Raw genomic sequence first — 56,010 nt, 5'->3', positions numbered from 1 at the left:
GCGGGAGCCCTCCGCGGTCGGTACCGCCCCCGCTGCCACCTCCAGGGCCCGACGGGCGGGCGGTCGCCTCCCCCCGCTGTGGAAAACCCGTTGCCCGTCCGCCGGCCCCGGCCTAGCGTGCTGCCCGTGGGTATCAACGCCATCTCCCTCTCCGGTCACGGCCGGGGCTGCGCGCACGCCGCCAGGACGCGCCGCCGCCCCGGAGCCCTGACCGGCCCGGGGAGCAGCACCCGCCGCCGTTGAGCCACCGAGCCCGGCGTCACGCGACCTTCCTCCACCTGTCTTCCGGTCAGGGCCCTCGTCCGCCCTCCTCCCCTCCGGAAGACAAGGACCGCAGCCCATGGGCCGCCCCCTCACCTCCCCTTCCCGTGCGCTCTCGCAGAACTTCCTCGCCGACCGCGCCACCGCCGAACGCTTCGCCCGGCTCGCCCTCCCGCGCGCCGGTACCGTCCCCCTCCTGCTCGAAGTCGGCGCCGGCACGGGCGCGTTGACCGCACCGCTCGCCCGCCGCTGCGGTGAGCTGCGCGCGTACGAGATCGACCCGCGGCTCGTGTCCGTGCTGCGCGCCCGGTTCTCCGGCAGCCCGGGCGTGCGGGTCGTCGCCGGGGACTTCCTGGCCGCGCGGGCGCCGCGCACCGACTTCTCGGTCGCCGCGAACGTGCCGTTCTCCCGGACCTCCGACGTGGTCGACTGGTGCCTGCGCGCCCCCGCCCTCACCGACGCCACCCTGATCACCCAGCTCGAGTACGCCCGCAGACGCACCGGTGACTACGGCAGCTGGACGCTGCTGACGGTCCGCAGCTGGCCCTGCCACGCGTGGCGGCTGATCGGCCGGATCGGCCGGCACCGTTTCCGGCCGGTGCCGCGCGTCGACGCCGGGGTGCTGCGCATCGAGCGGCGGGCGGTCCCCCTGCTCGAGGCCGGCGCCCTGCCCGGCTGGCGGTCGCTGGTCGAACTCGGCTTCTCCGGTGTGGGCGGATCCCTGCAGGCCTCCCTGCGCCGGGCCCGTCCGCGACGGCGGGTCGACGCCGCGTTCCGGGCGGCGGGCCTGGACCGGGACGTCCTGGTGGGCGAGGTGGACCCGGGCCGGTGGCTGCGGTTGTACGAGGTGCTGGGGCCGTGATCGGAAACCGTGTCGCACGATCGGAAACCGTGTTGCACGAGACGTATCGTCTCGCCTAGGGTCTCCGGCATGACCCCTCGCGCGCACATCGCCATGTTCTCCATCGCCGCCCACGGCCACGTGAACCCGAGCCTGGAAGTGATCCGCGAACTCGTGGCCCGCGGCCACCGGGTGACCTATGCGATCCCGCCGGTGTTCGCCGGGAAGGTCGCCGGCACCGGCGCCGAGGTGAAGCCGTGGACCTCGACGCTGCCCTCGCCCGACGACGACCCGGAGGCGTGGGGGAGCACGCTGCTGGACAACGTGGAGCCGTTCCTCGACGACGCGATCCAGGCCCTGCCGCAGCTCGCCGAGGCGTACGAGGGCGACGAGCCGGACCTCGTCCTGCACGACATCGCCGCGTACCCGGGGCGGGTGCTCGCCCACCGCTGGGGCGTGCCCGCAGTCTCCCTCTCCCCGGCCATGGTCGCCTGGGAGGGGTACGAGCAGGAGGTCGCCGAGCCCATGTGGGAGGAGCCGAGGAAGACCGAGCGGGGCCGCGCCTACTACGCCCGTTTCGGCGCCTGGCTCGAGGAGAACGGCATCGCGCTGCACCCCGACGCGTTCGCGGGCCGGCCCGACCGGTCGATCGTCCTGATCCCCAGGGCGCTCCAGCCGAACGCGGACCGGGTCGACGAGAGCGTGTACTCCTTCGTCGGCGCCTGTCAGGGCGACCGCGCCGCCGAGGGCGGCTGGCAGCGGCCGGACGGGGCCGAGAAGGTCGCGCTCGTCTCGCTCGGGTCCGCCTTCACCAAGCAGCCCGGCTTCTACCGCGAGTGCGTGCAGGCCTTCGGCGACCTGCCCGGCTGGCACCTGGTGCTCTCGATCGGCAAGCACATCGACCCGGGCGCACTCGGGGACCTCCCGGGGAACGTCGAGGTGCACTCCTGGGTGCCCCAACTGGCCGTGCTGCGGCAGGCCGACCTGTTCGTCACGCACGCGGGCGCCGGCGGCAGCCAGGAGGGCCTGGCCACGGCCACACCGATGATCGCCGTACCGCAGGCCGCGGACCAGTTCGGCAACGCCGAGATGCTCCAGGCCCTGGGTGTGTCCCGGTACCTGCCGACCGAGGAGGCGACCGGCGAGGCACTGCGCGCGGCGGCCCTGGCCCTCGTCGACGACCCGGAGGCCGCCCGGCGCCTGAAGGAGATCCAGGCGGACATGGCCCGGGAGGGCGGCACGCGGCGCGCGGCCGACCTGATCGAGGCCGAACTCCGGGCGGGTACCGCCTGACGGGGCGTACCGAAGCGGGCCCGGCCGGCTTCCGGGAACCGGCCGGGCCCGCCGTGTACGGGCGAGCCGCTCGGACCTCTGCCGGCCGGGCCCGCCGTGTACGCGGGTGCCGGCCGGACCTCTGCCGGCCGGGTCCGCCGGGCCGTCGGGTGCCGTTCAGAGCTTGAGGGGTTCGCCCTCGCCGTCCCGTGCCGCCGCCCGCGCGACCGCCTGCGGCGCCTCGTCGTGCGTGAGGTCGGGCATCCGGTGCAGCCACTTCGGCAGGTACCAGTTGCGCTCCCCGAGCAGGGCCATGACCGCCGGCAGCAGCACGCCCCGGATGATCGTCGCGTCGATGAGGACCGCCGCCGCGAGGCCCACGCCCATCTGCTTCATCGACTGCATGGACAACGTCCCGAAGATGGCGAACACGGCGACCATGATGACCGCGGCACTCGTGACGACCCCGGCGGTGGTGACCACGCCGTGCCGGATCGCGTCCTTCGTCGTCAGGCCGCGCAGCCGCGCCTCACGGATCCGGGACACCACGAACACGTGGTAGTCCATCGACAGGCCGAACAGGATCACGAACAGGAACAGCGGCAGCCAGGTGATGATCGCGCCGACGCCCTCGGCACCGACCAGGGACGCGCCCCAGCCGTGCTGGAAGACCGCCACGAGGATGCCGTAAGCGGCGCCCACCGACAGCAGGTTCAGCACGATCGACGTCAGCGCGATCGTCAGCGAACGGAACGACAGCAGCATGAGCGCGAAGGCGAACACCACCACGAACGCGAACACCGGCACCACCGCCCCGGCCAGCTGGTCGTTGAAGTCCTTGGATCCGGCCACCTGCCCGGTGATCGGCGCCTCCAGCCCCTCCACCCTGCCGAGCGTGGCCGGACGCACCTCGTCACGCAGCCTGTCCAGGCTCACCCCGGCCTCGTCCAGGTCGGATCCGCCCACCAGCGGGACGTAGACGAACGCCACGTTCTGCGCGTCGTGCAGCTTGATCTCCACCGGACCGCGCGAGGCACCCGAACTGATCGCCCGGTCACGGAAGTCGGCGAGCGCCGCCTTCACCTCCGGCGCGTTGATGTCGTGCGCCCTGACCACCACCTCGGCCGGTTCGGAACCGCCCGGGAAGGCCTCGTTGAGCCGGTTGTACGTCTGCACGATCGGCAGGGAGTCGCCGAACTCCTGGTCCAGCGTGAGCTGTTGCGTCTTCATGCCGAGTGCGGGAGCCGCGATGGCCAGCAGCGCACCGGCCGCCACCGCCACGGACACCACCGGACGGGCCAGGACGCGCCGCAGCACCGCCGTCCAGAACCGGCTGTCCCCGCGGGCGGCCCGCTCGCGCCGGCGCAGGAACGGGATGCGGCCCTTCTCCACCCGCTCGCCGAGCAGCGACAGCAGGGCCGGCAGCACGGTCACGGACCCGACCATGGCCACGGCGACCACCATGAGCGAGGCCAGGCCCATCGCCTCGAACTCGGCGAGACCGGTGAACAGCATGCCCGCCATCGCCACGCACACCGTGACGCCCGAGACCACGATCGCCCGGCCGCTGGTCGCGGCGGCGATCCGCAGTGCCGTCTGCGCGTCCCGCCCGGCCTCACGCTCCTCACGCTCGCGGCGCAGGTAGAACAGGCAGTAGTCGACGCCGACCGCCATGCCGACCAGCAGCATCACGGAGTTGGCGGTCTCGCTCATCGGCATGACGTGGCTGACGACGCCCATCAGGCCCATCGTCGCCATGATCGCGGTGACGGCGAGCGCCACCGGCAGCAGCGCGGCGACCAGCGCCCCGAACGCGATGAGCAGGATGCCGAGCGCGACGGGCACCGCCGAGTACTCGGCCTTCTTGAAGTCGTCGCCGAACGCGTCGTCGAACGTCTTCATCATGCTGGCGCCGCCGATCTCCTCGATCCGCACCGACGCGTGGTCCTCCTGCACCCCCTCGACGGCCTCCAGCACCGGCTCGACCCGCTCGCCGGCGGTGTCGGACGGGCCGCGCATGTCGAACTGCACGAGCGCGCTGCGCCCGTCCTTCGATATCGTCCTCGCCTCGTAGGGGGAGGTGACGTCGGTGACCCGGCCGGTGCCCTCCACGGCCTTCACGACCGCCGTGACGGCGTCGCGGAACTCGGCGTCCGTCGCCTTGAGATCGCCGCCCCTGGCCTGGATCAGGACGCTCTCGCCGGCCGGTTCCTCGATGCCGGCGTCCTCGACGATCCGCGCGGCGGTGTGCGTCTCGCCCTTCAGCTGGTCGCTGTCCTTGACGTCGACCCGGCCGGCCGCCGAACCGAGTCCCATCGCCAGGACGACGAACAGGACCCAGATGCCGACCGCGGCCCATCGGTGCCGGGCGCTCCAGCCGCCGGCCCGGGCGGCGAACCCCCGCACCCGTGTTTCTCCGTTCCCCATGACGGGTCTGCCCCCTCGTGCCTCGGCGGCGGCCCCCTGCCGCCCGCTCCCGTCTCGAAACTAGGGGCCGGGCAAGACCATCTCGTCGTGCTGACCGGTGAAGTGGCGGGACGGGCCTCCTCCCCGTGGACCGAGCCGTCTCCCCACTGGGGAGGACCCGCAGAGACCGTGGTCCCTTACACCTACCGGGCACGCGTCCCGGCCGCCGGGGTGTGTGGATCCTGGGCATACGGTTGTGCCGCGCGGTGACCCGTGAGTAATTTCGGGGACCGGGCAGCCGCCCGCCCGCCCGGCCGTCGTGCCCGCCCCCACGGGGCACGACGGCCGCCATAGGGTGAGCGGATGACGACGACTTACGCGGCCCTGCTGCGCGGAATCAACGTGGGCGGCGGCCGGAAGGTCCCGATGGCCGACCTGCGCGCGCTCCTGACGGACCTGGGCCACGGCGACGTACGCACGTACCTCCAGAGCGGCCAGGCAGTGTTCTCCTGCGCGCACGGCGACGAGGAGTCGCTGGCCGCCGGGATCGCGCAGGCCGTCGAGCAGCACTTCGGATTCGGCGTCGACGTGATCGTGCGCGACCACGCCTACCTGAGGGCGATCGCCGAAGGCTGCCCCTTCCCGGCCGCCGACCTGGAGCCGAAACAGCTCCACGTCACCTACTTCTCCGCACCCGTCACGCCCGACCGCTTCGCCGGAATCGACCGGGCCGCCCACCTCCCGGAGGAGTTCCGCCTCGGCGACCGCGCCCTGTACCTGTACGCCCCGGACGGCCTGGGCCGCTCGAAACTGGCCGATCAACTGGCCAGGCCCCGCATCACCCGGGGCCTGGTCGCCACGACCCGCAACTGGAACACCGTGCTCAAACTGGTGGAGATGACGGATGACTGAGCACGGCCCCGACATCCGGCCGGCCGTCACGACCGGCATGCGCGGTGTGCAACTCGCCCCGGACCTGGACCACCTCCTGTACGACACGGAGCACGACGGCCCCCGTGCGCACCGCAGTTCGCTGTGGCGGCGGACGGACGGCGCGTGGCGGCTCTCCTTCCACCAGGCGACCCCGTACGGCCCGCCGGCCGGATGACCCGGCGGGCCGGCTCACCGCCCCCGCGGGCCGCGTGAACAGGCGGGTCACCGCAGCCGTACCTACGGGCGACGGACGGTACGGATACGGAGTCTCGCCAGAGGGAGCGCACGGCCGGCGACAGGAGCCCGCAGTCATGACCGACACCCACCTCGTCTACGCCTACGCGGTCCTGCGCCGCACCCCCGAGGCCGCCGCCGCGGCGGCGCATCTGCGCGGCGTCGCCGGAGAGCCGGTCCGCCTGGTGCATCCGGCGACCGACGCCTCGGCCCTGTCCTTCGCCGTCGGCCCGGTACCGGCCGGCGACTACGGCGAGACCCCCCTCCAGGCCCATCTGGACGACCTGGACTGGCTGGAGTCCACAGTGCGCTCCCACCACGGCGTGGTGGCGGGCCTCGTCGCCGCCGGCACGGCCGTCCTGCCCCTGCGCCTCGCCACGGTCTACCCCGACGAGCACAGCGCCCGGCAGGCCCTCGACACCCGCCGCGACTACTTCCTCTCCCTGCTGGCCCGCCTCACCGGGCACGTCGAACTCGGCGTCAAGATCTACGCCGACTCGGACCTCGCCCCGCCGGGGACCACCCCGGCGAGCGCGCACGGGACGGCGTCGGGACTGGGCGTGGGCCGGGCCTACCAGGCCATCCGCCGCCGCAGACAGCGCCGGTCCGAGGAGGCCTGGCACGCGGTCACCCGGGGTGCCGCCCGCCTCACCGAGACCGCCGGCGTCCTCTCCGTCGACCGTGTCTCCCACACCCCCGAACGGACCGGTCCGGCGGGCAACGGCACGACCCTGGGCAACGACGCCTACCTCGTCCCCAGGGACCGTGCCGACGCCTTCCGCACGGGCGTCCTCGCCGTCGCCCGGGGCATCCCCGGACTGCGGGTGGAGGTCACCGGCCCCTGGGCGCCGTACTCCTTCGCCCTCCAGCCGGAACCCGCACCGTGACGCCGCTCGCGACGGCGGCTCAGGCGCTGGCGGCCCGCAACGCCGGTACCCGCGCCGCCTCGTAGCGCTCCAGCACCACCCGCGCGACCTCGGGCGCCGGACCCAGGACGTCCGCGAGGACGTCCGCGTCCGCCGCGCCCCGGGCGATCCGGTCGGGCAGGAAGCCGGGGGCCAGGACGTAGGGGGCGACGGCCACCCGGGAACAGCCCAGGGCGCGCAGTTCGCGGACCGCGTCCTCGGTACGGGGCAGGGAGGCGGAGGCGAACGCGGGCCGCACGGCGCACCAGCCGGTGTGCCGCCACTCCCGCGCGATGGTCGCGATCACCGCGTTCGCCTCCGGGTCGGAGGACCCCGCCGAGGCCAGCACGACCCCGGTCGAGGACTTGTCGGCGGGCGTCAGACCCGCCTCGTACAGCCGCCGCTCCAGGGCCGCGAGCAGCAGCGGGGAGGGGCCGAGGACCTCCGCCTGGCGGATGCGCAGCCGCGCGGGAGCCTCCGCCAGGACCGCCGGGATGTCCGCCTTGGCGTGGAAGGCCCGGGTGAGCAGCAGGGGCAGCGCCACGACGTCGCGTACGCCCTGCACCGCCAGGGACTCCAGCACCCCCTGCACGGACGGCACGTTGAAGTCCAGGAAGCCCGTCTCCACCCGCACACCGGGACGCAGCACGCGCACCCGGCGCACCAGGGCGTGCACGGTCGCGGCGTGCCGCGGGTCGCGGCTGCCGTGGGCGATGACGAGGAGGACGGGCGGCTGGATCATGTCCCTCACTTCACCAGCAGGCCGCGGCTGCGCAGCACCCACCGCTCCAGCGGACTGAAGATCAGCAGGTCGATGGCGATGCCGACGATCAGGATGAGCAGGATGGCCTCGAACACCATGGCCATGTCGCTGGCGTTGCGGCCGTTCTCCAGCAACTGGCCCAGTCCGACGCCCAGATCGGGGAAGGAGGCGATGATCTCGGCCGCCATCAGCGAGCGCCAGGAGAACGCCCAGCCCTGCTTCAGCCCGGCCACGTAACCGGGCAGGGCCGCGGGCAGGACGATGTGCCAGGTGCCCTTCAGGCCGGTGGCACCGAGGGTGCGGCCCGCGCGCAGGAACAGCGGCGGCACCTGGTCCACGCCCGACACCAGACCGTTGGCGATCGAGGGGACCGCGCCGAGCAGGATCACCGCGTACATCATCGAGTTGTTCAGGCCCAGCCAGATGACCGCCGGCGGCACCCAGGCGACCGACGGCAGGGACTGCAGGCCGGACAGGATCGGTCCGATGGCCGCCCGGACGAACCTCACCCGGGCGACGAGCAGGCCCAGCGGGGTGCCGATCACCAGGGCCAGGCAGAAACCGAGCAGGCCGCGCGAGACGCTGGTCCAAATGTAGCCGAGCAGTTCGCCCTCGAGCCACGCGGTGTGCACCACGTCCCACACGGCGGACGGTGCGGGCAGCTTGGTCGGATCGTCGACGATCCCGAAGGAGACCAGCGCCTGCCAGACGGCCAGCACCAGCGCCACGGCGAGCACCGGCGGCAGGATCTTCTCGGTGAGGGTCTGCCGGAACGGCCTCCTGCGGCCGGTCTGCACCGTCTCCAGTGCGTCCAGGCCCGCCTCCAGCCCGGCGAGATCGCTGCCGTCCTTGTTGACGGTCGTCGCATCAGTGCTGGCCATGGCGGCGGATCTCCCCACGCAGTTCTTCGGTGATCTCGACGGACAGTTCCGCGACGGCGGTGTCCTCGATGCGGCGCGGATGCGCGATGTCCACCGTCCACTCGCGTGCGATCCGTCCCGGGCGGGAGGACAGCAGCACCACGCGCTGCGCGAGGCGGACCGCCTCGCGCACGTTGTGCGTGACGAACAGCACCGACAGCCGCGTCTCGCGCCAGATGCGGGTCAGCTCGTCGTGCAGCACGTCCCGGGTGATGGCGTCCAGCGCCGCGAACGGCTCGTCCATCAGCAGCAGCCTGCTCTCCTGGGCGAGGGCCCGGGCCAGCGCGACCCGCTGGCGCATCCCGCCGGACAGTTCGTGGACGCGCTTGCCGTGGGCGCCCTTCAACCGGACCAGTTCCAGCAGTTCCTCGGCCCGCTCCCGGCGCTCCGCCTTCGCCACGCCCCGCAGCTTCAGGGCGAGTTCGATGTTCTTGCCCGCGGTCAGCCACGGGAACAGGGCGTGCTCCTGGAACATCAGCGCAGGGCGGCCGTCCGTGGTGATCTCGCCGGCGGTGGGCCGGTCCAGGCCCGCCACCAGGTTGAGCAGGGTGGACTTGCCGCAGCCGGAGGCACCCAGAAGGGTGACGAACTCCCCGGGCGCGACGTCGAGGGTGATGTCGTCGAGGACGAGCTGCTGTCCGGCGGGGCCCGCGAACGACTTCGAGACGTGCTCGATCCGTGCGGCGTGAGTGGCCGCCTCGGTGCCGTCGGCGGCCTTGGCGAGGGTCGTGGCCATGGTCGTCACCTCCTGGGAGTGTTCGGGATGCGGGCTCGGCTCGCGCCGAGACCGGCGTCGTCGACCGTGGGCTCGCCCTCGGCCCGGAGGACCTCGTTCAGCGGCGCGAGGTCGTAGATGCCCTTCAGGTCCGGCTTCCGCAGCAGGCCCGCCTGCACGGCGTGCTCCGCCTGGGTGCCGAGAGTGGAGGCCAGCGGATCGTCCGTGAACCGGATGGACTTCCACGCCGGGTCCAGCACGTCGGCGGGCAGGGCCTTGCCGGAGTCCTGCGCGAGCCGCTGGTTGGCCGCCTTCTTGGCCGCTTCCGGGTGGGCGTTGATCCATTTGTTGGTGGTGACCGAACCCCTGAGCACGGCCTCGACCACCTTCGGGTGCTCCGCCAGGAAGTCCTGCCGCACGATGATGTTCGTGATGACGAACTTCCCGTCCGGCCACAGGCTCGACTCGTCCAGCAGCACCCGGCCGCCCTCGGCGACGAGCTTCGACGCGGTCGGCTCCGGCACCCACGCGCCGTCGATCGAACCGGACGCGAAGGCGCCCGGGATGACCTTGTTGTCGCTGCGGACGACCGTGACGTCGCCCTTGCCGCTGTGCGGGTCGACCTTCCAGCCCTGCTCCGCGACCCAGTTGAGGAACGCCACGTCCTGCGTGTTGCCCAGCTGCGGGGTGGCGATCCGCTTGCCCTCGACGTCCCTCAGGTCCTCGACCTTGTCCGGGTTCACCACCAGCTTCACTCCGCCGGAGGCCGAACCGCCGACGATGCGGAGGTTCCTGCCGCCCGACTTGGTGTAGCCGTTGACGGCGGGGGAGGGGCCGATCCAGCCGATGTCGATGGACCCGGAGTTGAGCGCCTCGATCTCGGAGGGCCCGGCGTTGAAGACGGCCGGCTCGGCCAGGGTGGCGCCGAGTTCCTTCTGGAAGAAGCCCTTCTGCATGCCCACCAGGGCGGTGCCGTGGGTCAGGTTGCCGAAGTAACCGATCTTGACGCTGTCGAGACCGTCGATCTTCTTCGCCCCGGCGGCGACCCGGGCGGCGCCGTCGTCCTTGGCCTGCGAGCCGTAGCCGCAGGCGGCCAGGGCGAGCAGGGGCAGCGCGGCCAGGACCGCGAGGCCGCGGCGCGGCGCGGATGGTGCAGGCACGGGAGGTGGTCCTCTCGGAGGCCCGGCGGTCACGTTCTGTCAGGTCGTGGCCGGGAGGTCGGCGGGTTTTCGGCGGCGGGGGGCGAGGGCGAGCGAACGGTGCCCGTACGTCAGCGCGCACATCGCGCCACTCCGCCCTGCCCGCTCCCCAGCACGCCGCTGCCGACGCGGCCGCCCTCCTTGGCGAACAGGGAGTAGAAGTCGACGGCGCTCATGTCAGAAGTCCCACCCGTCGTCCTCGGCCTCGTCCTTGACGGGCTCGGGGGCGGCGAAGGACTCCCCGACCATGCCGGCGGTGAGGGTGGTGCCGTCGTTCGGGTCGATCAGGATGAACGAGCCGGTGCGGCGGGAGTCGGCGTAGGAGTCGGCCGGCAGTGGCTCGGCGGTACGGATCTTGACCCGGCCGATGTCGTTGGCGACGAGCTGCCCCGGGTGCGGGTGCAGCGACAGGTCGTCCAGCGTCAGCCGGGACGGGATGTCCTTGACGATGGCCTTCACCGTGCGCGTGCCGTGCTTGAGCAGCACCCGGTGGCCGACGGTGAGCGGTGCGTCCGCGACGTGGCACACGGTCGCCTCGATGTCCTGCGTGGTCGCCGGGGCGTCCTTGCTCGGCACGATCAGGTCGCCGCGCGAGATGTCGATGTCGTCCTCCAGCAGGAGGGTCACCGACTGCGTCGTCCAGGCGACGTCGACCGGCTCGCCCAGCAGGTCGATGCCGGAGATCTTCGAGGTGCGGCCCGACGGCAGCACCGTGACCTCCTCGCCCACGCGGAACGAACCCGCCGCGATCTGGCCGGCGTACCCCCGGTAGTCGGGGTGGTCCGCGCTCTGCGGCCGGATCACGTACTGCACGGGCAGCCGGGCGTGGCAGTGGCTGAGGTCGTGGCTGACCGGCACGGTCTCCAGGTGCTCCAGCACGGTCGGGCCGCCGTACCAGTCCATGTGCGAGGACGGGTCCACGACGTTGTCGCCGACCAGCGCCGAGATCGGGATCGCGGTGACCTCCGGCACGCCCAGCTCGGTCGCGTACGCCGTGAACTGCTCGGCGATCCCCGCGAACACCTTCTCCTCGTAGCCGACGAGGTCCATCTTGTTGACCGCGAGCACCACGTGCGGCACGCGCAGCAGGGCGGCGATGGCGGCGTGCCGGCGGGTCTGCTCCACGACGCCGTTGCGGGCGTCGACCAGGACGACCGTCAGCTCGGCCGTGGAGGCGCCGGTGACCATGTTCCGCGTGTACTGCACGTGGCCGGGGGTGTCGGCCAGGATGAACCGCCGCCGTGGGGTGGCGAAGTAGCGGTAGGCCACGTCGATGGTGATGCCCTGCTCGCGCTCGGCGCGCAGCCCGTCCGTCAGCAGCGCGAGGTCCGGCGCGTCCTGGCCCCGGCTCGCGGAGGCGCGTTCCACGGCCTCCAGCTGGTCGGTGAGGACCGACTTGGAGTCGTGCAGCAGACGGCCCACCAGGGTGGACTTGCCGTCGTCGACGGAACCCGCGGTGGCGAAGCGCAGCAGGGTGGTGTCCGCGAGTTGTTCGGTGGTGATCGTGCTCATCTCTAGAAGTACCCCTCGCGCTTGCGGTCTTCCATCGCGGCCTCGGACATCTTGTCGTCGGCGCGGGTGGCGCCGCGCTCGGTGAGGCGGGAGGCGGCGATCTCCACGATCACCTTCTCGATCGTGTCGGCGTCGGAGTCCACCGCGCCGGTGCAGGACATGTCACCGACGGTCCGGTAGCGCACGAGCCGCTTCTCGACGCTCTCGCCCTCCTTCGGTCCGCCCCACTCGCCGGCGGTCAGCCACATGCCGCCGCGCCGGAACACCTCGCGCTCGTGCGCGTAGTAGATCTCGGGCAGCTCGATGCCCTCGCGGGCGATGTACTGCCACACGTCCAGCTCGGTCCAGTTGGACAGCGGGAACACGCGCACGTGCTCGCCCGGGGCGTGCCGGCCGTTGTACAGGTTCCACAGCTCGGGGCGCTGGCGGCGCGGGTCCCACTGCGAGAACTCGTCACGCAGCGAGAACACCCGCTCCTTGGCCCGGGCCTTCTCCTCGTCGCGGCGCCCGCCGCCGAAGACGGCGTCGAACTTCTCCGCCTGGATCTTCTCGGTCAGCGGCAGCGTCTGCAGCGGGTTGCGGGTGCCGTCCGGGCGCTCCTTGAGCACGCCGCGGTCGATGTAGTCCTGCACGGAGGCCACGTGCAGCCGCAGCCCGTGCTTCGCGACCGTGCGGTCGCGGTAGTCGAGGACCTCGGGGAAGTTGTGCCCGGTGTCCACGTGCAGCAGGGAGAACGGCACCGCCGCCGGGCGGAACGCCTTCAGCGCCAGGTGCAGCATGACGATGGAGTCCTTGCCGCCGGAGAAGAGGATCACCGGCCGCTCGAACTCGCCCGCCACCTCGCGGAAGATGTGCACCGCCTCGGACTCGAGGGCGTCGAGGTGCGACAGCGCGTACGGGCTGCCGGTCTGCTCGGACACGGTGGCGACGGTCGTCATGCCAGTCCCCTTTCGGTCAGCAGGGCGTACACCGACGCCGCGGACTCCTGCACGGTCTGGTGCTGCGACTCGATCCGCAGATCGGGCGAGGCGGGCTCCTCGTACGGGTCGTCGACGCCGGTGAGCCCGGTGAGTTCACCCGCGGCCTGCTTGGCGTACAGGCCCTTTACGTCCCGCTCGCTGCACACCTCGACCGGGGTCGCCACGTGCACCTCGACGTAGGCCGTCCCGTTCGCCTGGTGGCGCGCCCGGACCGCCTCGCGGCTGTCCTGGTAGGGCGCGATCACCGGGACGAGGGCCAGCACGCCGTTGCGGGCGAGCAGTTCGGCGACGAAGCCGATGCGCTGCACGTTGGTGTGCCGGTCCTCGCGGCCGAAGCCGAGGCCCGCGGAGAGGAACTCGCGGATCTCGTCGCCGTCGAGGACCTCCACCCGGCGGCCCCGCTCGCGCAGCCGGCCGGCCAGTTCGTGGGCGATGGTGGTCTTGCCCGCACTCGGCAGACCCGTGAGCCAGACGGTGGCTCCGGTCGTCACGTGAGTCTCCTGCATGGTCTGAGTCGTCTGGGTCGTCCGAGGCGCCGTCATCCGTGCAGCCCGCATTCGGTCTTGGCCCGGCCCGCCCAGCGGCCGGACCGGGTGTCCTCGCCCGCCAGGACCCGGCGGGTGCAGGGGGCGCAGCCGACGGAGGCGTAGCCGTCCGTCAGCAGCGGGTTGGTCAGCACGCCGTGCTCGGTGACGTAGGCGTCCACGTCGTCCTGGGTCCAGCGGGCGATCGGGGAGATCTTGACCTTCCGCCGCTTGTCGTCCCAGCCGACCACCGGGGTGTTCGCCCGGGTCGGGGACTCGTCGCGGCGCAGACCCGTGGCCCAGGCCAGGTAGCCCTTCAGGCCCTCCTCCAGCGGTCGGACCTTGCGCAGTGCGCAGCACAGGTCGGGGTCGCGGTCGTGCAGCTTCGGGCCGTACTCGGCGTCCTGCTCGGCGACCGTCTGACGCGGGGTGAGGGTGATGACGTTGACGTCCATCACGGCGTCGACCGCGTCGCGGGTGCCGATGGTCTCCTCGAAGTGGTAGCCGGTGTCGAGGAAGACGACGTCGACGCCGGGCATCGCGCGGGAGGCCAGGTGGGCGACCACCGCGTCCTCCATCGAGGAGGTCACGCAGAAGCGCCTGCCGAACGTCTCGGCCGCCCAGGTGAGGATCTCCAGCGCGGAGGCGTCCTCCAGGTCACGGCCCGCCTGCTCGGCGAGCGCCTTCAACTCCTCGGTACTGCGCTCTTCCTGAGCGGTCGTCATATGCGTTCCCCTCCGGCGTCGGATCGCTTCTGCCCCCGGGCCAGCAGGCCCAGGAACTTCAGCTGAAAGGCCCGGCTGCACGCCGCGCATTCCCACGCGCCGTGCCCCTCCTCGCTCGGCCGCAGGTCCTCGTCCCCGCAGTAGGGGCAGTAGAACGGCGCCATCCGCTCGCTCACGACAGCGCCTCCTCGTCGGCCCGGGACGCCCAGGCGGCGAACCGCTCGCCGTCCTCGCGCTCGGCCCGGAACCGCTTGAGCACGCGCTCGATGTAGTCGGGCAGTTCGTCGGAGGTCACCTTCAGGCCACGCACCTTGCGGCCGAACCCGGCCTCCAGGCCGAGCGCGCCGCCCAGGTGCACCTGGTAGCCCTCGACCTGCTCGCCCCGGTCGTTCAGGACGAGCTGCCCCTTGAGACCGATGTCCGCGACCTGGATACGGGCGCAGGCGTTCGGGCAGCCGTTGAGGTTGATGGTGAGCGGCTCGTCGAAGTCCGGCAGGCGGCGCTCCAGTTCGTCGATGAGCTGCGAGCCGCGCTGCTTGGTCTCGACGATGGCGAGCTTGCAGAACTCGATGCCGGTGCAGGCCATGGTGCCCCGCCGGAACGAGGAGGGGCGCGCGGTCAGGTCGAGCGCCTCCAGGCCCTCCACGAGCGAGTCGACCTGGCCCTCCTCGACGTCCAGGACGATCATCTTCTGCTCGACGGTGGTGCGCACCCGGCCCGAGCCGTGGGCCTCCGCGAGATCGGCGATCTTCGTGAGCGTCGCACCGTCGACGCGTCCCACGCGGGGCGCGAAGCCGACGTAGAACCGGCCGTCCTTCTGCCGGTGCACACCGATGTGGTCGCGCCACTGCCGCGACGGCTGCTCGGGAGCGGGGCCGTCGGTCAGCTTCCGCCCGCCCAGGTACTCGTCCTCCAGCACCTGGCGGAACTTCTCGGCGCCCCAGTCGGCGACCAGGAACTTCAGCCGGGCGCGGTTGCGCAGCCGGCGGTAGCCGTAGTCGCGGAAGATGGAGATGACGCCCTCGTAGACGTCCGGGACGTCCTCGATCGGCACCCAGGCGCCCAGCCGCACGCCCAGCTTGGGGTTGGTGGACAGGCCGCCGCCGACCCACACGTCGAAACCGGGGCCGTGCTCGGGGTGCTCCACGCCGACGAACGCGACGTCGTTGATCTCGTGCACCACGTCCAGCAGGGGCGAGCCCGAGATGGCCGTCTTGAACTTCCGCGGCAGGTTCGAGTACGCCGGGTTGTTCAGCACCCGGCGCTTCATCTCCTCCAGTGCCGGGGTGGCGTCGATGATCTCGTCGGCGGCGATGCCCGCCACCGGGGAACCGATCATCACACGCGGGGTGTCGCCGCAGGCGGTGACGGTGGACAGGCCCACGCCCTCCAGCCGGTTCCAGATCTCGGGCACGTCCTCGATCCGGATCCAGTGGTACTGCACGTTCTGCCGGTCGGTGATGTCCGCGGTGCCGCGCGCGAACTCCTGCGAGACCTCGCCGATGACCCTCAGCTGCCGCGTGGTCAGCGCCCCGCCGTCGATCCGCACGCGCAGCATGAAGTACTCGTCGTCCAGCTCCTCCGGCTCCAGGATCGCCGTCTTGCCGCCGTCGATCCCGGGCTTGCGCTGGGTGTACAGGCCCCACCAGCGCATCCGGCCGCGCAGGTCGTTCGGGTCGATCGAGGCGAAGCCCCGCTTGGAGTAGATCGTCTCAATGCGTGTCCGCACATTGAGACCGTCGTCGTCCTTCTTGAACTGCTCGTTGCCGTTCAGCGGGGTGAAGTGCCCCGCGGCCCACTGGCCTTCACCGCGGTGACGGCTCACCTTGCGGCGGGGAGTCGCGGCGGCGGGCTTCTGTGGGGTGGCGGCCATGGGGATACGTCCTTCGGACAGCGATGGGCAGGGGGCGGCGCGCGGCGCCGACGTCGAGGGGCGGCGGTCGGGTGGTGGCGGGAGGCTCTGACCTGCGCGTGCGCGCAGGAGCGCACGTGCGCGTCCTTGCGCGGGCAGGAGGGCGGGAGAAGAGGGGTGCGCGGCGGGTGCTGAGTGCTCTCAGTGCGCCGGACAGATGGCGCTGGACATGCGGCCGAGGTCGACGTGCCGTCGACTCACCAAGGCGATTCCAGTTCCAGACATGGCGGAAGCGTGTCACGGCGATCTGGACACAGTCCAGCATTGTCCAAGATGCGGACACCCTTGTCTCGCACAGCAAGACAAGGGTGTCGTGGGTCACATGGGTCCGGGCGGGGTGCCCGGCTCAGGTCAGGCGGGGAACGCCCCGGGCCACGGTCCCGGAGTGGCCACGTCCGCCTCCTCCTCCACCTTGGTGTCGAACAGCGTGAAGCCGCGCCGCCGGTAGTTGTCCATCGCGTGCTCGCCGTCCTTGCTGCAGGTGTGCAGCCACACCCGCTTCGTCGGCGCCAGTCCCGCCCAGCGGTCCGCGAGGTCCCACGCCCGGGCCGTGCCGTAGGACAGCAGGTGCCCGCCGATGCGCCGGCCGCGGAACGCCGGGAGCAGCCCGAAGTAGACGATCTCCACGACCGCGTCGTCCTGCGCCTCCAGCTCCACGTACCCGGCGGGCGTGCCCCGGTCGTAGGCCACCCACGTCTCCAGGCCGGGCCGCCGCAGGTGCTCCAGCCAGCGCGCGTACGACCAGCCCAGCCGGTCGGTCCAGCGGATGTCGCCGCCGACCGAGGCGTACAGGAACCGGCTGAACTCGGGCGAGGGCACCTCGGAGCGCACGATCCGGACGTCCCCTTCCGGCGCCTCGGCCGGCAGCAGGTCGGTCGGGGCGGTCTGCTCCAGGGACCAGGTGGTCACGGCGATGGTGGTCATGCGGGCCAGAAAATCATCCGGCCCGCCGGTCTGTCGATGCGGGTCCGGTCCGCCTACCGGTCCCTGGAGCGCTCCACGGCCCGGTCGAGCGACGCCAGCGGCAGCGCGAACAGCACCCGCCCCGACTGGGACCACACCTCCCCGGTCTCCTGCCAGTAGGACAGGGAGCCCGAGCCGCCGCTCCAGCAGTGGCGCGTCTCGTCCGGCCCGCACTCGGCCGCCCCCGCGCCCTCGGTGTCCTGGCGCCACAGCGTTCCGTGGGCGCCCGCCTCGTCCGCCGCGCGGTCCAGGTACCAGGCCGAGCCGTGCGCCAGCACGCCCCGCACGTCGACCGCCTTCGACTCGTACGCCGCCACCGGCTCCGCCCGCCCCGAGGCACCGGTCGAGAGCAGTCCGGCACGGGCCGGGTCACGGCTCAGGGCGTAGCGCCACAAGCGGGTGCGCCGCTCGCCGTCCGCGGGCACCCACTCGCCGGTGACCAGGCTGTCGGGGGAGGTGCTGCGGTCCAGGGAGACCGCGGCCGGGCGCGGACCGCCCGCGGGCAGGCTGTAGGAGGCGACGGCGGGCAGGACGAACCGCGAACCGTGCGCCGACCAGCCGCCGCGCACCCGGCCGACCGCGCCGGAGGAGACACTCGCGCGCTGGATGCGGTCCAGGTCGTACACGTACAGCGCGTGCCGGTCGCCGTCCCGCGTCGTCACCAGCAGTTTGTCCTGGTACCAGGTCATCCCCGACAAGGGGGAGACCAGGCCGCGGTAGTCCCGGCCGCCGTCGACCGGGACGGCCAGCAGCGCCCAGGCGTAGCGCGGCCGCGCCGGGTCGTTCGCGTCCACGAAGGCGACCTTGGCCAGGCCCCGCTCGGGTGACGGCCCGTCCAGGGAGCCGCCCTCGCCGCCGCGGCTCCAGCCGGAGAGGATGACGCGGTTCGCGCCCCAGCGGCCGTCGTCGTCCGCGTCGCCCGAGGTGGTCACCGCGCCGGGCCGCCAGCCCCGGGTGTCGGCACCGCCGAAGCAGTACGCCCGCGTCGCAGCGGGTGCGACGGGCAGGTCGCGCCGGTCCGCGGCCGGACAGCGCGCCCCCCGGTGCAGCGGGAGGTCGGCGTCCTTCAGCACCGCGCCGACCCCGACGGGCCGGCCCATCCCGGCCGCGAGCCGGTCCAGCCACCGCTCGGGCACCCGCTGCTCGGCCAGCGGCAGCCGTCCGGCCCCGGAGGACGCCGAAAGGGTCTGCAGGGCCCCGGGGGTCCGGGCGACGGTGGCCTGCGAGGCGCTGATCAACGTGGCGGCGGCGGTGAGCGCGAGAGCCGTCCCGGCCAGGGTCGCGCGCAGCGCCCTGCCCCGTCTGCGCCGCCGGTGCCTGCCGCGATGCTTCATAACGTCCTCCCGAGACGGACCAACTGCGCCCTGTGATCCGTACGTTGACGCAGGAGCAGGTGGGGTGGCCCGTACACGGATGCTACGGCAGGTGAGGGCCCGGCGGACGAAGACCCTGCAAATATGCGCAAGATGCACCCCTGGGGGCGGACCCGTGCGCACGGCGGGTGAACCTCAGGGCGCCGGTGCGGACCTGCGGTGCTGGCTCACCGCCGGCGCGGTCGAGTGCGGCAGCAGATCGCGCGGGTCGTCCGGGAGCACCACCTCCACCTGAGCGTCCTCGGCGAACCGGTACGGCTGGTGCTGCAGGAACGCCCCCAGGTAGCGCCGCACCCGCGACATCTCCGCCCGGACCGTCACCGTGCGGCCCGGGTCGCCGAACACGTCCCCGGCCAGGCCCGAGGCGCTGCGCCCGGAGCGGTGGACGGCCAGGAGGTACAGCAACTCCGCGTGCCGCGGGCTGAGTTCCCGTGTCCAGGAGCCCGCCCCGCCGGACACCTCCACCGACCAGCGGCGCGGGCGGCTGAGGTCCAGCACGATCCTGGCCGACCCCCGCGGCCCCGGCCCGTCGGCGGCGGGGCGCAGCAGCCACCCCCCGGCCAGTGGTTCCACCGCGCACAGCCCGAGCGCCGGAAGCCACCTCTGGCCCGGGGACATGCCCTTGGGCAGCGCCACCCGCCGCGTGTACGGCATCCCGCCCACCGCGGCGGTCCAGCCGTCCGGGTCGACGACCAGGGCCCGCCCGGTGAGCCGGGCCAGCACCGGGGCCGCCACCGCCCGCAGCCGCTCCAGCGACTCCTGGTGCATCTCCCGCAGCCGCGCCTCGGCGAGTTTGGCCACCGAGTCCACCCAGGCGAGCGTGGCCGGGTGCATGGTCTCCAGCGGGCCGCTGACGTCGACCACGCCGAGCAGCCGGCCGTCCCGCGGGTCCGTCAGCGGGGCGCCCGCGCACGTCCACTCGGCCTGGGAGCGCACGAAGTGCTCGGAGGCGAAGACCTGGACGGGCCGGCGCACCACGGCCGGAGTGCCCACGCCGTTCGTCCCGACGACGTCCTCACGCCAGTCCGCGCCGAGCGCGAAGCCCAGACCGTCCGCCTTGCGCAGCACCGGCGCGCTGCCCTCGCGCCACAGCACCCGGCCCTCCTCGTCGGCCACGACCATGATGTGGTGCGCGACGTCCGCGGCCGCCAGCAGCCCCTCGCGCAGCACCGGCAGCACGTGCCGCAGCACCGACGCCTCGCGCCGCCGCTGCACCTCCTCGCGGGAGAGCAGATCGGCCCGGAAGTCGTGGTCCGGATCGACGCCGCTGCGCAGCATCCGGCCCCAGGACTGCTCGATCACCGGCCGCGGCGCGACGGGGGCGGGCCGGCCCGAGAGCCGGGCCGAACGGACCTCGCTGAGGACCCGGGCGGCGCGCGAGGTGTCCACGGCGGCCAGATGCGTGACGTCCATACGCGTGCGCCCCCCGGAATCGCGGCTGACTGTATGTCTCATAGTGCCGTCTGCCCGAGGGCGTCGTGCACACTCCGCACACAGTCAGCAGCAAGTTGCAACCCCTTGCAACCCTGGTGGACGACCCGGACGTGTCCGAAACTTGATCTGCGCCGTCCCGAGCGGCGTCCACGGCTCGAACGGGCCTGTGCTGCGGGGGTGGTGCCGTGTCGGCGCAGCACCACCCCCGCTTTCTCGTCTCCGGTCCTGAACGGCCGGTCAGGACACCGGCCGGGCGCGCTCCACCACGGAGGCCAGATCCAGCGTGTGCGGCAGCGTCCCGAAGGCCGCGCCCCCGTCACCGCCCAGCCGGGCCGCGCAGAACGCGTCGGCCACCTGCGGCGGCGCGAACCGGACCAGCAGCGACCCCTGGAGCACCAGCGCGAGCCGCTCCACCAGCCGCCGTGCCCGTCCCTCCACGCCCTCCAGGTCGGCCAGTTCGGTCAGCAGATCCTTGACGGCCCCGTCCAGCCGGTGGTCGGCCCCGCGTGCCTGCCCGACCTCCCGCAGGTACGCGTCCAGCGCGGCGGGCTCCCGCTGCAGCGCCCGCAGCACGTCCAGCGCCTGGACGTTGCCCGCGCCCTCCCAGATCGAGTTGAGCGGCGACTCGCGCACCAGCCGGGGCATGCCGGACTCCTCGACGTACCCGTTGCCGCCCAGGCACTCCGCCGCCTCCACCGCCACCGCCGGACACCGCTTGGTCACCCAGTACTTGGCGGCCGGCACCGCGATCCGCAGCAGCGCCCGCTCCTGCTCACCGCCGTCGTCGCAGGCCGCCGCCAGCCGCAGGCCCAGCGTCGTCGCCGCCTCCGACTCCAGCGCCAGGTCGGCCAGCACGTTGCGCATCAGCGGCTTGTCGGTGAGCTTCGAGCCGAACGCCTCCCGGTGGGAGCAGTGGTGCACGGCCTGCGCCACGGCCTGGCGCATCAGCCCGGCCGACCCCAGCACGCAGTCCAGCCGGGTCGCCGCGACCATCTCGATGATGGTGCGCACCCCGCGCCCCTCCTCGCCCACCCGGCGGGCCCAGGTCCCGTCGAACTCGACCTCCGCAGAGGCGTTCGACCGGTTGCCGAGCTTGTCCTTCAGCCGCTGGATCAGGAACACGTTGCGCGTGCCGTCCTGCAGCACCCGCGGCACCAGGAAGCAGGTCAGCCCGCCCGGCGCCTGCGCCAGAACCAGGAATCCGTCGGACATGGGCGCCGAGCAGAACCACTTGTGCCCGGTCAGCTCGTACGTCCCGTCCTGCGCGAGCGGCCGCGCCGAGGTGGTGTTCGCCCGGACGTCGCTGCCGCCCTGCTTCTCCGTCATCGCCATCCCGAACAGCGCCCCCGCCTTCAGGTGCGCGGGCCGCAGCTCACGGTCGTAGACCATGGACGTCAGCCGGGGCTCCCACTCGGCGGCCAGCTCCGGGTCCGTGCGCAGGGCGGGCACGGCCGCGTGGGTCATCGACAGCGGGCAGCCGTTGCCGGCCTCCACCTGCGTCCACACCACGAACGCGGCGGCCCGCCGCACGTGGCCGGCCGGCCGGTCCCAGGCCGCCGTCAGGCCCGCCGAGACGCCCTTGCCGAGCAGCCGGTGCCAGGAGGGGTGGAACTCGACCTCGTCGACGCGGTTGCCGTACCGGTCGTGGGTGCGCAGCCGCGGCGGGTTCTCGTTGGCGTGGACCCCCCATTCCTGCACCTGGGCCGAGCCGGAGGTGCGCCCGAGGGCCGACAGTTCGGCCAGCACCTCCTCGCGCGAGCCCGGTTCCACGTGCCGCTCGACCGCGGCGGCCAGGGCCCGGTCGGCGGTGAAGACGTCGTACCCGACCAGGGGCGGGACCTGGTTCGTCACGGTGTGCGTGCTGCCTGCCATGGTGCGAACGTACCCCGTGCCCCCGCCCCGCTCACCGGCGGAGCGGGGCCGGTCCGCCCGGACCCGGCCTGTGGGTGAGCGGGGCCGGGCGTGACGGATACCGTTAGGGGGTGCAGCCAGCAAGTGAAACCCCCGACACGCCCTCCGGGCGTCTCCACAGGGCGCGTGCCCTGTACCGGAACGTCTCCAAGCGCAGGACCGCCTGGCTGCTGCTGAAGGACACCGTCAACTCCTGCATCGAGTACCGCATCCTGGGGCTGGCGGCCGAGGCCGCGTTCTTCACCCTGCTGTCGGTGCCGCCGCTGCTGCTGAGCATGATCGGGCTGCTCGGCTACGTCGACGCCTGGACCGGCGCCGACACCATCCAGAGCCTGCAGGACAACCTGCTGAACGCCGCCCGCACGGTCCTGTCCGACCGGGGTGTGCGGGAGATCGCGGAGCCGATCCTGCACGACGTGACCAAGGGCGGCCGGCCCGACGTCATCTCCATCGGCTTCCTGTTCGCCCTGTGGTCCGGCTCCCGCGCGGTGAACGTCTTCATCGACACGATCACCGTCATGTACGGCCTCGACGGCGTCCGGGGCATCGTCAAGACCCGCCTGATGGCCTTCCTGCTGTTCATCGTGGCCCTGCTGATCGGCTCCGTGGCGCTGCCGCTGATGGTGGCCGGGCCGGACGCGGTGGTGCGGATCGTGCCCTGGTCGACGACGGTGGTGCAGGTCCTGTACTGGCCGGTCGTCATCCTGCTGTCCATCGCTTTCCTGACCACGCTGTACCACGTGTCCGTCCCGGTCCGCTCGCCGTGGATCGAGGACGTGCCGGGCGCGCTCGTCGCCCTCGGCATGTGGGTCCTGGGCAGCTTCCTGCTGCGGATCTACCTGACCAGCACGGTGGAGGGCCCCACGATCTACGGTTCCCTCGCCGCGCCCGTGGCCGTCCTGCTGTGGATCGGTGTGTCCGCGTTCGCCGTGCTCGTCGGGGCCGCGGTCAACGCCGCCATCGACCGCGTCTGGCCCGCCGCCGCGACGGCCGCGGCCCGCGAGGCCAACGAACGCCTGCGGCAGGCCCAGGTCGCCGAGTACGTCGCCCGCGCCGCCGCGCGCGGCGAGGCCGACCCCGACATGCCCTCCGAGTTCCCCGAGCGCTGGTCCCGCTTCCTGCCTCCCGAGGACGTCTCGTCCCGGCTGCGCACCCACGCCCGGAGCACCACCCAGGCCAGGAACGGCCAGAACCACACGGAGGGCCGGGAACCGGGGGAGAGGTGACGGTGCTGGACGGGGGACACCGGACGGAGGCGGGGGACGGAGCGGGGGACGCCGGACGGAGCGGGGGACGGAGCGGGGGACGCCGGTCGGAGCGGGGGACCTTCGTCATGCCGTCGAGTCAACTGCCGCGCACGGCACGGAACCATCGCCGAACGGCTCGTTCCCCTACGCCCGCGTCTACGCTGACCCCATGGACGCACTCACCGGGCTGCTGGAGGGTCCCCGGGCCAGGGGCGCGTTCATGATCAGGGCGTGCTTCGACCCGCCCTGGGCGGTGCGGGTGGAGGACGGGGCGCCGCTCACCGTGATGGTCCTGGTCCGCGGTGAGGCCCTGATCCTGCCCGACGGGGGCGAACCGGTCCGGCTGCGCGCCGGGGACGTGGCCATCGCCCGCGGCCCAGACCCGTACACCTGCGCCGACGCCCCCGGCACGGCACCACAGGCGCTCATCCTGCCCGGCCAGGAGTGCCACCGCCCCGACGGGCGGCCCCTGAACGGCTCCATGGACCTCGGCGTGCGCACCTGGGGCGACCGCCCCGACGGTGCCGCGGTGCTGCTGATCGGCACCTACCCCCGGCGCGGCGAGATCGGCGGCCGGCTGCTCGACGCCCTGCCGCCGCTGCTGACCCTCACCCCCGAGGTGTGGGACTGCCCGCTCACGCCCTACCTGTGCCAGGAGATCGCGCGGGACGAGCCGGGCCAGGAGGTCGTCCTGGACCGGCTGCTGGACCTGCTGGTGATCGCCGCGCTGCGGGCCTGGTTCGCCCGGCCCGAGGCGGAGGCCCCCGCCTGGTACCGAGCCCTGGCCGACCCGGTCGTCGGCGGTGTGCTGCGGCTGCTGCAGCACGACCCGGCCCACCCGTGGACGGTCGCCGCGCTCGCCGCCGAGGCGGGGGTGTCCCGCGCCGCCCTGGCCCGCCGCTTCACCGGTCTCGTGGGCGAGCCCCCGATGACGTACCTCACCGGCTGGCGTCTCGCCCTGGCCGCCGACCGGCTCCGCGACAGCGACGACACGCTCGACGCGGTGGCCCGCAGGGTCGGCTACGGCAGTGCGTTCGCCCTGTCGACGGCGTTCAAGCGCCGGTACGGGGTGAGCCCGGCCGAGTACCGGGACCGCCGTGCCGGGTGAACAGCCGCTCCCCGCTCTGGAATGATCAGGTGATCTTCCGGACGGTGAGGTGGGGGACATGGCGGTGGCGGTGCTCCTGGGGGTGCTGGCGCTCGTCGTCGGCGGGTGCGTGTGCGTGGTGTGGGCCGAACGGGGAGGTCCGCGCTGGGTCCGTGTCGTGGCGGCCCTGACGCGCGGCGCGGGCGAGCTGCTGCACAGCTCGGGGAAGGGCAGCCGGTCGGGCGGCGGCCGCAGCTCCGGCGACGACGGCGACTAGGTGTATTGATCACGAGCGTTGTCAACGCTGGCCGGGCTCTCCTGCCGCGCGGACGGCGGCCGGGCTCTCCTGCCGCGCGGACGGCGGTCGGGGCCCTGCCGCGTGGACGGCGGCGCGTAGGATTTCTCCCGTGTACGCCGAGCGCCCCTCCCGGCTCGCCGGTGCCGTGGTGTGGACGAACACCCCGGCCGACGGCGGTGCGGGGCGCGTCCTGCCCGACGGGTGCATGGACCTGCTCTGGCACGACGGGCGGTTGCTGGTCGCCGGTCCTGACACCCGCGCCCACCTCACCGCCGGTGAGCCGGGCGCCTGGGCGGGCGTCCGCTTCTACCCGGGCACCGCGCCCGCGCTCCTCGGCGTGCCCGCGCACGAGCTGCGCGACCGCCGGGTGGCCCTCGCCGAGCTGTGGCCCGCCTCCCGGGCGCGGCGCCTCACGGACCTGGTGAACGCCGCCGCCGACCCGGCGAGCGGTCTGGAGGAGGCGGCGCTGGCCCGCGCGGCCGACACCGGCCCCCCGGACCCGCTGCCGAGGCAGATCGTCGCCGCCCTGGCCACCGGCCGTCCCGTCGCCGCCACCGCCGACCAACTGGGCATCGGCGCCCGCCGGTTGCACCGCCGCTCGCTCGCGGCCTTCGGCTACGGACCCAAGACCCTGGCCCGCATCCTGCGCCTGCGCCGCGCCCTCGCCCTGGCCCGGGACGGCGTGCCGTTCGCCGACACGGCCGCCCGGGCCGGCTACGCCGACCAGGCTCATCTGGCGCGCGACGTGCGGGAGTTCACGGGCATGCCGCTAGGCGAGCTGCTCGCCGGCGCCGGGTAGCGGCGCGTACAGGTCCACACCGTTGCCGTCCGGGTCGAGCACGACGGCGTACCGCTGACCCCAGAAGGCGTCCCAGGGCTTGAGTTCGCCGTGGTACCCGGCACCGGTCAGCTCCTCGAACAGCGTGTCCACCTCGCCGGGAGCGTCACAGCGCAGGGCCAGCGAGGTGCGGCCCCCGCCCGCGGGCGGCCGCCAGGAGGGCAGGAAGGAGCGGACCGTCTCCTCGGTGTCGAGCATCAGGCGCAGTCCGCCCGGCAGTTCGGCCTCGGTGTGCGGCTGGTCGCCGGCGTCCTCCGGGAAGGCGAACCCGAGCCGGCGGTAGAAGGCGACGGAGGCGGCCATGTCGGAGACCACCATGCCGATGGCGTCGAATCGTGCAGTCATGGGCCCACCGTAGGCAGGGCCGGGACGGCCGTCTTGAAGGAAACGGACACCGCCCCGCCGGGCCGGGCCGGGCCGGCCCACCGCCGTGCACGGACGGTCGCGCGTCTTCTAGATTCGGATGCCATGGCTCCCCGACTGCTCGTCCACACCCGCACCACCGACTACCGGCACGACTCCATCCCGGCCGGCGTCGCCGCCCTGCGCGGCCTCGGCGGCTTCGACGTCCACGCCACCGAGGACCCGGCGGCCCTCGAGCAGCCGCTCGACGCCTATGCGGCCGTCGTCTTCCTCTCCACCAGCGGCGAGATCCTCACCCCCGCCGGCCGGCGGACCCTGGCCGCGTACGTCGGGTCCGGCGGTGCCTTCGTGGGCGTGCACGCCGCGGCCTGCACGGAGTACGACTGGCCCTTGTACGGCGAGCTGCTGGGCGCGCGGTTCGCCCGCCACCCCCGCTACCAGCCCGGCAGGGCCCTGGTCGAGGACCACGACCACCCGGCGACCCGGCATCTGCCCGCCGTCTGGGACTTCACCGACGAGTGGTACGACTTCCGCACCAACCCGCGCGGCCGGGTCCATGTCCTGCTCACCGCCGACGAGTCCTCCTACGAGGGCGGCGGCATGGGCGAGGACCATCCCCTGGCCTGGTGCCGCGACCACGCCCGGGGCCGCGTCTTCTACACGGCCCTCGGCCACGCCCCCGAGGCCTACGACGACCCGGCCTTCCGCTCCCACCTCCTGGGCGGCATCACCTGGGCGGCCCGGCTCTAGGCCTGTCTGACGATTCCCTCCTGATCCGGTACGACGCTCTACGCCCGGCACGTCGAGAGCACGCACCTGACACCGCGAGGCCGCCCTCCGGGCGACGGCGGGAATCGTCAGACAGGTCCTGGCGCGGCACGGGCCGGTCCCGGCCGGACCCCGGCGTTCAGGCCCGCGCCGGCCGCGCCGCGCCGTGCCGGCCCGTTCCACCGGACGGGTCGGCAGTTCCGTCCGGGTGCCGTCCGGGTGGTGGCCGTCGATCAGCCGCAGCAGCGAACGCAGGGCCGTCGCGGCCATGTCCGACACCGGCTGACGGACCGTCGTCAGGGCGGGGGACGCCCAGCGGGCCTCGGACAGGTCGTCGAAGCCGACCACGCTCATGTCGGCCGGGGCGCCCAGCCCCCGTTCCGCCGGCGCCCGGTACACACCCAGCACCATCCGGTCCGAGCAGACGGCCGTCGGCGGCTCGGGCAAATCGAGCAGTTCCGGCGTGCGGCGGCGGGCCGCGCGATCGTCGAAACCGGCGTGGCGCACGTGCTCGGGGCGGTGCCGGACCCCGGCCGACGCGAGCGCCGAGCGGTGCCCGGCGACCCGCGCGCCGCTGCACATCGTGCGCCGGTCGCCCGCCATGACCGCGATCCGCTCGTGCCCCGGCGCCAGCAGGTGCTCCGTGGCCGCCGCACCGCCCTGCCGGTCCGCCGCTCCGACCGACCGCGGAACGTCTCGGCCGGCGCCGCGCACGGCGACCTGGACCGTCCGGACAGATAGCGCTCCCTGTCGTAGGTGGGGCGCAGGACGGCGGGAAGACGGCGGGACCCGGGCAACACCTCGTCACCCGGACGGTCCTCCCCCGACCCGGGCGCCGGAATACCGGACGACAATGAGGTGCTCTGATCTTCACAGTGCACAGGAGCGCGGTGAGGAGGCTGGTGGACCTATGACGGCAGTCCGGTCGGACCCCGTGGTGCGAACCCCCGGAGGAGCCCTCCGCGGCCAGTACGAGCGCGGCGTCGCGGTCTTCCGCGGCATCCCGTACGCGGCACCGCCCTTCGGCCCCCGCCGCTTCCGGCCGCCCGTTCCCGCCGCGCCGTGGGTCGGCGTCCGCGACGCCGGCGCCTTCGGCCCCACCGCGCCCAAGCCGCCCTACTCCGACGCCTTCGCCCAGTACCTGTCCGACCCGGAGATCCCCGGCGACGACTGCCTCAACCTCAACGTCTGGACGCCCGACCCCGCCCCCGGGGCACGTCTGCCCGTCCTGGTCTGGCTGCACGGCGGCGCCCTGACCCGGGGCTCCTCCGCGGTACCCGTCTACGACGGCCACGCCTTCGCCCGCGACGGCGTCGTCTGCGTGTCGGTCAACTACCGGCTCGGCGTCGAGGGCTACGGCCTCTTCCCCGACGCGCCCCCCAACCCGGGCCTGCGCGACCAGATCGCCGCCCTGACCTGGGTGCATGACACCATCGAGTCCTTCGGCGGCGACCCCGGCCGCATCACCCTCGCAGGCCAGTCCGCCGGGGCGATCAGCGCCGCCGCCGTCCTCGCCGCCCCGCAGACCCGGGGCCTGGTCCGGCGGGCGATCCTGCAGAGCGGACCTCCCGAGGTGGCCGACCGCGTCAAGGTACGGCGGATGGTGCGCCGGATGGCCGGCAGGCTGAGGATCCCCGCCACCGCCGAGGCGTTCGCCACCGTCGACCGCGACCTGCTGCTGCGCACCCAGGCCGAGGTGGGCCGGCTCAGCAGTCCCGTCGTCGGCGGCCCCGCCTTCGGTCTCGTCGTCGACGGTGACGTCGTCCCGCGCGACCCGCTGGAAGCGCTCGGCGACGGTGCCGCGCCCGGCGTCGAACTGCTCATGGGCTGGACCCGCGACGAGTACCGGCTGTGGCTGGTCCCGGGCGGCCTGCTGGAACGCGTCGACCGTCTCGGCGCGGTCGCCCTCGCCGGTGCCATGGCCCGCTGCCGCTGCGGCGGCGAGGTGCCCCGCGGCTACCGGTCCCTGCACCCCGGCGCCGGAGCGGCGGAGATCGTCGGCCAGCTCGTCACCGACCACCTGCTGCGCATCCCCCTGCACCACCTGGCCGACGCCCGCACGGAACCGTCGTACGTCTACGAGTTCGCCTGGCCCTCGTCGCTGCCCGGGCTCGGCGCCTGCCACTCACTGGAGCTGGGCTTCGTCTTCGACACCGGCGACCTCCCCGAGTCCCGGAGACTGGCGGGTGACGGCGCGCCGCAGGAGCTGGCCGACGCGATGCACGGCGCGTGGGTGCGGTTCGCCGCGCAGGGCGATCCGGGGTGGGAGCGCTGGAACGCCGCACACCCGGTGCGGGTGTTCGGGGACCGCGCCCCGGGCGCGGGCGACCCCCTGGCCTGCACGGCGTACGGCCCGCGCGACCGCGAGATCGCCCTCTGGGCGCTCGACGCCGCCACGCCCCCCGCCGATCCCCCCACCGTGCCGGAGACCACCGAGGTCTCACCCGCCCGCCGTGCCGAACTCCGGTCCGTCATACGGAGGTTGCGCCGGACCGGGGCGCTGCGGCGCAACGGCTGACCCCGTCGCCCCGTCCGTGAGGTGCCTACCGTAGACCGTGGAACTGCGGCGGACCGTCATGCCCAGGCGTTCGTACAGCGGCAGGGCGTCCGCCGCGGAGTGGGTCCACAGGACGCAGCCGCGCCGCCCCCGCCGGTGGAGCGCGCGGAACGTCTCCCGCAGCAGCACGCGTGCGAGGCCGCGGCCCCGGTGGTCCCGCGCGACGGCGACACGGTCGATGCACCCCTCGCCGGTGCCGGGGACGTCCAGCACCAGCACCGCCCCCACCATCCGGTCGCCGGCGAGTGCCACCGTGGACAGGGCAGGCGCGAAGTCCGTGCGCCCCACGGTGAGCCGGGCCCACTCGTCGTACGGTCGGCGCCGCTTCTGCCACGCGCCGAAGGCGTCCTCGGTGAGCCGGTGTGCCGCCCGCTCGTCGCCGGGCCGGAACGGCCGTACGGTGATGCCCGCCGGTGCGTTCGGGACCTCGGGCTCGGTGGGCAGCGCGATCTGCAGCAGCCACTCGGTGACGAAGGGCGCGTACCCGCGGGACCGCAGCAGCCGGGCCGCCGCCGTGTCCGCGTCGGGCAGCGACTGCACCAGGCGGGTGCCGCCGGAGGCACGGGCCCGGGCCTCGGCCCAGGACAGCAGGGCGCTGCCCAGTCCCCGCCCCCGGTGGCCGGGGTGCACGTCGATCACGCTGCGCGCCCCGCCGTGCACCCACCCCCAGCCGGCCGGAGCCCCGGCCGCGTCCCGCACGAGCAGGGCGTCGCGGGCCGGGCCCGGGCCGGGCCGGGTCAGGCCGGCGGTGTCGGCACCGGTGTCGGCGCGCCCGTACAGCGCGCGCTCACAGCCGGCGACCAGCGCGTGGATCGCGTCGAGGTCCCCGGAGGTCACCGGCCGGCCCCGGTAGCCGGCGGGCAGACCCGCGGGCGTCCCCACCGGCGGACCGGCGGGCTGATCGGCGGGCGGACCGGCGGGCGGAAGATCGGGCACGTAGGCATCCTGCGCCGCCGAACCCGCCCTGTCGACCGCGCGCCGATCGCGGTCGTCGGCCTGTCGCGTGCGGTGTGGGCCGTGGTGAGCCCCCCGGCACGCGGCCCCGGCCCGCGCCAAGGCTGTTCAGGCCGGCGCCCCCACCACCCCCGCGATGTCCGCGATCGTCTCCGGGCCCACCCGGCAGCAACCGCCGATCAGACGGGCCCCTGCCTGCTGCCAGGACGTCACCCGGCCCGGGGTGAACGTGGCGTCGCCCGTCCAGGCGCGGGCCCGTGCGTCCCAGGTCTCACCGCTGTTGGGGTAGACGACCACCGGCTTGCCGGTGACCCGGGCGGCGGTCGCGGCGGCGGCCGCCACCTCCTGGGGCGCGCAGCAGTTCACACCCACCGCGATCACCTCCTCCGCGTCCGCGGCGAGCGAGAAGGCCCGCTCCAGCGGCTGCCCGGCCCGGGTGCGCCCGTCCGCGACGGAGTAGGTCAGCCAGGCCGGCACCCCGAGGCCGCGCACCGCCCGCAGCAGGGCCGCCGCCTCGTCCGTGTCCGGCACGGTCTCCAGCGCCAGCACGTCCGGGCCCGCGGCGGCCAGGACCTCCAGGCGCGGGCGGTGGAAACGCTCCAGTTCGCCCACCGTCAGCCCGTACCGCCCCCGGTACTCCGAGCCGTCGGCGAGCATCGCCCCGTAGGGACCGGCCGAGGCCGCCACCCACAGCGGACGGGAGACGCCCGCCCGCCGGGCCGCCTCCCGGGCCGACTCCACGCTGAGCGTCATGAGCGCGGCCGCCCGCTCACGGCCGATCCCGCGACGGGCGAAGCCCTCGAACGTCGCCTGGTAGCTGGAGGTGATGGCCACGTCCGCTCCGGCGCGGAAGTAGGCAAGGTGCGCCTCGGTGACGGCCTCGGGCCGCTCGGCGAGCAGCCGGGCCGACCACAGCTCGTCGCCCAGGTCGTGCCCGGCCGACTCCAGCTGGTTGGACATGCCGCCGTCGAGCACCACCGTCCTGGAGGCGAGGGCGTCGGCGAGGGTGGGGGAGCCGGTCATACGGACGACGGTAGTCCACCTCCCGGGCCGGGACCCGGCCGCTCATGTCCGATGGCCGGACGGCCTCGACCGGGATGTGGGACGCCGCTGTCCCGGTCGGCCGCCGGACGGGCCCTGCCGGTGTTTCCCCATGGGACTGAGGGGACGCGCGGACACGGCGGAGGCGGCGGCATAGCATCGGGGGATGCCCGAGGTCGCTGCCGCACATGCCGAAGTACGTGAGGTCCTGGGAGTCCCCGCGGACCGGGCGGTGTTCGAACCGCTCACCCACCACCCGCGAAACGGCGTCACGGCCGGGGTGTGGCGGGTCACCGGCGGCGAACGGTCGGCCGTGCTGAAGGTGCTGACCCGGACGCGGGAGACGGACGTCGCCTGGTCCGCGTCGAACGACCCCCGGCACCGGGACTTCTGGCGCCGCGAGGACTGGCTCCACCGCTCCGGGTTCGGCCGCCTCTGGCAGCCGCACGGCATCCGGGCGCCGCGCCTGCTGGAGTGGGTCGAACGCCCGGACGGCGACGTCGCGTTGTGGCTGGAGGACGTGCGCGGCGAACCGGCGACGGCCTGGTCCCCGGCAGGCCACGCCGACCACGCCCACCGCCTCGGTGCCGCCCAGGGCGCTGTGGGGGCGGGCCCGGACGCCCCCTGGCTGTCCCAGGGCTTCCTGCGGGACCACACGGCGGACCGGACGGCCGAACAGGCCCTGCTCGACGACGAGTCCTGGCGGCGTCCTCGCGTCCGGGAGCACGTCCCGCCGGGGCTGCGCGAGGACATGGTCCGCCTCCACCACGACCGGGCGTGGTTCCTCACCGTCATGGAGTCGCTCCCCCGCGCGTTCTCCCACCTCGACCACCGGCCGGCGAACCTGGTCCGGGACGGTGCCGGTGCGAGCGTCCTGCTGGACTGGGCCTACGCCGGCGACGGCGCCCTGGGCGAGGATCTCGGCGCCTACCTCCCCGAGTGCGTCCTCGGCCTGTGCCTGCCGGCCGCCGAACTCCCGGGTCTGGCCAAGACGGCGTACGACGCCTACCTGCACGGCCTGCGCGCGAGCGGCTGGCGGGGCGACGAACACCTCGTCCGGCTCGGCGTGTGCGCGTCCGCGGTGAGGTACGGCGGGCTCGCCGCGGCCCTGACGATGCGGGCGGACGCCGCGCCGGTGCGTCACGGCGGTGCGGACGCGGTCGCGGCCGGCCTCCGTCCCCGCGAACTGGGCCTGGTCCTCGCGTACGTGGCGGAACAGGCGGCCGAGGCCCGGATCCTGGCACCGCAACTCGGGTTCCCCCAGGCACCGACCGGCCGCTGAACCACCGGGACGCAACGGAGGGCAGGCCATGGCACGGGTCGCCGAGCTGTCGTACTACCCCGTCAAGGGATGCGCCGGGACGTCAGCGGACGAGGCGGTGCTGACACCCGCCGGACTCGCGCACGACCGCAGCTTCATGGTGGTCGACGAGGAGGGCGTGTACCGGACCCAGCGCCGCGACCCCCGGCTGGCCCTCGTCCGCCCCGCCGTCACGGCCGACGGCGCGTACCTCACCCTGACCGCACCCGGCATCCAGGCCCTCCGCCTGCGGGTGGACACCTCCGGCCCCCGGCGGACGGTCGACCTGTTCGGCACGGTCTACCGGGGCATCGACCAGGGCGCCGAGGCGGCCGGCTGGTTCTCGGACGTGCTCGGCGCCGGGAGCCGCCTGGTGCGGGTGCCGCCCGAGCACGACCGGGTGACCGACGGCCTGACGCCGGGCACCTCCGGCTACGCCGACAGCAGCGCGGTGCACCTGGTCTCCCGCGCCACGCTCCGCCTGCTCGAGGCCGAGCTGACCGCGCGCGGCGCCCGGCCGCTGCCGGTGAACCGCTTCCGCCCCAACCTCGTCGTCGACGGCTGGGACGAGCCCCACGCCGAGGACCGCGCCCGCCGCATCCGCGTCGGAGCGGTGGAACTCGGCTACACCAAACTCGCCATCCGCTGCGCGGTCACCCTGGTCGACCAGCGCACCGGGACGAGAGCCTGGCCGGAACCCCTGCGCACCCTCGCCGGCTACCGGCGGGCCGCCCGGGGCGGCGTGGCCTTCGGCACCAAGTACGCGGTCCTGCGCACCGGCACCCTGTGCGTCGGGGACGAGGTCACCGTCACCGAGTGGGGCCCGTCCGAGCTGTGACGCACCGGCTCGGCACCGAGCCCCGGATCCACGCGGGCCGGCTCCCCGGCCGCTCCGCCGCCGGGCGGCCGTCCCGGTTCGTCACGTCGGAAGCGTTGACCTGCTCGGGTCACGCCCTTACCTTTCCAGCGTTCGGAATGACAGATGGCGTTCGAGATATCAGACATGCCCCACGCGTCGGACGCCCTGTCACACGACCGTCCGCGCGTCCCCCCAGTGAGAGGCAGACCCCGCATGAGCCGCGACCGCGACCACGCTCTGCCCGGATTCGCCAGCCGCAGAAACCTGTTGCTGGGCGCCGCAGCCGCCGGCGCCCTGGCCGCCGTCCCCGCCCTGCCCGGAACCGCCGCGGCCGCCCCGGCCGCACGGCCGAAGCCCGCACCCTTCGTCAACCCCCTGGTCCGCAACCGCGCCGATCCGCACATCCACCGCCACACGGACGGCTCCTACTACTTCACCGCCACCGTGCCCGAGTACGACCGGATCGTCCTGCGCCGCTCCCGCACCCTGGCCGGCCTGGGCACCGCCGCCGAGTCCGTCCTGTGGCGCGCCCACCCCACCGGTCCCATGGGCGCGCACATCTGGGCACCCGAACTGCACCGCATCGGCGGCAAGTGGTACATTTACTTCGCCTCCGCCCCCGCCGAGGACGTGTGGGCCATCCGCATCTGGGTGCTGGAGAACGCCCACCCCGACCCCTTCCGGGGCACCTGGGTGGAGAAGGGACAGCTGAAGACGGCCTGGGAGACGTTCTCCCTGGACGCCACCACCTTCACCCACCGGGGCCGGCGCTACCTGGCCTGGGCCCAGCACGAGCCCGGGACGGACAGCAACACCGGCCTCTTCCTGTCGGAGATGGCCGACCCCTGGACGCTCACGGGCCCGCAGGTGCGGCTGTCCACCCCCGAGTACGACTGGGAGTGCATCGGCTTCAAGGTCAACGAGGGCCCCTACGTCCTGCAGCGCAACGGCCGCCTGTTCCTGACCTATTCGGCCAGCGCCACCGACGCCAACTACTGCGTGGGCCTGCTGACCGCCGACGCCCGCGCCGACCTCCTCGACCCCGCCGGCTGGTCCAAGTCACCCGTCCCGGTCTTCACCAGCAACGACACGACCAGGCAGTACGGCCCCGGTCACAACTGCTTCACGATCGCCGAGGACGGCCGCACCGACGTCCTCGTCTACCACGCCCGGCAGTACAAGGAGATCGACGGCGACCCGCTGAACGACCCCAACCGCCACACCCGCGTCCAGAGGCTCGGCTGGAAGGCGGACGGCACGCCCGACTTCGGCATCCCCGTGGCCGACACGGCCACGGCCGGCGGCCGACCATGAGAGGCGCGTAACGCCGCCCTGCCCGCCCTGAGCCGCGGTCGTCACCCACCCGTGCGACCGTGACGCCGACCAGGACCGGTGGCGCCGCAGTCGGGCTTGTGCCAGCGCCGACTCCCGTGGCCGCGGGGAGAGTACGTCCCGGCGGCGGGGGAACCCGGGCCGGTGGAAGAGCCCCTGGGGCGCCCCGACCGGAACCGGGGCGCCCCAGGCCCGTCCCGGCCCGCCGCCGTCGCACCACCGCCCCTTCCGCGCGAAAGAGCCACCGATGCGGCTGCCGCCCGCCGGCTGGAGCGCGGGCGAGGGAGCCCGCGCGGAACCGCTCCCGGCCGCCGGGCTCGACGAGGACCTCACGGGCGTCACCGGCCCGGGACGCGCCCCCTGTGTGTCGCCCTGGCCCGCCTCACCGCCGAGCCCGGTCCCGCACCGCTGGAGCGGGCCGTCACGGTGAACGTCCACTCCGGCGGCGGACTGACGGTCCGCTGGAGCGGCGGCCCGGCGGCGCGGGTCCGGTTCGACGAGGACGGCGTGCGGGTCGGCTGAGGTCCGGGCCTCAGCCACGGGGCCAGTTGCCGAGCAGGACGTGCAAGGCGTCGATCGCCCGGTCCCAGGAGGTCTGGACGTCCCGGGGCGCACCGAAGGCGCCGGTGGACTCCAGGGCGCAGTAGCCGTGGAAGGTGCTGCGCAGCAGGCGTACGGCGTCGGTGAGGTCGGGCTCCTGAAGGCCGTAGGCGCGGAGCATGCCGTAGGTGACGTCGGCCGTGCGGCGCATCGCGGGGGAGCCGGCGAGGAGTGCGGGGTCGAGGGTGATCTGGGTGGCCGCGTAGCGGCCGGGATGCCGCAGGGCGTACTCGCGGTAGGCGGCGGCGAAGGCGCCGAGGGTGTCCCGGCCGGGCTCGCGCCCCTCGACCGCCGCCGCGATGCGGTCGATCATCTCGCCGCCGGCCAGGAGCGCCACGCGGGTGCGCAGATCCGCGAGGCTGCGTACGTGGGTGTACAGGCTCGCGTCCTTCACACCGAAGCGGCGGGCCAGCGCGGAGAGGGTGACGTTCTCCAGGCCCGCCTCGTCGGCGAGGTCGGCTGCGGCCGCGACGAGGCGGTCGGGGGTGAGGCCGGCTCTGGGCATGGGGGTGTCGGGATGACCTCTCGGGGCGGGCCGGGCGGCTGCGGACGCAGCCGGGGGACGAGCGTAGTACGCGTCCCCCGGCCGGCGCGCTCAGCGGACGGGCGCGGACACCACCCCGCGCAGCACACCTTGCGGCGTGCCGGTACGGGATGCGGGCGAGGCCGTATCCGGAGAGCGAGCAGGTCAGCAGGATGCCGGCGGTGTGCAGGACGGCGACGACCGCCGAGTTCCACAGGGACCGGGCGAAGTCGACCGTGACGTCGTCGAAGGGTTCGGTGACGTTGTCCCGCCGGACTGCGGTGGGGAACCACTTCCCGTCCTCCCCGGTGATCGGGACGAGGAACAGGACGGCCGCGACGCCGGTCGCGATGTACCGGCCGGTGCTGCCCATGACGCCGCCGCGGCGGGCCCCGGCCGGCTGCGAAGCAGATGAGCGGGGTCGGTACGGCCGCGCCCGCGCTGCCCACGCCGTGTTTCTGGTTCTCGCCGAGGGCCGTCTTGTACGGCTCGACCAGCGGTGGCCGGCCCCAGGTGGCCTGGGGCAGCAGGTGGCAGAACTCGTCGGGCCGGAGTGCCGCGGCGTCGCTAGGGCGCCGGAAGGGTGGCGCGGCTGCGGGGCGGAGTGACGCGCTTGCCGTTCCTCTGCCCCACGGTCTCCAGCGTCCCTTCGAGCGCGAACGTCGCCGCGCCCAGGCACACCGAGTCCGTGGGGATGGGGGAGAGGACGATCTCGGTGGACGCCAGCGGCCGCGGCAGGGCGTGCCGGGTCACGGCCTCGCGCACCGCGTGCAGGAGCGGTTCGCCCAGGGTGCGGGCGACCCAGCCGCTCAGCACGACGACCTCCGGATCGAACAGGTTCACCAGGTCGGCGACGCCCGCTCCCAGGTAGCGGGCGGTCTCCCGGACGGCCCGGCGCGCCACCGGGTCGCCCGCGGCGATCCCGCGGGCCAGCGCGTCGATGGTCGCCGTCTGGTCCTCGGGGTGCAGCAGCGCGCTGTCCGGCGCGACCTCGCGGAGATTGAGCATGATGCCCCGGGCGCCCACGTACGCCTCGACGCAGCCGTGGTTGCCGCACCGGCACAGGCGCCCGTCCAGCACCATCGTGGTGTGGCCCCATTCCCCGGCGCTGTTGCTCACGCCCCGGTGCAGCCCGCCGCCCAGGACGAGTCCGGCGCCCACGCCGGTGCCCAGGTTGACCACCACGGCGTTCCCGCGCCCGCGCGCGGCCCCGAACCACAGCTCGGCCACCGCGCCGGCCCGCAGCGGGTTGTCCAGGTACAGCGGGTACGCGAGACGGTCGGCGAGCAGGCCGAGCAGCGGTACGTCGTGCCAGTCCCAGTCGGGTGCGTACTCGGAGACGCCGGTGGCCCGGTCCACCTGCCCCGGGACGCTCACCCCCACCCCGAGCACCCGGGCGCCCTCCACCCCGGCCCGGGCGACCACCGAGGCGACGGCGGTGGCCACACGGCCGGCCACCTGCTCGGGCAGGCTCTCGCCGGGCCGCACGTCCTGCTCGGCGCGGGCCAGCACGTTCAGCCCCAGGTCGAACAGCTCGACGTGGACGTACGTCTCGGCGATGTCGACGCCGATCAGCGCACCGCCCGAGGTGTTGACCGCGACCAGGCCCCGGGGGCGGCCACCCGCCGAGTCCTCGAAACCCACCTCGGTGATCATGCGGAGGTCGAGCAGCTCGCCGACGAGCGTGGCGACCGTGGCCAGGCTGAGTCCGGTGGAGGCGGCCAACTCCTGGCGGGAGGTGGGCGACTCGGCGATGATCTGGCGCAGCACCTCGTAGCGGTTCGCGGTGCGGATGTCGCGTGATGTGCGCTTCACCGGGTTGCCCCACCCCTTCCAGGCCGACCGGGCGGGTCAGGGTCGGCACCGGCGCGGCGCAAGGCTATGGGGGCGCGACGATGTGCGACAAGGGGTTCGGAAAGGGGCTTGACGAAGTCGGTGCGGAGGTCACGAGGGTGCCGCGGTCAGGTCGCCGACGCGCCGGGCCGGGTCCCCCGTCCCCAGGGTGCCGCCGGTGGGCCGGGCGATCCGCGGCAGGGGGGCGGTCCGCTGCGGGCCCCGCTCCGGGCCGGTGAACAGGGGGCGGGTGCCCGTGAGGGCGAGCAGCCGCTCGACCGCGGGGCCGGCGGCGGTGACGACGACCGTCCTGCCCTGTGCCCGGGCCCGCTCGCGCAGGTCCTGCAACACGTACAGCCCGGCGCAGTCGATGAACCCGACGCCGTCCAGGCGCAGGTCGATGCCGCTGCCCGCCAGGGCGAGCACGTCGTACAGCTCGGGCAGGAGCCGGTGGGCCCCCAGGTCCAGCTCGCCGCGCAGGGTCGCCGTCGTCCGGTCGCCGGCCGCGGTGACGTCGAGCTCCGCCAGGCAGGCCGGGAGGGCCACCCGCGCACCGGCGCCCGCCGCCTCCACGGCGGCCGGCCGGGTGCGGAACCCCGCGGCGTTCGCAGGCTCCGGCATGGCCTCGTTCTCCCTCCGCTCGCCTCGGCTCCGCTCACAGGGTGCCCCTCCGGTACACGTACGTCAACCAATACATGAAACGGAGTGCGTGTTTTTGAGTGCATGAATGTTCGGTCGCTAGAGTTGAGGCATGGATGGAGTGCCCGAGCCACACACCGGATGGACGTTCCTCACCAACCACGCGCGTGTGCTGGCGGCGATCGCCGACAACCACAGCGCCCGCATCCGGGACATAGCGGCCCACTGCCGGCTCACCGAGCGGGCCGTGCAGAAGATCATCGCCGACCTGGAGCAGGACGGTTACCTCTCCCACACCCGGGAGGGGCGCACCAACACCTACCGGATCGACCCCGGCAAGGTGCTGCGCCACCCGGCCGAGGCCGGACTGGGCGTGACCGTGGCCTCGCTGCTGTCCCTGCTGGTCCAGGACGAGGCCGGCCGGACCCCCGCCGCCGGGGAGCGCCCGCACGCCACCGCCTGAGTCTCAGTCCCCGGCGAGCACCTCCCGCACGAAGGCGTTGGCGAAGGTCCCCCGGGGGTCCAGCTCGCGGGCCAGGGCGCGGAAGTCGGCCATCCGCGGGTACAGCCCGCCCAGGACGGACGCGGCAACGGTGAACACCTTCCCCCAGTGCGGCCGCGCCCCGAAGGGGGCCAGCGCCTCCTCCACGCGCCGCACGACCGGCAGCACCGCCGGGGTGTCCGCGACCCAGGTGAAGTGGACCGCGACCGTGTCCCGCCCGTGGGAGGGGCTCAGCCACTGGTCGTCGCCGGCGACCGTGCGCACCTCGCAGGTCTGCAGCACCGGGGCGACGGCCTCACGGATCGCGTCGAGCGCGTGCAGCATCTCGACGGCGTGCCCGCGCGGCATGAGGTACTCCGACTGCAGTTCCGTCCCGCTGCTCGGGGTGAACTCGGCGCGGAAGTGCGGCAGTCGCTGGTGCCACGGCCCCGGCGTGCCGAACTGCTCGGTGCAGTTGACCGCGGGCATGCCCGGCACCGGGTGCATCTTCTCGGCGGCCGGAACGGCCCAGGGGAAGGCGGGCAGCGGCTGGTCGGTGCGCCGCTTGAGCCACACCTGGCGAAAGCCCGGTTCCCGCCAGTCGGTGAAGAGGCTGACGCTGTGGCCCGTCGCCATGACCGTCTCGAAGGTGCCCGCGTCCATGCCCCGGAAGGGCAGTTCGGTGAACACGTGCTGCTCCACCTCGTAGGCCGGCTCCAGGTCCAGGGTGAGCGCCGTGACGACCCCGAGCGCGCCCAGCGAGGTGACGGCCCCGCCGAAGCGCTCCTCGTCCCGGCCTATGGTCACCACCGAGCCGTCGGCCGTGACCAGCTCCACCTCGCGCACGGGCGCCGAGAGCGGGCCGTTCAGCACGCCCGAGCCGTGGGTCCCGGTGGCGACCGACCCGGCCACCGAGATGTGCGGCAGGGACGCCATGTTGGGCAGCGCGAGTCCGTGTCCGTGCACCCGGCGGGCCAGTTCGGCGTAGCGCACACCGCCGCCGACGCGAACCGTGCGGGCCGCGGTGTCGACCTCCACCTCCGGCGGCAGGGCGGCGAGCGACAGCAGGACGCCTTCGGTGCCCGGCTCGGCGATCCGGTTGAACGAGTGGCCGCTGCCCAGCACCCGCACCCGGTCGCTGTCCGCCACCAGCGCGCGCAGCGCGGCGAGCGAGCGCGGCCGGTGCAGCTCCTTGGCCGCGTAGGTGATGTTGCCCGCCCAGTTGGTCACGGTCTCGTTCATCGCGTCGTCCTTCCCCGAGGCAGCCGGGGGCCGGGAAGCCCCCGCCGGAACCTACCCCGGCGGATCCGATTGCCGCCGCCCCCGGCCGGCCCTACCGTGGTCACCTCGCAGGAAGCGGTTTCCGCGCTCGCGGGCCGCCGCGGAGGCGATGTCCCCGACCCGGAAGGCCGGCCCCTTGCACCAGCGCGCCCAGGCACTGTTCGCCATGACGCCGGAGAACGTGCCGCTGCTCTTCCCGCCCGAGGTACTGGCGCGGCTGCGCACATCCGTCGACATCGACCCGGCCCTGGTGGCACGGGACTTCACGGGTGACCGGGTGCGCGAGGTGCTGGCGCGGACCGAGATCCTGGTGACCGGCTGGGGCTGCCCCCCGCTCGACGAGACGGTCCTCGCCGCGGCCCCCCGGCTGCGCGCGGTGCTGCACGCGGCCGGCTCCGTGAAGTCCCTCGTCACCCCGGGCCTGCGCGAGCGCGGCATCACCGTCACCACGGCCGCCGCCGCCAACGCGCTGCCCGTCGCCGAGTACACCCTGGCGATGATCCTGCTCGCCGGGAAGGACGTCTTCGCCGCCCGCGAGCGGCTGCGGACGACCCGTCCCTCCGCGGGCCGGGGCGTCGTGCCCGGCATCGGCAACCACGGCCGCCGCGTCGGTGTCGTCGGCGCCTCCCGCATCGGCCGCCGCCTCCTGGAACTGCTGCGCCCCTTCGACCTGCGCCCCGCTCTGTCCGACCCGTACGTCGGCGAGAAGGAGGCCGCCGCGCTCGGCGTACCCCTGCTGCCGCTGGACGAGCTGCTGCGCACCTCCGGCATCGTCACCGTCCACGCCCCGGCCACTCCCGAGACCCACCGCATGATCGGCCGCCGCGAACTGGCCCTGATGCCCGACGGGGGCGTCCTGATCAACACCGCCCGGGGTGCGCTGGTCGACCACGACGCCCTGGTGGCGGAGCTGCGCGCCGGACGACTGAGCGCGATCCTCGACGTCACCGACCCCGAGCCGCTCCCCGCCGGCTCACCCCTGTACGACCTGCCCGGCGCCTTCGTCACCCCGCACCTCGCCGGCTCCCAGGGCAACGAGCTGGCCCGGCTCGGCCGGACGGTCGCCGAGGAGGCGCAGCGGCTGGCGGCGGGGGAGGAGCCGGCGTACGCCGTCGACTGGGCGACACTGGGACGCGAAGCCTGACGAAGTCCGTACAGAACCGGACGAACAGGGCATCCCTCCCGGCTCGGGGGGACCCGGTACGGGGCCCGCACACCCATGGGCATACCGTGAGGAGTCGTACGTCCGCACCGGGAGGAGAAACGGGATGGGCAGCCGAACCGCGCTGGTCGAGGATCTGATGGAGCGGTTCCCGCACGTACCGCGGGAGGCCGTCTTCAAGGAGGACCTGCTCCGCGGCGGCGTCGCCTTCGACCCGTCCGCGCTCAGCGACAACGAGGACGGCGAGGTCAAGCCGAAGTCGTACTTCATCTTCTCCTTCGACCACGGCACCCTGCCCGAGCTGGGCGAGGCCGCGCTGCGCCGCCCGCCCGAGGAGATCATCCTCACCGGCGGCCCGTACGACCTGCGCCGCACGGTCGTCTCGGTGCGGGTGAACCCCGCCTCGCCCTACCGCGTCGCCGCGAACGAGGACGGCGTGCTCGGCCTCTACCTCGACGGCAGGCGCATCTCCGACGTCGGGGTGCCGCCGATGCCCGAGTACTACCGGCACACCCTCGCCAGCGGGAAGTCGGTCATGGAGGTCGCCCCGACCATCCAGTGGGGCTACCTGATCTACCTCACGGTCTTCCGGGTCTGCCAGTACTTCGGCGCCAAGGAGGAGTGCCAGTACTGCGACATCAACCACAACTGGCGCCAGCACAAGGCCGCCGGCCGCCCCTACACCGGCGTCAAGGACGTGGAGGAGGTGCTGGAGGCCCTGGAGATCATCGACCGCTACGACACGGCGAAGGCCTCCACCGCCTACACCCTCACCGGCGGCGCCATCACCAAGACGGTCTCCGGCCGCGACGAGGCCGACTTCTACGGCCACTACGCCAAGGCCATCGAGGAGCGCTTCCCCGGCCGCTGGATCGGCAAGGTCGTGGCCCAGGCGCTGCCGCGCGACGACGTGCAGCGCTTCAAGGACTACGGCGTGCAGATCTACCACCCCAACTACGAGGTGTGGGACGAGTACCTGTTCAAGATGTACTGCCCCGGCAAGGAGCGCTACGTCGGCCGCGACGAGTGGCACAAGCGCATCCTGGACTCGGCGGAGATCTTCGGCGCGCGCAACGTCATCCCCAACTTCGTGGCGGGCGTGGAGATGGCCGAGCCCTTCGGCTTCAAGACCGTCGACGAGGCCATCGCCTCCACCACCGAGGGTCTGCGCTTCTTCATGTCGCACGGCATCACGCCCCGCTTCACCACCTGGTGCCCCGAGCCCACGACCCCCCTCGGCAAGGCCAACCCGCAGGGCGCGCCGCTGGAGTACCACATCCGGCTGCTCCAGGCGTACCGGCAGACCATGGAGGACTTCGGGCTCTCCTCGCCCCCCGGTTACGGCCCGCCCGGCGCCGGCAACGCCGTCTTCTCCGTCAGCTCCTTCATGGACAGCCTCCCGGCGGACGAACCCACCGCCGTTTCATAACACTTCGATGACACCGCCCCTCCGGACGGTGCGGCGGTGAGTCGACAGGGCGGACGCGCACGTACGGCACTCGGAGACGGGGCCGTGGGGCGCGGCCGCCCTGTTCTGACATCTGAACAGGGCGCTTGTCAGTTGTGCGGGAAGCGTGAAAAGCTCGGCCCCTGCCGCGAGGTTCCCCCCAACTCCTTTGCCGATGTGGTGAGTTGATCTCGCTTGTGGATGCAGGAGACACATGCCCGACCTGCCGACCCCTCAGGACGCCACCGAGGCCGCGCTGTTCTCCGAGTGCTGGGACGCGGTCCTCGCCTACGCCGACCTGTGCACGTCCGGCTCCACCGCCGCCGCACAGCTCGCCCGGGAGGCGTTCGCGCTCGGCATCCGCGAAGCCCGTGATGCCGAAGCCGGCCCCGCCCGCGGCACCGGCCGCCGCCCCGCCCGGCTGCCCCGCATCCCCCTGCTGCTGACCGCCGTCCGCACCACCGCGGCGGCCTGGGAGGACGCCGGGCAGGGCCACAAGCTCGACCCCGACCTGCGGCTGTGGCTCAACTCGGACAAGGCCGCCCGCTACACCGGACCGCCCCTGCGGCGCCCGCTCGCCCTGCGCGGACTGCGCGACCTGCAGCAGGCGGACGCCGAACTGCTGTGGCTCGCCGAGGTGGAGGCGATCCCGCTGCCCACGGCCGCCCGCCGCCTCGGCCTCGACCCGGCCTCCGCCGCCGAGGAACTTCAGCAGGTGCGCACCCTGTTCCGGGACCGCTGCCACCGCAACCACCTCGACACCCCGATGGACGCCCGGTGCCGCAGCTACGCCCGGCTGCTGGACGCCGTCACCCGCTCCGCCACCGCCGACGCCCCCGGCGACCTCTCCCGGCACCTCGCCACCTGCGTGGAGTGCGCCGAGGCAGCCGCCTGCCTGCGCCTGCACGGCGGCGGACTGCCCGGGGCACTGGCCGGCGGGGTGATCGGCTGGGGCGGCCTCGCCTACCTGGAGCGCCGCCGCCGCGCCGCCGAGGTCCGGCTCGGAGCCGGCCGCCCGGGCCCGCCCGACACGGACCCGCGGGACGGGGCGCAGAAGGCGCGGACCGCGCGCAACGGGCTGCTCGTCGCCGCCGTCCTGGTCTCCGCCCTCGCGCTCGGTGTGACGCTGATGCCGTTCGGCGGCTCCGGCGACGACCTCACCGCCCGCGGTGACGGCGGCCGCGAGCCGGTGGCCGACCCCCGCCCGTCCCTGCCGTCCGCCCCCTCGCCGTCGCCCTCGACCTCCCAGCCCTCCGGCAGGGCCGGCGAGGGCACGCGGGGGCCGGACACCCCCCGCTCCTCGCAGGGCGAGAACCGGCACACCGGGCCGCAGGGCACCGCCTCTCCCACCGAGCGCGACGAGCCCCGCCCCGAGCGGAGCCGGCCCCCCGCCTGCCGGGTGGAGTACGACCTGGTCAACCAGTGGCCCGACGGCTTCCAGGCCACCGTCACCGTCACCAGCGCCCGGCCCCTGGACACCTGGCGCGTGTCCTGGTCCTTCCGGGACGGCCAGCAGGTCGGCCAGATGTGGGACGCCGCCGTCTCCCAGGACGGCCCCCGCGTCACCGCCGCCGCCGACTACAACAAGTCCGTCCCCGCGGGCGGCGACCTGAGCTTCGGCTTCCTCGCCTCCTGGCACGGTACGAACTCCCCGCCGTACGGCTTCACGCTGAACGGTCGCGCCTGCGCGAAAAGCGGTTGACGGGGCCGGTCCGTCACGGGATACGGTGACGCCGGTCGCTGCCGCAGGAGCACGACCGATCGAGGAACGAGGAGGTGTCGACCGATGGCTGTCATTGCGATGAGCGCTGCCCGCATCCAGTTCGTCACGTCCACCTCCACGGCCACCGGCTGATCCGACCGAGCGTCGCGCCGGGGCCGGCCTCGAAAGGGTCACCCTTGACTTCCAGCTCCACCTCCAGCGTTTCCTCCGCGCTCGCTCCCTACGGCTGGGACGACGCCTGGGCGGACGCGTTCGCCCCCCACGCCGCCGAAGGGCTGCTGCCCGGACGCGTGATCCGGGTCGACCGCGGGCAGTGCGACGTCGTCACCGCCGGCGGCGTGCTGCGCGCCGACACCGCGTTCGTCACCCCGCACGACCCGCTGCGCGTCGTCTGCACCGGTGACTGGGTCGCCGTCGAGCCCGGCGGCAACCCGCGCTACGTCCGCACCTGCCTGGAGCGGCGCACCGCGTTCGTCCGCTCCACCTCCTCCAAGCGGTCCGAGGGACAGGTCCTCGCGGCCAACGTCGACCACGCCGTCGTCGCCGTGTCCCTCGCGGTCGAGCTCGACCTCGGCCGCATCGAACGGTTCCTCGCACTGGCCTGGGAATCGGGCGCGCAGCCCGTCGTCGTCCTCACCAAGGCCGACCTCGTGCCCGACCCCGTCACGCTGTCCCACCTCGTGCAGGACGTCGAGACCAGCGCGCCCGGCGTGCCCGTGGTGCCCGTCAGCGCCCTGGACGGAGACGGACTCGACGTGGTCGCCGCCCTGGTCGGGAGCGGCACGTCCGTGCTGCTCGGCCAGTCCGGCGCGGGCAAGTCCACCCTCGCCAACGCCCTGCTCGGCGCCGACGTCATGGCCGTCCAGGCCACCCGGGACGTCGACGGCAAGGGCCGGCACACCACCACGACCCGCAACCTGCTCGTCATGCCCGGCGGTGGCGTCCTCATCGACACCCCCGGCCTGCGGGGCGTCGGCCTCTGGGACGCCGGGACCGGTGTGGGGCAGGTGTTCTCCGAGATCGAGGACCTGGCCCAGCGGTGCCGTTTCCACGACTGCGCCCACGAGGCGGAGCCGGGCTGCGCGGTGCTGGCCGCCGTGGAGGACGGCGACCTGCCCGAACGGCGCCTGCACAGCTACCGCAAGCTGCTGCGGGAGAACCAGCGCATCGTCGCCAAGACCGACGCCCGGCTGCGGGCCGAGATCCGCAAGGACTGGAAGCGGAAGGGGGCGATGGGCAAGGCGGCCATGGAGGCCAAGCGCGGCCCCCACTGGCGCGGCTGACCCCCCACCCGCCACCTCAGGCCCTGCACCTCCGGCCCGCCGCGCCACCGGCCCGGCGGGCCGCCCGCCGTCCGGCGGCCGGGTGACGCGCCTGGCCCGCCGGCGGCCGATGCCCTGTCCGATTCCCGCCAGCGGCCGGTCGGCCGACGGCGGAGACTGGACGGGTGAGCGAGCAGAGAACGGACGAGGACACCAGGTACGAGGCCGTGCGCAGCCGTGACGCGCGGTTCGACGGCGTGTTCTTCTTCGCCGTGGAGACGACCGGCATCTACTGCCGGCCGAGCTGCCCGGCGGTGACCCCGAAGCGGGCCAACGTACGGTTCTTCGCCACGGCCGCCGCCGCGCAGGGCTCCGGCTTCCGGGCCTGCCGGCGGTGCCGCCCGGACGCCGTGCCCGGCTCCGCCGAATGGAACGTGCGCGCGGACGTCGTGGCCCGGGCCGTGCGGCTCATCGCCGACGGCGTGGTCGACCGGGAGGGCGTCACCGGACTCGCCGCACGCCTCGGCTACAGCGCACGGCAGGTGCAGCGCCAGCTCACCGCCGAACTCGGCGCCGGCCCGGTCGCCCTCGCCCGGGCCCAGCGGGCGCACACCGCGCGCGTTCTGGTGCAGACGACCGGACTGCCGATCACCGAGATCGCCTTCGCCGCGGGCTTCTCCAGCGTGCGCCAGTTCAACGACACGATCCGGGCCGTGTACGCCGCGTCCCCGAGCGAGCTGCGCGCCGCGGCGCCCCGCGGCGGCCACGGCCGGGGCCCGGCCGGCCCGGACGCAGGCATCCCGCTCCGTCTCGCCCACCGCGGCCCGTACCAGTCCGGCCCCGTCTTCGACCTGCTGCAGCGCGAGGCCGTGGCCGGCGTCGAGGAGATCAGCGGCCCGCCCGGCACCCGCACGTACCGGCGCACCCTCCGGCTGCCGTACGGAACCGGCATCGTGGCCGTCGCCGAAGGCACCGGCACCGCCCGGACCGCGTCCGGCGCCGCCCACCCCGGCGGCTGGCTCGACGCCCGGCTGCACCTCAGCGACCTGCGCGACCTGACCACCGCCGTCCAGCGGCTGCGGCGGCTGTTCGACCTGGACGCCGACCCCTACGCCGTCGACGGCCGCCTCGGCACCGACCCGCGGCTCGCCCCCCTGGTCGCCGCCCGCCCCGGCCTGCGCTCCCCGGGCGCCGCCGACCCCGAGGAACTCGCGGTGCGCGCCTTGGTGGGACACGCGGAGGCCGAGCGGCTGGTACGCCGGTACGGCAAGGCCCTCGACGCCCCCTGCGGGAGCCTCACCCACCTCTTTCCCGAACCCGCCGTCCTCGCCGGGGCCGAACCCGGCGGCGCCCTCGGCGCGCTCACCGCGGCCCTCGCCGACCACGCCGTACGCCTCGACCCGGGCGCCGACCGGGAGGCCGCGCAGGACGCCCTGCGGGCCGTGCCCGGACTGGACGCCCGTACCCTCGCCGAGATCCGCGCCCGCGCCCTCGGCGATCCGGACGCCGCCCCGCCCGGGCTCGACGTCCCCGACGCCTGGCGTCCCTGGCGCTCGTACGCCCTGAACCACCTGCGCGCAGCAGGGGAGTGGGAGATCCGATGAACCCCCAGACCTACTGGACCAGCGTGGCGAGCCCGCTCGGGCCGCTGCTGCTGACCGCCGCCCCTTCCGGCGAGCTGACCTCGGTGTCCGTGCCCGGGCAGAAGGGCGGCCGGGAGGTGCGCGACGACTGGCGGCGCGACACCGGGCCCTTCCGCGAGGCCGAGGAGCAGCTCGCGGCCTACTTCGCCGGTGACCTGAAGGAGTTCTGCCTGGCGTGGCGCACCGAGGGCTCGGCCTTCCGGGAGAAGGTCTGGGCGGCACTCGACGGCATCCCCTACGGCACGACCGTCACCTACGGGGAGATCGCCGCGCGCATCGGGGCGCCCCGGGCGGCGGTCCGGGCCGTGGGCGGGGCGATCGGCGCCAACCCGCTGCTGGTCGTGCGGCCCTGCCACCGGGTGGTCGGGGCGGGCGGCGCGCTCACCGGGTACGCGGGCGGCCTGGACCGCAAGGTGCGGCTGCTGACGCACGAGGGGGTCCTCGAAGCCTGACCGGCCTTCTCGGAGCCTGACCGGCCTTCTCGAAGCCTGACCGGACTCCTCGGCGGCGGGCCGGTCAGCCCCAGATCACCGCGCCCGCCCAGGCCGCCGCGATGAGCTGGCAGGTGAACAGTTCGACCAGGATGCCGGAGCCGCCCGAGCGCAGCACCGTGCGCAGGGCGGCGACCGCGTCGGCGTGCCGCCCCAGCCGCATTCTCTCGAAGAGGTAGATCCCGCCTAGGAAGCCGGGGATCGCGCCCAGGACCGGGACCAGGACGAAACCGAGGAGGGAGCCGGTGCCGGCGTACGTCAGCATGCGGCGGGTGGTGCCGCCGGGACGCAGACGGCGGGGCGGCAGCGCCCAGCGCACCGCCTGGGAGAGCAGGAGCAGGACCGTCGCCCCGACCAGGACCCACCAGGCGACGGGGTGCGGGTCCCTGAGCGCCCACCACAGGACCGCGGCCCACACCAGCCACGACCCGGGCATGGCGGGCAGCAGCACACCGTACAGACCGAGCAGGATGACCAGCCCGACCAGCAGGAGGTCCCACACTCCCATCTGACCAGACTGCCGGAAGCCGGGAGGAGGCGCAGGTCAGCAGCGTGACGGGGGGCCACCTCCGCAGGTCGGCGGGCCGGGCGGCCCCCATGCGCTTGATCGCACGGCCGTTCCACTGATCACCCGAGGTGCCGGTCACGGAGGGGCGGCGGGCCGGTTTTTTCCACAAGCCCCGTTTTCATCCGGCTCGCGCGGTGGACAATCGGGGGCATGAGCCAGCAGGGGGGAAGGCCCACCGGTCACGAGGACGACTGGTGGAGGCAGTTGTACGAGGACTCCACCGACGACACGGGCCCGGCACCGGGCCCGGATTCGCTGGACGACCGCTTCGCCTCGGCGGCGGGGACGGTGACCGGACGGCCCGTCGTACCGTCGCCCCGGGCCGGCGCCGACGACCTGCCGGCCCCGCCGCGCGCCCCCTGGGAGCCACCGCCGTCCCGCCCACCGGGCCCGGTCACCTTCCCGACGGCCGGCCGGCCGTCGGGCTCCGCCGGACAGCGGCCGGAGGACGAGGGGCGATCGGTCGAGCGGCCACCGGCCGAGCGGCGATCCGCTGAACCGCGAACGACTGAGCAGCCGCCGGGTGATGGGCGACGGACCGGATGGTCAACGGCTGAGCGGCCGCCGGGGGACCAGCCGACTTCGGCGGGCAGCCCGGCCCCCACCGCCCCCACCGCCCCCGCCACCCCGGCATCGGCCGCCGGCCCGGACCCCGCCGTACCCGCCCCCACCGCCCCCGCCACCCCGGCATCGGCCGCCGGCCCGGACCCCGCCGTACCCGCCACCCCGGCACCCGCCACCCCGGCATCGGCCGCCGGCCCGGACCCCGCCGTACCCGCCACCCCGGCACCCGCAGCCCCGGCATCGGCCGCCAGCCCGGAGCATCCCGCTGCGGCCCCGCCCCCCGCGCCCGAGATGCCCCCGGCCCCACCGCCTCCTGCGGCACCGCCGGCCTGGCCCGGCGGGCCCGGCCGGACGCCGACGGTGGCCGACGCGTCCTCCGTCCCGCCCCCGCCCCCGCCCGCGGATCCGCCGTCCGCGCCGCCGGAGCCTCCCGGCCCCGGCTCCCCGGCGGAGCCGTACCGTGCGGTCGGGACCGTCTCCGTGCCGCCGCTTCCCACCGGGCCGCCACCGGAACCGGTGGTGGAGCGGCCGGAGCCCCGGATCGAGTGGCCCGCCGGGACTCCGGGGCCCCGGGGGCACGTCGGCTCCCGGCCGCCCACCTACGAGGCCGAACCCACCGCCCTGCCCGCCGCCGACCCGGACGACCTGGGCGACCTCGTCGCGGACACCGTGCTCGACGGGGCCCGTTACGGCGCCTGCACCCTGCGGGCCGTGTCCGTGCGGGGCGACTCGGCGCGGTACCGGGGTGAACCGCGGCGCGACTCCCTGCTCACCGCGCGGTTCGGGACGGGCGAGCAGGCGCTGCTGCTGGTGGCGATGGCGACCGGGGCCCGTGCCACGCCGGGCGCGCACCGGGCCGCCGCCGAGGCGTGTCACTGGATCGGCCGTGCGGTGGGACGCAGTCACGCACGCCTGGTCGAGGACATCAGAGGCGGCCGACGGGGCGACCTCAAGTCCGGACTGCACCGCCTCACCGACCGAAGCCTCGGCAAACTCCGCGCCGGCGCCAGCGAACAGGGCGTCACCCCGGAGGAGTACGCGGCCAGCCTGCGGTGCCTGCTGCTGCCCGCCGACCCCGCATGCCGCACCCGCGTGTTCTTCGGCGTGGGACCCGGCGGGCTGTTCCGGCTGCGGGAAGGGGAGTGGCAGGACATAGAACCTCAGGTCACGGACGTCCGGGGCGAGGCGGTCCTGGGCTTCGGGTCGCCGCCCTCCGAGACCTCCGAGGGCGACCGGCTCACCATGGACCTCGGCATCCCCACCCCGCCGAGCCCCTACGAGCCGGCCCCGGAGGCGCCCCGCGAGCCCTTCCGCTTCCGCACCTCCGTCGCCCGCCCGGGTGACACCCTCCTGATGTGCAGCGGCGGCCTCGCCGACCCGCTGCGCGGTGAACCCGAACTGGGCGAGTACCTCGCCGAGCGGTGGTCCCTGCCGGAGCCGCCCGGCCTGGCCGCGTTCCTCGCCGACTCCCAGGTACGGGTCAAGGGTTACGCGGACGACCGTACGGCCGCGGCGGTGTGGGAGGCGTGAGCGCGCGGCGTGTGAGGTGATGGAACCCGGAGGGATCCCAGGGAACCGAAGGGGCAGACGAGAACCATGGCCAAACAGAACGTCGCGGAACAGTTCGTCGACATCCTGACCCGCGCCGGGGTCAAACGCCTCTACGGAGTCGTCGGCGACAGCCTCAACCCCATCGTCGACGCAGTCCGCCGCAACTCCGCCATCGACTGGATCCACGTCCGGCACGAGGAGACCGCCGCCTTCGCCGCCAGTGCCGAGGCCCAGATCACCGGCGGCCTCGCCGCCTGCGCCGGTTCCTGCGGCCCCGGCAACCTGCACCTCATCAACGGCCTCTACGACGCCCACCGTTCCATGGCCCCGGTCCTCGCCCTGGCCTCGCACATCCCCTCCAGCGAGATCGGCCTCGGCTACTTCCAGGAGACCCACCCCGACCGGCTGTTCGCCGAGTGCAGCCACTACAGCGAGATGATCTCCAGCCCGCAGCAGATGCCGCGGCTGCTGCAGACCGCCATCCAGAACGCCGTCGGCCGCAGCGGCGTCAGCGTCGTCACCCTGCCCGGGGACATCGCCGACCGGCCCGCCCCGGAACAGGCCGCCGAGACCGCCCTCGTCACCTCCCGGCCCACCGTGCGTCCCGGCGACGCCGAGATCGACCGGCTGGTCGAGATGATCGACGAGGCCGGCAAGGTCACCCTCTTCTGCGGTAGCGGCACGGCGGGAGCGCACGCGGAGGTCATGGAGTTCGCCGGGAAGATCAAGTCCCCGGTGGGCCACGCCCTGCGCGGCAAGGAGTGGATCCAGTACGACAACCCCTACGACGTCGGCATGAGCGGACTGCTCGGATACGGCGCCGCCTACGAGGCCACCCACGAGTGCGATCTGCTGATCCTGCTCGGCACCGACTTCCCGTACAACGCGTTCCTTCCCGACGACGTGAAGATCGCGCAGGTCGACGTGCGGCCCGAGCACCTCGGCCGCCGCTCGAAGCTGGACCTCGCGGTGTGGGGCGACGTGCGGGAGACGCTGCGCTGCCTCATCCCGCGGGTGAAGGAGAAGAAGAACCGCCGTTTCCTCGACCGGATGCTCAAGAAGCACGCCGACGCACTGGAGGGGGTGGTGAAGGCCTACACCCGCAAGGTCGAGAAGCACACGCCGATCCACCCCGAGTACGTGGCGTCCGTGCTGGACGACGTCGCCTCCGACGACGCGGTGTTCACCGTCGACACCGGCATGTGCAACGTCTGGGCGGCCCGTTACCTCTCGCCCAACGGCCGCCGCCGCGTCATCGGCTCCTTCTCGCACGGTTCGATGGCCAACGCCCTGCCCATGGCGATCGGCGCGCAGTTCACCGACCGCAAACGGCAGGTCGTGTCGATGTCCGGTGACGGCGGCTTCTCCATGCTGATGGGCGACTTCCTCACGCTGGTGCAGTACGACCTCCCGGTGAAGGTCGTCCTGTTCAACAACTCCTCGCTCGGGATGGTCGAGTTGGAGATGCTGGTCGCCGGCCTGCCCTCGCACGGCACCGCCAACAAGAACCCGGACTTCGCAGCCGTCGCCCGTGCCTGCGGTGCCTACGGGGTGCGCGTCGAGAAGCCCAAGGACCTCGCCGGGGCGCTCAAGGACGCCTTCAAGCACAAGGGCCCGGCCCTCGTCGACGTCGTCACCGACCCCAACGCGCTGTCCATCCCGCCGAAGATCAAGGCCGAGATGGTGACCGGGTTCGCCCTGTCGGCCTCGAAGATCGTGCTGGACGGGGGCGTCGGCCGCATGCTCCAGATGGCCCGCTCCAACCTCCGCAACGTGCCCCGGCCATAGGGCCCCGCGCATCGGCCCGCCGTCCGGCCGCGACGCCGCCCGGCGGGCCCCCGGCACCTGACATCTGTCAGGACCGGCGCGGCCGGCGCCCTCCTAGTCTGGCGGAGCCCGAACACCCCGCCCCGCCGGACCAGAAGCAAGGAGCGCCATGCCGCTGTGCGTCCATGCGGCCGCGGTGCGGAGGGAGGTCACTCCCGATGCCCGGGGCCGGACCGAGGCACTACCAGTACCACCCCCGCCACCACGCGTTCGTGCCGCGAACCCGGGTGCCCGGGCACCCGGTGGCCGTCCCGCGGCTGCCGCCCGGGGCGCTCGCGGGCGGCAGCGGGCGGTCACCGTCCCCGTCCGCTCGACGAGGTGCGGTTCATGACCGCGGTCGGTGAGACCTGTGGGACCGGCTCGGTGAGCAACGAGTCCGCGGCGGAGCCCAGCATCCACCAGCTGCGCCTGTTCCTCGTTCTCGGGGAGACCCGGCATTTCGGGCGCGCTGCCGCTTCCCTCTTCATCAGCCAGTCCGCGCTGAGCCAGCAGATCCGTGGTCTGGAACGACGCCTGGGAGTACGGTTGTTCGAGCGCACGAACCGGACGGTCGATCTCACCGACGCCGGGCGGACACTGCTCCCCGCAGCCCGGGCAGCGGTCGACGCCATGGTCCACCTGCGACGCACGGCCGACTCGCAGGTACGTCGCCTCTCGGGCCGGCTCGTCGTCGGGACCGTCGGGGCCGAGGCCGCCATGCCGTACACCCACGCCGTGCTGCGGGCCTTGCAGGCGGACCGTCACCCGCAGCTCACGGTGGACATGGTCACCCTGAACGCCTACCGGTTCGCTGCCGCCCTCGAACAGCGGGAAGTCGACGTGGTCTTCCTGCGGCCTCCCGTGCCGCAGGGCATAGAGCTGCACCGACTGGCCAGCGAGCCCCGGGTGGCGTGCCTCCCGGCCGACGACCCCCTGGGGCAGCAGCCCGGCATCACGCTCGCCCAGCTCGCCGGCCGCCCCGTGGTCGACTGGCCCGCGCAGACCCCGCGCGAGTGGCGGGCCTTCTGGGCCGTCGACCCCCGGCCCGACGGCAGTCCCGTGCGGTACGGGCCCGTGGTGACGGACATGGAGACGCTGCTGCACACCGTGGCCCGCGGAGAGGCCATGTGCTTCCTGCCGGCGGCGGCCCGGGACCTCTTCCCCCGGCCGGGCGTGCGCTACGTCGACGTCGACGACCTGCCGCCGTCCACCTCAGCCCTCGCGTGGCTCACCGAGCGCCGTGACGAACCCGCCATCGCCGCCGTCCGGCACGCCGCCCGGGCCGCCACCCGGAGCCTCCGGCTCCGGCGCTGACCGCGCCGCGCTCCGGCGGTCCTGTGGCCGGCAGGGCGGCGTCTAGCGGTACGGCGTCCAGCGGCGGGCCGAGGTGTCGTACAGGTAGCGGGGCAGGCCTTCGAGGGCGCTGGTGCGGAACGGCCGGCCGTGGTCGTCGACCCGGACCGTGCCCCTGCGCCCCTGCGAGGACCAGTCCAGCTCCAGGTACCACCGGCAGTCGCACGACCGGGTGCCCGCCGTCACCAGCAGCACCTCGGGGTCCCGCGCGGAGACCCGGTAGGGCATGCGCACCGCCGGGACGGGCGTGCCCGCGTCGCTCCCGGCGACCGCGCGGGCGATGGGCCGGTCCTTGTCCAGGTCCACGTCGAAGTACCGCGGGGTGAGCGACCCGCCGCAGCCCTGGTCCATCGCGAAGGCGTTGCCCTGGACCGGTGCCGTGCGTCCCACCACGCGCACCCGCAGGTCCTCCAGCACGACGGCGGTGTCGGTCCGGCCCTGCACCGACAGCCGCACGAGCGTCTCGCCCGCGTGCACCGCTCGCTGGGACGCGGCCCAGGAACCCGCGTCCTGCGGCACGGGTGGTGGGGGAACGTCGGCCGGCGGCTTGGCGACCACGTAGTCGTGTCCGCAACCCAGCTTCCACGCCTGGGAGTCCGCGGACCAGGTGAGGGGAGCGGCGGCGGAGGTGCCGCTGCGCGGGGGAGGGCCGGTGCGGACGGACGGCGAGGGGGAGGTCCTGCCGTCCTTCCTCGCCTTCTTGCCCTCCTTCTCCGGCTTCTCCGGGGCGGGGGAGGGCGACGACCGCTTCGGGCCGGCGGAGCCGCTCGGCGAGGGGGAGGAGCCGTGCTGCTCCCTCCGCGCGGTCGGTTCCGCCCCGGGGCCGGCCGGGGCGACGGCACGGGCCCGGTCGTCGGCGGCCGCCCGCCGCCCGTCGGGCAGCGCGGCGATACCCCCCAGGGCCGCCAGCAGCGCGCCGGCGGCGGCGATACCGGCGGTCAGGCCCCTGCTGCGGTGCCAGGGGCGACGGGGCAGTGCGGCTGCCGGGGCCGGTGGGGCGACGGTGCTCGCTGCGGCCGGCAGGTCGGTCCTCTCCGGGGCTTCGCCCGGACCGGCGGGGGCACCGGGGCTCTGCGCCGTACGACCGCTCGCCGGGGCGCCCGGGCCCCGGTGTGCGCCCGTGTCCTGCGCCGCCTCGGAGCCTTGCACCGCGTGCGCGCCCTGCGGGACACCCCGGTCCGGCGCCGCGCGCCCATCCCGCACCGCGTCCCCGGCGTTCGTGGCACCCGCATCTGTCGCCGCGCCCGAGTTCTGGGCCGCGCCCGCGCCCCGGTCCCGGTGTGCGCCCGCGTCCTTCTCCGCGGCGGGATCCTCTGCCGCGTCCGGCTCCTCCTGCGAACCGCCCGTCGCCGTGCCGCCCGTCGCCGTGCCGCGCGGGCGCTGCCGGGCCGCCGCCGCGAGGAGCCAGCGGCGGTGCAGTTCCAGGCGCTCCTCGGCGGTGGCCCCGCACAGGGCCGCGAAGCGTTCCACGGGCGCGAAGTCGACCGGGACCGCGTCGCCCGCGCAGTACCGGTGCAGCGTCGAGGTGTTCATGGCCAGGCGGCGGGCCAGCGAACCGTAGCTGCGGTCCGTGCGCTCCTTCAGCGCCCGCAGCAGCGCCGCGAACTCCCCGACGTCGTCGACGTCCCTGTGCACCGACACCGTTCCCCCGTCCTCGCGGTCCGACCGGGCCCGGAACGGCATCCCAGGCACCTCATGTATCTGCACGTCACAAGGGCTGGGATGGTTCCACCGTGCCGGATCGGGCGCCGGCTGTTGCGTCCGCCCGGTGCGACCGCTGATGCTTTCGGTGCCGCACCGAGCAGGCCCCGGCCGAGAAGCCGGCTGCGCGGCGGCACCGACCATCCACGCATGCACCCACGGGGGAACACCCATGCCCGAACACGTCCGAGCCAGCGCGCTCACCGCACTCACCGTCGCCGCCCTCGCGGCGGGCACGGTCCTCACGGCACCGGCCGCCGGTGCCGCGACGAAGACCGTCGCACCCAAGTTCCTGTCGGCGTCCCAGCTGCCGCCGCACCCGACCTCCACCTGGACGGCCGGCCCCGTCACCGAGGGCTTCCCGGAAGGGCTCGGCTCCTGCATCAGCACGGAGGGCGTGCCGTCCTACGACTACCGGTACCGCGAGTTCCAGACCGACCTGGACACGCGTGCCGTGCAGCTGACCGTCGTGGCGGACACGGCCACCCTGGCCAAGGCCCTGGCGAAGCACTACGACGACCTGCTCCGCACCTGCGCCGACCGCATCGAGCAGAACGACCCCGACACCGCGGCCGAGGGCCGCTATTACGGCAAGCTGCCGGTCGAGGAGGGTGCCACGGTCCGGGGTCTGCACACCGAGACCTCCTGGGGCGCCAACGACGTCTCGCTGACGTCGGTCGGACGCGACGGCCGGACCGTCACCGTCGTGCAGTGGGGGCAGATGGGCGACTTCGACGGCGCCCCGGTGAGTGCCTTCAAGAAGACGACGACCACCGCGGTCAACAAGCTCCACTGACCGCGCGGCCACCGCAGAAGGGGCCGTCCTCCGCCACGGGGGTGGGGAGGACGGCCCCTCACCGGCGCGGCGGAGACGGAAGCCGTCGTACAGGAACCGTCGTACTTCGGCCAACTTCCGGCGAGCGCCGTTCCCCGGAGCCGGCCGTGTCCTCCCGTC

49 protein-coding genes and 4 pseudogenes are annotated in these 56,010 nt (G+C 74.1%); 25 read left to right on the top strand and 28 right to left on the bottom strand.

Features of this window, described 5'->3' with window-relative positions:
- Window positions 1–340: 340 nt before the first annotated feature.
- The gene (erm, locus tag Q5694_RS21440) at window positions 341–1,123 is read left to right on the top strand and encodes an ErmE/ErmH/ErmO/ErmR family 23S rRNA (adenine(2058)-N(6))-methyltransferase (protein ID WP_333934814.1); all 783 of its coding nucleotides are present in this window, start codon (window positions 341–343) and stop codon (window positions 1,121–1,123) included.
- 29 nt (window positions 1,124–1,152) lie between these two features.
- Window positions 1,153–2,395 (top strand): annotated as a pseudogene (gene mgt / locus Q5694_RS21435) (macrolide-inactivating glycosyltransferase).
- Window positions 2,396–2,551: 156 nt separating this feature from the next.
- Here mgt and Q5694_RS21430 read toward each other — a convergent pair.
- Window positions 2,552–4,801 carry an MMPL family transporter gene (locus tag Q5694_RS21430; RefSeq protein WP_333934813.1) on the bottom strand — a complete coding sequence of 750 codons (2,250 nt, stop codon included), beginning with the start codon at window positions 4,799–4,801 and terminating at the stop codon, window positions 2,552–2,554.
- A 342-nt stretch (window positions 4,802–5,143) separates the two neighbouring features.
- Between Q5694_RS21430 and Q5694_RS21425 the strand changes: the two genes are divergently transcribed.
- From Q5694_RS21425 to Q5694_RS21415, 3 genes are all read left to right on the top strand, one after another.
- Entirely contained in the window at window positions 5,144–5,692 is a 549-nt protein-coding gene (locus tag Q5694_RS21425; protein WP_333934812.1) for a DUF1697 domain-containing protein, read from the top strand.
- On the top strand, window positions 5,685–5,888 hold the full coding sequence (locus Q5694_RS21420; RefSeq protein ID WP_443040915.1) for a hypothetical protein: 204 nt from the start codon (window positions 5,685–5,687) through the stop codon (window positions 5,886–5,888). Before Q5694_RS21425 ends, Q5694_RS21420 begins: the two co-directional genes overlap by 8 nt.
- Before the next feature lie 136 nt (window positions 5,889–6,024).
- Window positions 6,025–6,834: a GvpL/GvpF family gas vesicle protein gene (locus Q5694_RS21415; RefSeq protein WP_333934811.1), complete on the top strand. Its 810-nt coding sequence runs from the start codon at window positions 6,025–6,027 to the stop codon at window positions 6,832–6,834.
- A gap of 19 nt (window positions 6,835–6,853) precedes the next feature.
- Here the strand turns inward: Q5694_RS21415 and Q5694_RS21410 are convergent, their stop codons facing one another.
- The 15 genes from Q5694_RS21410 to Q5694_RS21340 form a co-directional block, all read right to left on the bottom strand.
- The gene (locus Q5694_RS21410) at window positions 6,854–7,594 is read right to left on the bottom strand and encodes a sirohydrochlorin chelatase (protein ID WP_333934810.1); all 741 of its coding nucleotides are present in this window, start codon (window positions 7,592–7,594) and stop codon (window positions 6,854–6,856) included.
- Window positions 7,595–7,599: 5 nt separating this feature from the next.
- Window positions 7,600–8,496 carry an ABC transporter permease gene (locus Q5694_RS21405; protein WP_333934809.1) on the bottom strand — a complete coding sequence of 299 codons (897 nt, stop codon included), beginning with the start codon at window positions 8,494–8,496 and terminating at the stop codon, window positions 7,600–7,602.
- Entirely contained in the window at window positions 8,483–9,271 is a 789-nt protein-coding gene (locus Q5694_RS21400) for an ABC transporter ATP-binding protein (RefSeq protein WP_333934808.1), read from the bottom strand. The genes Q5694_RS21405 and Q5694_RS21400 overlap by 14 nt, the downstream gene beginning before the upstream one ends.
- Window positions 9,272–9,276: 5 nt before the next feature.
- Window positions 9,277–10,410 carry an aliphatic sulfonate ABC transporter substrate-binding protein gene (locus tag Q5694_RS21395; protein ID WP_333934807.1) on the bottom strand — a complete coding sequence of 378 codons (1,134 nt, stop codon included), beginning with the start codon at window positions 10,408–10,410 and terminating at the stop codon, window positions 9,277–9,279.
- A gap of 216 nt (window positions 10,411–10,626) precedes the next feature.
- Entirely contained in the window at window positions 10,627–11,961 is a 1,335-nt protein-coding gene (locus Q5694_RS21390; protein ID WP_333934806.1) for a sulfate adenylyltransferase subunit 1, read from the bottom strand.
- Window positions 11,962–11,963: 2 nt separating this feature from the next.
- Window positions 11,964–12,899: a sulfate adenylyltransferase subunit CysD gene (gene cysD / locus Q5694_RS21385; protein WP_333934805.1), complete on the bottom strand. Its 936-nt coding sequence runs from the start codon at window positions 12,897–12,899 to the stop codon at window positions 11,964–11,966.
- Window positions 12,896–13,432, bottom strand: a complete 537-nt coding sequence (cysC, locus tag Q5694_RS21380) for an adenylyl-sulfate kinase (RefSeq protein WP_443040914.1) — start codon at window positions 13,430–13,432, stop codon at window positions 12,896–12,898. Before cysC ends, cysD begins: the two co-directional genes overlap by 4 nt.
- Before the next feature lie 47 nt (window positions 13,433–13,479).
- The gene (locus Q5694_RS21375) at window positions 13,480–14,190 is read right to left on the bottom strand and encodes a phosphoadenylyl-sulfate reductase (protein ID WP_333934803.1); all 711 of its coding nucleotides are present in this window, start codon (window positions 14,188–14,190) and stop codon (window positions 13,480–13,482) included.
- The gene (locus Q5694_RS21370; RefSeq protein WP_333934802.1) at window positions 14,187–14,366 is read right to left on the bottom strand and encodes a hypothetical protein; all 180 of its coding nucleotides are present in this window, start codon (window positions 14,364–14,366) and stop codon (window positions 14,187–14,189) included. Before Q5694_RS21370 ends, Q5694_RS21375 begins: the two co-directional genes overlap by 4 nt.
- Window positions 14,363–16,063 (bottom strand): nitrite/sulfite reductase, encoded by a 1,701-nt coding sequence (locus Q5694_RS21365; RefSeq protein WP_333934801.1) that lies wholly within the window; start codon window positions 16,061–16,063, stop codon window positions 14,363–14,365. The genes Q5694_RS21370 and Q5694_RS21365 overlap by 4 nt, the downstream gene beginning before the upstream one ends.
- A 180-nt stretch (window positions 16,064–16,243) precedes the next feature.
- The gene (locus Q5694_RS21360) at window positions 16,244–16,327 is read right to left on the bottom strand and encodes a putative leader peptide (RefSeq protein WP_311241247.1); all 84 of its coding nucleotides are present in this window, start codon (window positions 16,325–16,327) and stop codon (window positions 16,244–16,246) included.
- A gap of 126 nt (window positions 16,328–16,453) precedes the next feature.
- The gene (locus tag Q5694_RS21355; RefSeq protein WP_333934800.1) at window positions 16,454–17,026 is read right to left on the bottom strand and encodes a GNAT family N-acetyltransferase; all 573 of its coding nucleotides are present in this window, start codon (window positions 17,024–17,026) and stop codon (window positions 16,454–16,456) included.
- 53 nt (window positions 17,027–17,079) lie between these two features.
- Window positions 17,080–18,399, bottom strand: a complete 1,320-nt coding sequence (locus Q5694_RS21350) for a hypothetical protein (protein WP_333934799.1) — start codon at window positions 18,397–18,399, stop codon at window positions 17,080–17,082.
- Window positions 18,400–18,573: 174 nt separating this feature from the next.
- Window positions 18,574–19,851 carry a GAF domain-containing protein gene (locus Q5694_RS21345; RefSeq protein WP_333934797.1) on the bottom strand — a complete coding sequence of 426 codons (1,278 nt, stop codon included), beginning with the start codon at window positions 19,849–19,851 and terminating at the stop codon, window positions 18,574–18,576.
- Between the two features lie 258 nt (window positions 19,852–20,109).
- The gene (locus tag Q5694_RS21340; protein WP_333934796.1) at window positions 20,110–21,744 is read right to left on the bottom strand and encodes an acyl-CoA dehydrogenase family protein; all 1,635 of its coding nucleotides are present in this window, start codon (window positions 21,742–21,744) and stop codon (window positions 20,110–20,112) included.
- Between the two features lie 110 nt (window positions 21,745–21,854).
- Here Q5694_RS21340 and Q5694_RS21335 point away from each other — a divergent pair, with 110 nt between their 5' ends.
- The 4 genes from Q5694_RS21335 (at window position 21,855) to Q5694_RS21320 (ending at window position 25,214) form a co-directional block, all read left to right on the top strand.
- Entirely contained in the window at window positions 21,855–23,009 is a 1,155-nt protein-coding gene (locus tag Q5694_RS21335) for a YihY/virulence factor BrkB family protein (protein WP_333934795.1), read from the top strand.
- 190 nt (window positions 23,010–23,199) lie between these two features.
- On the top strand, window positions 23,200–24,138 hold the full coding sequence (locus Q5694_RS21330; protein WP_333934794.1) for an AraC family transcriptional regulator: 939 nt from the start codon (window positions 23,200–23,202) through the stop codon (window positions 24,136–24,138).
- A gap of 58 nt (window positions 24,139–24,196) precedes the next feature.
- Window positions 24,197–24,394: a hypothetical protein gene (locus Q5694_RS21325; RefSeq protein WP_333934793.1), complete on the top strand. Its 198-nt coding sequence runs from the start codon at window positions 24,197–24,199 to the stop codon at window positions 24,392–24,394.
- Window positions 24,395–24,524: 130 nt separating this feature from the next.
- On the top strand, window positions 24,525–25,214 hold the full coding sequence (locus Q5694_RS21320) for a helix-turn-helix domain-containing protein (RefSeq protein WP_333934792.1): 690 nt from the start codon (window positions 24,525–24,527) through the stop codon (window positions 25,212–25,214).
- Here the strand turns inward: Q5694_RS21320 and Q5694_RS21315 are convergent.
- The gene (locus tag Q5694_RS21315; RefSeq protein WP_333934791.1) at window positions 25,185–25,598 is read right to left on the bottom strand and encodes a VOC family protein; all 414 of its coding nucleotides are present in this window, start codon (window positions 25,596–25,598) and stop codon (window positions 25,185–25,187) included. The genes Q5694_RS21320 and Q5694_RS21315 overlap by 30 nt on opposite strands.
- A 123-nt stretch (window positions 25,599–25,721) precedes the next feature.
- Here Q5694_RS21315 and Q5694_RS21310 point away from each other — a divergent pair, with 123 nt between their 5' ends.
- Entirely contained in the window at window positions 25,722–26,366 is a 645-nt protein-coding gene (locus Q5694_RS21310; protein WP_333934790.1) for a ThuA domain-containing protein, read from the top strand.
- 171 nt (window positions 26,367–26,537) lie between these two features.
- Here the strand turns inward: Q5694_RS21310 and Q5694_RS21305 are convergent.
- Window positions 26,538–27,098 (bottom strand): annotated as a pseudogene (locus Q5694_RS21305) (substrate-binding domain-containing protein); the annotation flags it as partial.
- 196 nt (window positions 27,099–27,294) lie between these two features.
- On the opposite strand from Q5694_RS21305, the gene Q5694_RS21300 reads away from it, so the two are divergent.
- On the top strand, window positions 27,295–28,902 hold the full coding sequence (locus Q5694_RS21300; RefSeq protein WP_333934789.1) for a carboxylesterase/lipase family protein: 1,608 nt from the start codon (window positions 27,295–27,297) through the stop codon (window positions 28,900–28,902).
- On the opposite strand, the gene Q5694_RS21295 is transcribed toward Q5694_RS21300, so the two are convergent.
- Complete coding sequence (locus tag Q5694_RS21295; protein WP_333934788.1) at window positions 28,825–29,877, bottom strand: GNAT family N-acetyltransferase; 1,053 nt, start codon at window positions 29,875–29,877, stop codon at window positions 28,825–28,827. The genes Q5694_RS21300 and Q5694_RS21295 overlap by 78 nt on opposite strands.
- Window positions 29,878–30,003: 126 nt before the next feature.
- Entirely contained in the window at window positions 30,004–30,918 is a 915-nt protein-coding gene (gene mmuM, locus Q5694_RS21290; RefSeq protein WP_333934787.1) for a homocysteine S-methyltransferase, read from the bottom strand.
- Window positions 30,919–31,102: 184 nt separating this feature from the next.
- Here mmuM and Q5694_RS21285 point away from each other — a divergent pair, with 184 nt between their 5' ends.
- The 3 genes from Q5694_RS21285 (at window position 31,103) to Q5694_RS21275 (ending at window position 34,409) form a co-directional block, all read left to right on the top strand.
- Complete coding sequence (locus Q5694_RS21285; protein ID WP_333934786.1) at window positions 31,103–32,218, top strand: aminoglycoside phosphotransferase; 1,116 nt, start codon at window positions 31,103–31,105, stop codon at window positions 32,216–32,218.
- A gap of 28 nt (window positions 32,219–32,246) precedes the next feature.
- Window positions 32,247–33,074, top strand: coding sequence for an MOSC domain-containing protein (locus Q5694_RS21280; protein ID WP_333934785.1), 828 nt, complete (start codon window positions 32,247–32,249; stop codon window positions 33,072–33,074).
- Window positions 33,075–33,308: 234 nt separating this feature from the next.
- Window positions 33,309–34,409 carry a glycoside hydrolase family 43 protein gene (locus tag Q5694_RS21275; protein WP_333934784.1) on the top strand — a complete coding sequence of 367 codons (1,101 nt, stop codon included), beginning with the start codon at window positions 33,309–33,311 and terminating at the stop codon, window positions 34,407–34,409.
- Between the two features lie 550 nt (window positions 34,410–34,959).
- Here the strand turns inward: Q5694_RS21275 and Q5694_RS21270 are convergent.
- The 5 genes and pseudogenes from Q5694_RS21270 to Q5694_RS21250 form a co-directional block, all read right to left on the bottom strand.
- The gene (locus Q5694_RS21270) at window positions 34,960–35,532 is read right to left on the bottom strand and encodes a TetR/AcrR family transcriptional regulator (RefSeq protein ID WP_333934783.1); all 573 of its coding nucleotides are present in this window, start codon (window positions 35,530–35,532) and stop codon (window positions 34,960–34,962) included.
- 133 nt (window positions 35,533–35,665) lie between these two features.
- Window positions 35,666–35,923, bottom strand: a pseudogene (locus Q5694_RS21265) (carbohydrate ABC transporter permease); the annotation flags it as partial.
- 34 nt (window positions 35,924–35,957) lie between these two features.
- A pseudogene (locus tag Q5694_RS21260) lies at window positions 35,958–36,095 on the bottom strand (sugar ABC transporter permease); the annotation flags it as partial.
- 22 nt (window positions 36,096–36,117) lie between these two features.
- A complete protein-coding gene (locus Q5694_RS21255) occupies window positions 36,118–37,365 on the bottom strand; it encodes an ROK family transcriptional regulator (protein ID WP_333934782.1) in 1,248 nt (415 codons plus the stop codon).
- Between the two features lie 129 nt (window positions 37,366–37,494).
- Window positions 37,495–38,004: an STAS domain-containing protein gene (locus tag Q5694_RS21250; protein ID WP_333934781.1), complete on the bottom strand. Its 510-nt coding sequence runs from the start codon at window positions 38,002–38,004 to the stop codon at window positions 37,495–37,497.
- Between the two features lie 130 nt (window positions 38,005–38,134).
- Between Q5694_RS21250 and Q5694_RS21245 the strand changes: the two genes are divergently transcribed.
- A complete protein-coding gene (locus tag Q5694_RS21245) occupies window positions 38,135–38,485 on the top strand; it encodes a helix-turn-helix transcriptional regulator (RefSeq protein WP_333934780.1) in 351 nt (116 codons plus the stop codon).
- A 3-nt stretch (window positions 38,486–38,488) separates the two neighbouring features.
- Here the strand turns inward: Q5694_RS21245 and Q5694_RS21240 are convergent, their stop codons facing one another.
- A complete protein-coding gene (locus tag Q5694_RS21240; protein ID WP_333934779.1) occupies window positions 38,489–39,745 on the bottom strand; it encodes an FAD-binding protein in 1,257 nt (418 codons plus the stop codon).
- 175 nt (window positions 39,746–39,920) lie between these two features.
- Between Q5694_RS21240 and Q5694_RS21235 the strand changes: the two genes are divergently transcribed.
- The 6 genes from Q5694_RS21235 (at window position 39,921) to Q5694_RS21210 (ending at window position 47,473) form a co-directional block, all read left to right on the top strand.
- Window positions 39,921–40,928, top strand: coding sequence for a hydroxyacid dehydrogenase (locus tag Q5694_RS21235; RefSeq protein WP_333934960.1), 1,008 nt, complete (start codon window positions 39,921–39,923; stop codon window positions 40,926–40,928).
- Between the two features lie 124 nt (window positions 40,929–41,052).
- Window positions 41,053–42,375: a radical SAM protein gene (locus tag Q5694_RS21230; RefSeq protein WP_333934778.1), complete on the top strand. Its 1,323-nt coding sequence runs from the start codon at window positions 41,053–41,055 to the stop codon at window positions 42,373–42,375.
- 232 nt (window positions 42,376–42,607) lie between these two features.
- Window positions 42,608–44,095 (top strand): cellulose-binding domain-containing protein, encoded by a 1,488-nt coding sequence (locus tag Q5694_RS21225; RefSeq protein ID WP_333934777.1) that lies wholly within the window; start codon window positions 42,608–42,610, stop codon window positions 44,093–44,095.
- A gap of 197 nt (window positions 44,096–44,292) precedes the next feature.
- Window positions 44,293–45,399 carry a ribosome small subunit-dependent GTPase A gene (gene rsgA / locus Q5694_RS21220; protein ID WP_333934776.1) on the top strand — a complete coding sequence of 369 codons (1,107 nt, stop codon included), beginning with the start codon at window positions 44,293–44,295 and terminating at the stop codon, window positions 45,397–45,399.
- A gap of 164 nt (window positions 45,400–45,563) precedes the next feature.
- A complete protein-coding gene (locus tag Q5694_RS21215) occupies window positions 45,564–46,982 on the top strand; it encodes a DNA-3-methyladenine glycosylase 2 family protein (RefSeq protein ID WP_333934775.1) in 1,419 nt (472 codons plus the stop codon).
- The gene (locus Q5694_RS21210; RefSeq protein ID WP_333934774.1) at window positions 46,979–47,473 is read left to right on the top strand and encodes a methylated-DNA--[protein]-cysteine S-methyltransferase; all 495 of its coding nucleotides are present in this window, start codon (window positions 46,979–46,981) and stop codon (window positions 47,471–47,473) included. Before Q5694_RS21215 ends, Q5694_RS21210 begins: the two co-directional genes overlap by 4 nt.
- Before the next feature lie 64 nt (window positions 47,474–47,537).
- Here Q5694_RS21210 and Q5694_RS21205 read toward each other — a convergent pair whose 3' ends face one another.
- Window positions 47,538–48,020 carry a DUF456 domain-containing protein gene (locus Q5694_RS21205; RefSeq protein WP_333934773.1) on the bottom strand — a complete coding sequence of 161 codons (483 nt, stop codon included), beginning with the start codon at window positions 48,018–48,020 and terminating at the stop codon, window positions 47,538–47,540.
- Between the two features lie 210 nt (window positions 48,021–48,230).
- On the opposite strand from Q5694_RS21205, the gene Q5694_RS21200 reads away from it, so the two are divergent.
- From Q5694_RS21200 to Q5694_RS21190, 3 genes are all read left to right on the top strand, one after another.
- On the top strand, window positions 48,231–50,174 hold the full coding sequence (locus tag Q5694_RS21200) for a protein phosphatase 2C domain-containing protein (protein ID WP_333934772.1): 1,944 nt from the start codon (window positions 48,231–48,233) through the stop codon (window positions 50,172–50,174).
- Between the two features lie 66 nt (window positions 50,175–50,240).
- Window positions 50,241–51,983: a pyruvate dehydrogenase gene (locus Q5694_RS21195; protein ID WP_333934771.1), complete on the top strand. Its 1,743-nt coding sequence runs from the start codon at window positions 50,241–50,243 to the stop codon at window positions 51,981–51,983.
- A 366-nt stretch (window positions 51,984–52,349) separates the two neighbouring features.
- Window positions 52,350–53,315, top strand: coding sequence for a LysR family transcriptional regulator (locus tag Q5694_RS21190; protein WP_333934770.1), 966 nt, complete (start codon window positions 52,350–52,352; stop codon window positions 53,313–53,315).
- Window positions 53,316–53,357: 42 nt separating this feature from the next.
- On the opposite strand, the gene Q5694_RS21185 is transcribed toward Q5694_RS21190, so the two are convergent.
- A complete protein-coding gene (locus tag Q5694_RS21185) occupies window positions 53,358–54,995 on the bottom strand; it encodes a helix-turn-helix domain-containing protein (RefSeq protein WP_443040913.1) in 1,638 nt (545 codons plus the stop codon).
- Window positions 54,996–55,227: 232 nt separating this feature from the next.
- Between Q5694_RS21185 and Q5694_RS21180 the strand changes: the two genes are divergently transcribed.
- Entirely contained in the window at window positions 55,228–55,851 is a 624-nt protein-coding gene (locus Q5694_RS21180; RefSeq protein ID WP_333934768.1) for a hypothetical protein, read from the top strand.
- Window positions 55,852–56,010: the final 159 nt, after the last annotated feature.

The sequence above is a fragment of the Streptomyces sp. AHA2 genome, from assembly GCF_036857595.1.
Lineage (GTDB): Bacteria > Actinomycetota > Actinomycetes > Streptomycetales > Streptomycetaceae > Streptomyces.
This window is presented reverse-complemented; position numbering and strand designations above follow the sequence as displayed.

Excerpts from the sequence above, each read along its gene's own strand:
- erm (WP_333934814.1), top strand. The coding sequence starts at position 341 with ATGGGCCGCCCCCTCACCTCCCCTTCCCGTGCGCTCTCGCAGAACTTC.
- Q5694_RS21430 (WP_333934813.1), bottom strand. The coding sequence starts at position 4,801 with ATGGGGAACGGAGAAACACGGGTGCGGGGGTTCGCCGCCCGGGCCGGC.
- Q5694_RS21425 (WP_333934812.1), top strand. The coding sequence starts at position 5,144 with ATGACGACGACTTACGCGGCCCTGCTGCGCGGAATCAACGTGGGCGGC.
- Q5694_RS21420 (WP_443040915.1), top strand. The coding sequence starts at position 5,685 with ATGACTGAGCACGGCCCCGACATCCGGCCGGCCGTCACGACCGGCATG.
- Q5694_RS21415 (WP_333934811.1), top strand. The coding sequence starts at position 6,025 with ATGACCGACACCCACCTCGTCTACGCCTACGCGGTCCTGCGCCGCACC.
- Q5694_RS21410 (WP_333934810.1), bottom strand. The coding sequence starts at position 7,594 with ATGATCCAGCCGCCCGTCCTCCTCGTCATCGCCCACGGCAGCCGCGAC.
- Q5694_RS21405 (WP_333934809.1), bottom strand. The coding sequence starts at position 8,496 with ATGGCCAGCACTGATGCGACGACCGTCAACAAGGACGGCAGCGATCTC.
- Q5694_RS21400 (WP_333934808.1), bottom strand. The coding sequence starts at position 9,271 with ATGGCCACGACCCTCGCCAAGGCCGCCGACGGCACCGAGGCGGCCACT.
- Q5694_RS21390 (WP_333934806.1), bottom strand. The coding sequence starts at position 11,961 with ATGAGCACGATCACCACCGAACAACTCGCGGACACCACCCTGCTGCGC.
- cysD (WP_333934805.1), bottom strand. The coding sequence starts at position 12,899 with ATGACGACCGTCGCCACCGTGTCCGAGCAGACCGGCAGCCCGTACGCG.
- Q5694_RS21375 (WP_333934803.1), bottom strand. The coding sequence starts at position 14,190 with ATGACGACCGCTCAGGAAGAGCGCAGTACCGAGGAGTTGAAGGCGCTC.
- Q5694_RS21365 (WP_333934801.1), bottom strand. The coding sequence starts at position 16,063 with ATGGCCGCCACCCCACAGAAGCCCGCCGCCGCGACTCCCCGCCGCAAG.
- Q5694_RS21360 (WP_311241247.1), bottom strand. The coding sequence starts at position 16,327 with ATGTCTGGAACTGGAATCGCCTTGGTGAGTCGACGGCACGTCGACCTC.
- Q5694_RS21355 (WP_333934800.1), bottom strand. The coding sequence starts at position 17,026 with ATGACCACCATCGCCGTGACCACCTGGTCCCTGGAGCAGACCGCCCCG.
- Q5694_RS21350 (WP_333934799.1), bottom strand. The coding sequence starts at position 18,399 with ATGAAGCATCGCGGCAGGCACCGGCGGCGCAGACGGGGCAGGGCGCTG.
- Q5694_RS21345 (WP_333934797.1), bottom strand. The coding sequence starts at position 19,851 with ATGGACGTCACGCATCTGGCCGCCGTGGACACCTCGCGCGCCGCCCGG.
- Q5694_RS21340 (WP_333934796.1), bottom strand. The coding sequence starts at position 21,744 with ATGGCAGGCAGCACGCACACCGTGACGAACCAGGTCCCGCCCCTGGTC.
- Q5694_RS21330 (WP_333934794.1), top strand. The coding sequence starts at position 23,200 with ATGGACGCACTCACCGGGCTGCTGGAGGGTCCCCGGGCCAGGGGCGCG.
- Q5694_RS21325 (WP_333934793.1), top strand. The coding sequence starts at position 24,197 with ATGGCGGTGGCGGTGCTCCTGGGGGTGCTGGCGCTCGTCGTCGGCGGG.
- Q5694_RS21315 (WP_333934791.1), bottom strand. The coding sequence starts at position 25,598 with ATGACTGCACGATTCGACGCCATCGGCATGGTGGTCTCCGACATGGCC.
- Q5694_RS21310 (WP_333934790.1), top strand. The coding sequence starts at position 25,722 with ATGGCTCCCCGACTGCTCGTCCACACCCGCACCACCGACTACCGGCAC.
- Q5694_RS21300 (WP_333934789.1), top strand. The coding sequence starts at position 27,295 with ATGACGGCAGTCCGGTCGGACCCCGTGGTGCGAACCCCCGGAGGAGCC.
- mmuM (WP_333934787.1), bottom strand. The coding sequence starts at position 30,918 with ATGACCGGCTCCCCCACCCTCGCCGACGCCCTCGCCTCCAGGACGGTG.
- Q5694_RS21285 (WP_333934786.1), top strand. The coding sequence starts at position 31,103 with ATGCCCGAGGTCGCTGCCGCACATGCCGAAGTACGTGAGGTCCTGGGA.
- Q5694_RS21280 (WP_333934785.1), top strand. The coding sequence starts at position 32,247 with ATGGCACGGGTCGCCGAGCTGTCGTACTACCCCGTCAAGGGATGCGCC.
- Q5694_RS21275 (WP_333934784.1), top strand. The coding sequence starts at position 33,309 with ATGAGCCGCGACCGCGACCACGCTCTGCCCGGATTCGCCAGCCGCAGA.
- Q5694_RS21270 (WP_333934783.1), bottom strand. The coding sequence starts at position 35,532 with ATGCCCAGAGCCGGCCTCACCCCCGACCGCCTCGTCGCGGCCGCAGCC.
- Q5694_RS21250 (WP_333934781.1), bottom strand. The coding sequence starts at position 38,004 with ATGCCGGAGCCTGCGAACGCCGCGGGGTTCCGCACCCGGCCGGCCGCC.
- Q5694_RS21245 (WP_333934780.1), top strand. The coding sequence starts at position 38,135 with ATGGATGGAGTGCCCGAGCCACACACCGGATGGACGTTCCTCACCAAC.
- Q5694_RS21240 (WP_333934779.1), bottom strand. The coding sequence starts at position 39,745 with ATGAACGAGACCGTGACCAACTGGGCGGGCAACATCACCTACGCGGCC.
- Q5694_RS21230 (WP_333934778.1), top strand. The coding sequence starts at position 41,053 with ATGGGCAGCCGAACCGCGCTGGTCGAGGATCTGATGGAGCGGTTCCCG.
- Q5694_RS21225 (WP_333934777.1), top strand. The coding sequence starts at position 42,608 with ATGCCCGACCTGCCGACCCCTCAGGACGCCACCGAGGCCGCGCTGTTC.
- Q5694_RS21210 (WP_333934774.1), top strand. The coding sequence starts at position 46,979 with ATGAACCCCCAGACCTACTGGACCAGCGTGGCGAGCCCGCTCGGGCCG.
- Q5694_RS21205 (WP_333934773.1), bottom strand. The coding sequence starts at position 48,020 with ATGGGAGTGTGGGACCTCCTGCTGGTCGGGCTGGTCATCCTGCTCGGT.
- Q5694_RS21200 (WP_333934772.1), top strand. The coding sequence starts at position 48,231 with ATGAGCCAGCAGGGGGGAAGGCCCACCGGTCACGAGGACGACTGGTGG.
- Q5694_RS21195 (WP_333934771.1), top strand. The coding sequence starts at position 50,241 with ATGGCCAAACAGAACGTCGCGGAACAGTTCGTCGACATCCTGACCCGC.
- Q5694_RS21190 (WP_333934770.1), top strand. The coding sequence starts at position 52,350 with ATGACCGCGGTCGGTGAGACCTGTGGGACCGGCTCGGTGAGCAACGAG.
- Q5694_RS21180 (WP_333934768.1), top strand. The coding sequence starts at position 55,228 with ATGCCCGAACACGTCCGAGCCAGCGCGCTCACCGCACTCACCGTCGCC.